The organism is Bifidobacterium favimelis, from assembly GCF_037963085.1.
Lineage (GTDB): Bacteria > Actinomycetota > Actinomycetes > Actinomycetales > Bifidobacteriaceae > Bombiscardovia > Bombiscardovia favimelis.
The window spans coordinates 1-57,671 of the sequence record NZ_JBANDZ010000003.1 but is presented as its reverse complement, the minus strand read 5'-3'; the positions used below and the strand labels follow the sequence as shown (position 1 = coordinate 57,671).

General features: G+C 61.9%; 42 protein-coding genes, 2 tRNA genes and 3 pseudogenes (1 of these 47 running past the window's edge). 26 read left to right on the top strand and 21 right to left on the bottom strand.

The window, feature by feature from the left end; translation table 11 throughout:
* The 3 genes in view from V6584_RS07570 to pknB are tightly spaced (each overlapping or abutting the next) and all read left to right on the top strand, a layout consistent with a single transcriptional unit that may run on beyond the window.
* Nucleotides 1-143, top strand: the final stretch of a protein-coding gene (locus tag V6584_RS07570) for a peptidoglycan D,D-transpeptidase FtsI family protein (RefSeq protein ID WP_340470070.1). The gene continues 1,315 nt to the left of window position 1, outside the view; 143 of the gene's 1,458 nt are visible here — the last part of the coding sequence; its start codon lies beyond the left edge, outside the window; it ends in the stop codon at nt 141-143.
* Entirely contained in the window at nt 140-1,156 is a 1,017-nt protein-coding gene (locus tag V6584_RS07565; RefSeq protein ID WP_340470071.1) for a serine/threonine-protein kinase, read from the top strand. Before V6584_RS07570 ends, V6584_RS07565 begins: the two co-directional genes overlap by 4 nt.
* Complete coding sequence (gene pknB / locus V6584_RS07560; protein ID WP_340470072.1) at nt 1,153-3,351, top strand: Stk1 family PASTA domain-containing Ser/Thr kinase; 2,199 nt, start codon at nt 1,153-1,155, stop codon at nt 3,349-3,351. Before V6584_RS07565 ends, pknB begins: the two co-directional genes overlap by 4 nt.
* 277 nt (nt 3,352-3,628) lie before the next feature.
* Here the strand turns inward: pknB and V6584_RS07555 are convergent, their stop codons facing one another.
* A complete protein-coding gene (locus V6584_RS07555) occupies nt 3,629-4,771 on the bottom strand; it encodes a class E sortase (protein ID WP_340470074.1) in 1,143 nt (380 codons plus the stop codon).
* On the bottom strand, nt 4,740-5,489 hold the full coding sequence (locus tag V6584_RS07550; RefSeq protein WP_340470076.1) for a DUF881 domain-containing protein: 750 nt from the start codon (nt 5,487-5,489) through the stop codon (nt 4,740-4,742). Before V6584_RS07550 ends, V6584_RS07555 begins: the two co-directional genes overlap by 32 nt.
* Before the next feature lie 258 nt (nt 5,490-5,747).
* On the opposite strand from V6584_RS07550, the gene crgA reads away from it, so the two are divergent.
* The gene (gene crgA, locus V6584_RS07545; RefSeq protein ID WP_404802643.1) at nt 5,748-6,251 is read left to right on the top strand and encodes a cell division protein CrgA; all 504 of its coding nucleotides are present in this window, start codon (nt 5,748-5,750) and stop codon (nt 6,249-6,251) included.
* 447 nt (nt 6,252-6,698) lie between these two features.
* Here crgA and V6584_RS07540 read toward each other — a convergent pair whose 3' ends face one another.
* Nucleotides 6,699-7,490 carry a rhomboid family intramembrane serine protease gene (locus V6584_RS07540; protein ID WP_340470077.1) on the bottom strand — a complete coding sequence of 264 codons (792 nt, stop codon included), beginning with the start codon at nt 7,488-7,490 and terminating at the stop codon, nt 6,699-6,701.
* Nucleotides 7,491-7,694: 204 nt separating this feature from the next.
* Between V6584_RS07540 and V6584_RS07535 the strand changes: the two genes are divergently transcribed.
* Together V6584_RS07535 and V6584_RS07530 are read left to right on the top strand one after the other, a co-directional pair.
* Entirely contained in the window at nt 7,695-7,925 is a 231-nt protein-coding gene (locus V6584_RS07535) for a hypothetical protein (RefSeq protein ID WP_340470078.1), read from the top strand.
* Between the two features lie 243 nt (nt 7,926-8,168).
* Nucleotides 8,169-8,603 (top strand): sterol carrier family protein, encoded by a 435-nt coding sequence (locus tag V6584_RS07530; protein WP_340470079.1) that lies wholly within the window; start codon nt 8,169-8,171, stop codon nt 8,601-8,603.
* Nucleotides 8,604-8,931: 328 nt separating this feature from the next.
* Here V6584_RS07530 and V6584_RS07525 read toward each other — a convergent pair.
* Nucleotides 8,932-9,279 (bottom strand): annotated as a pseudogene (locus V6584_RS07525) (DUF3073 domain-containing protein); the annotation flags it as partial.
* A gap of 172 nt (nt 9,280-9,451) precedes the next feature.
* Here V6584_RS07525 and trpS point away from each other — a divergent pair.
* Nucleotides 9,452-10,543 (top strand): tryptophan--tRNA ligase, encoded by a 1,092-nt coding sequence (gene trpS / locus V6584_RS07520; protein ID WP_340470080.1) that lies wholly within the window; start codon nt 9,452-9,454, stop codon nt 10,541-10,543.
* Nucleotides 10,544-10,641: 98 nt separating this feature from the next.
* Here the strand turns inward: trpS and V6584_RS07515 are convergent, their stop codons facing one another.
* Nucleotides 10,642-12,480, bottom strand: a complete 1,839-nt coding sequence (locus V6584_RS07515; RefSeq protein WP_404802644.1) for a threonine/serine exporter family protein — start codon at nt 12,478-12,480, stop codon at nt 10,642-10,644.
* 369 nt (nt 12,481-12,849) lie between these two features.
* On the opposite strand from V6584_RS07515, the gene V6584_RS07510 reads away from it, so the two are divergent.
* Nucleotides 12,850-15,615: a phosphoenolpyruvate carboxylase gene (locus V6584_RS07510; RefSeq protein ID WP_340470081.1), complete on the top strand. Its 2,766-nt coding sequence runs from the start codon at nt 12,850-12,852 to the stop codon at nt 15,613-15,615.
* Between the two features lie 128 nt (nt 15,616-15,743).
* Here the strand turns inward: V6584_RS07510 and V6584_RS07505 are convergent, their stop codons facing one another.
* From V6584_RS07505 to V6584_RS07480, 6 genes are all read right to left on the bottom strand, one after another.
* Nucleotides 15,744-16,655: a class C sortase gene (locus V6584_RS07505; protein WP_340470082.1), complete on the bottom strand. Its 912-nt coding sequence runs from the start codon at nt 16,653-16,655 to the stop codon at nt 15,744-15,746.
* 58 nt (nt 16,656-16,713) lie between these two features.
* Nucleotides 16,714-18,321 carry a SpaH/EbpB family LPXTG-anchored major pilin gene (locus tag V6584_RS07500; RefSeq protein WP_340470083.1) on the bottom strand — a complete coding sequence of 536 codons (1,608 nt, stop codon included), beginning with the start codon at nt 18,319-18,321 and terminating at the stop codon, nt 16,714-16,716.
* Nucleotides 18,322-18,418: 97 nt separating this feature from the next.
* Nucleotides 18,419-22,615 (bottom strand): SdrD B-like domain-containing protein, encoded by a 4,197-nt coding sequence (locus tag V6584_RS07495; RefSeq protein WP_340470085.1) that lies wholly within the window; start codon nt 22,613-22,615, stop codon nt 18,419-18,421.
* Nucleotides 22,616-23,325: 710 nt separating this feature from the next.
* A complete protein-coding gene (locus V6584_RS07490; RefSeq protein ID WP_340470087.1) occupies nt 23,326-25,086 on the bottom strand; it encodes an FAD-dependent oxidoreductase in 1,761 nt (586 codons plus the stop codon).
* Between the two features lie 228 nt (nt 25,087-25,314).
* Nucleotides 25,315-25,878, bottom strand: a complete 564-nt coding sequence (locus tag V6584_RS07485; protein WP_340470088.1) for a redoxin domain-containing protein — start codon at nt 25,876-25,878, stop codon at nt 25,315-25,317.
* Nucleotides 25,879-26,140: 262 nt separating this feature from the next.
* A complete protein-coding gene (locus tag V6584_RS07480) occupies nt 26,141-26,515 on the bottom strand; it encodes an LPXTG cell wall anchor domain-containing protein (protein ID WP_340470089.1) in 375 nt (124 codons plus the stop codon).
* Between the two features lie 221 nt (nt 26,516-26,736).
* On the opposite strand from V6584_RS07480, the gene V6584_RS07475 reads away from it, so the two are divergent.
* Together V6584_RS07475 and V6584_RS07470 are read left to right on the top strand one after the other, a co-directional pair.
* A complete protein-coding gene (locus tag V6584_RS07475; protein ID WP_340470090.1) occupies nt 26,737-28,089 on the top strand; it encodes a hemolysin family protein in 1,353 nt (450 codons plus the stop codon).
* Between the two features lie 234 nt (nt 28,090-28,323).
* Nucleotides 28,324-28,803 carry a Dps family protein gene (locus V6584_RS07470; protein WP_340470091.1) on the top strand — a complete coding sequence of 160 codons (480 nt, stop codon included), beginning with the start codon at nt 28,324-28,326 and terminating at the stop codon, nt 28,801-28,803.
* 122 nt (nt 28,804-28,925) lie between these two features.
* Here V6584_RS07470 and V6584_RS07465 read toward each other — a convergent pair whose 3' ends face one another.
* Both V6584_RS07465 and V6584_RS07460 read right to left on the bottom strand, forming a co-directional pair.
* Nucleotides 28,926-29,702: an SDR family oxidoreductase gene (locus V6584_RS07465; protein WP_340470093.1), complete on the bottom strand. Its 777-nt coding sequence runs from the start codon at nt 29,700-29,702 to the stop codon at nt 28,926-28,928.
* Nucleotides 29,703-29,922: 220 nt separating this feature from the next.
* Nucleotides 29,923-30,609, bottom strand: a complete 687-nt coding sequence (locus V6584_RS07460) for a M48 family metallopeptidase (protein WP_340470095.1) — start codon at nt 30,607-30,609, stop codon at nt 29,923-29,925.
* Between the two features lie 310 nt (nt 30,610-30,919).
* Here V6584_RS07460 and V6584_RS07455 point away from each other — a divergent pair.
* Both V6584_RS07455 and V6584_RS07450 read left to right on the top strand, forming a co-directional pair.
* Nucleotides 30,920-30,993 (top strand) — tRNA-Ile (locus tag V6584_RS07455).
* Between the two features lie 37 nt (nt 30,994-31,030).
* Nucleotides 31,031-31,103, top strand: a tRNA-Ala gene (locus tag V6584_RS07450).
* Between the two features lie 2,487 nt (nt 31,104-33,590).
* Here the strand turns inward: V6584_RS07450 and V6584_RS07445 are convergent.
* Nucleotides 33,591-34,370, bottom strand: coding sequence for a BglII/BstYI family type II restriction endonuclease (locus V6584_RS07445; protein ID WP_340470096.1), 780 nt, complete (start codon nt 34,368-34,370; stop codon nt 33,591-33,593).
* 71 nt (nt 34,371-34,441) lie between these two features.
* Between V6584_RS07445 and V6584_RS07440 the strand changes: the two genes are divergently transcribed.
* The 5 genes and pseudogenes from V6584_RS07440 to V6584_RS07970 all read left to right on the top strand — a co-directional run bounded on the left by V6584_RS07440 (nt 34,442) and on the right by V6584_RS07970 (nt 37,220).
* On the top strand, nt 34,442-35,278 hold the full coding sequence (locus tag V6584_RS07440; protein ID WP_340470097.1) for an MT-A70 family methyltransferase: 837 nt from the start codon (nt 34,442-34,444) through the stop codon (nt 35,276-35,278).
* A 983-nt stretch (nt 35,279-36,261) separates the two neighbouring features.
* Entirely contained in the window at nt 36,262-36,537 is a 276-nt protein-coding gene (locus V6584_RS07435) for a thiamine pyrophosphate-binding protein (RefSeq protein WP_340470098.1), read from the top strand.
* On the top strand, nt 36,534-36,728 hold the full coding sequence (locus V6584_RS07430; RefSeq protein WP_340486353.1) for a hypothetical protein: 195 nt from the start codon (nt 36,534-36,536) through the stop codon (nt 36,726-36,728). The genes V6584_RS07435 and V6584_RS07430 overlap by 4 nt, the downstream gene beginning before the upstream one ends.
* Nucleotides 36,686-36,856: a hypothetical protein gene (locus V6584_RS07425; RefSeq protein ID WP_340470100.1), complete on the top strand. Its 171-nt coding sequence runs from the start codon at nt 36,686-36,688 to the stop codon at nt 36,854-36,856. Before V6584_RS07430 ends, V6584_RS07425 begins: the two co-directional genes overlap by 43 nt.
* Nucleotides 36,856-37,220 (top strand): annotated as a pseudogene (locus V6584_RS07970) (hypothetical protein). The gene V6584_RS07425 and the pseudogene V6584_RS07970 overlap by 1 nt, the downstream one beginning before the upstream one ends.
* A 676-nt stretch (nt 37,221-37,896) precedes the next feature.
* Here the strand turns inward: V6584_RS07970 and V6584_RS07410 are convergent.
* Nucleotides 37,897-38,040: a hypothetical protein gene (locus V6584_RS07410; protein WP_340486368.1), complete on the bottom strand. Its 144-nt coding sequence runs from the start codon at nt 38,038-38,040 to the stop codon at nt 37,897-37,899.
* Here V6584_RS07410 and V6584_RS07405 point away from each other — a divergent pair.
* Together V6584_RS07405 and V6584_RS07400 are read left to right on the top strand one after the other, a co-directional pair.
* A pseudogene (locus V6584_RS07405) lies at nt 37,981-38,543 on the top strand (isochorismatase family protein). The gene V6584_RS07410 and the pseudogene V6584_RS07405 overlap by 60 nt on opposite strands.
* Before the next feature lie 195 nt (nt 38,544-38,738).
* Complete coding sequence (locus V6584_RS07400) at nt 38,739-38,900, top strand: hypothetical protein (protein ID WP_340470101.1); 162 nt, start codon at nt 38,739-38,741, stop codon at nt 38,898-38,900.
* A 176-nt stretch (nt 38,901-39,076) separates the two neighbouring features.
* Here the strand turns inward: V6584_RS07400 and V6584_RS07395 are convergent, their stop codons facing one another.
* Together V6584_RS07395 and V6584_RS07390 are read right to left on the bottom strand one after the other, a co-directional pair.
* Nucleotides 39,077-40,804 carry an amino acid ABC transporter ATP-binding/permease protein gene (locus V6584_RS07395; protein ID WP_340470102.1) on the bottom strand — a complete coding sequence of 576 codons (1,728 nt, stop codon included), beginning with the start codon at nt 40,802-40,804 and terminating at the stop codon, nt 39,077-39,079.
* Entirely contained in the window at nt 40,801-42,768 is a 1,968-nt protein-coding gene (locus V6584_RS07390) for an ATP-binding cassette domain-containing protein (RefSeq protein WP_340470103.1), read from the bottom strand. Before V6584_RS07390 ends, V6584_RS07395 begins: the two co-directional genes overlap by 4 nt.
* Nucleotides 42,769-43,063: 295 nt before the next feature.
* Between V6584_RS07390 and V6584_RS07385 the strand changes: the two genes are divergently transcribed.
* From V6584_RS07385 to V6584_RS07355, 7 genes are all read left to right on the top strand, one after another.
* Nucleotides 43,064-43,672, top strand: a complete 609-nt coding sequence (locus tag V6584_RS07385) for an MptD family putative ECF transporter S component (protein ID WP_340470104.1) — start codon at nt 43,064-43,066, stop codon at nt 43,670-43,672.
* Nucleotides 43,669-44,367, top strand: coding sequence for an energy-coupling factor transporter transmembrane component T (locus V6584_RS07380; protein WP_340470105.1), 699 nt, complete (start codon nt 43,669-43,671; stop codon nt 44,365-44,367). Before V6584_RS07385 ends, V6584_RS07380 begins: the two co-directional genes overlap by 4 nt.
* Nucleotides 44,345-45,856, top strand: coding sequence for an ABC transporter ATP-binding protein (locus tag V6584_RS07375; protein ID WP_340470106.1), 1,512 nt, complete (start codon nt 44,345-44,347; stop codon nt 45,854-45,856). Before V6584_RS07380 ends, V6584_RS07375 begins: the two co-directional genes overlap by 23 nt.
* 47 nt (nt 45,857-45,903) lie before the next feature.
* Nucleotides 45,904-46,893, top strand: coding sequence for a YihY/virulence factor BrkB family protein (locus V6584_RS07370; RefSeq protein WP_340470107.1), 990 nt, complete (start codon nt 45,904-45,906; stop codon nt 46,891-46,893).
* 162 nt (nt 46,894-47,055) lie between these two features.
* Nucleotides 47,056-47,757 (top strand): ABC transporter ATP-binding protein, encoded by a 702-nt coding sequence (locus V6584_RS07365; RefSeq protein ID WP_340470108.1) that lies wholly within the window; start codon nt 47,056-47,058, stop codon nt 47,755-47,757.
* The gene (locus V6584_RS07360) at nt 47,757-51,209 is read left to right on the top strand and encodes an FtsX-like permease family protein (protein WP_340470110.1); all 3,453 of its coding nucleotides are present in this window, start codon (nt 47,757-47,759) and stop codon (nt 51,207-51,209) included. The genes V6584_RS07365 and V6584_RS07360 overlap by 1 nt, the downstream gene beginning before the upstream one ends.
* A gap of 141 nt (nt 51,210-51,350) precedes the next feature.
* Nucleotides 51,351-54,140: an ABC transporter ATP-binding protein/permease gene (locus V6584_RS07355; RefSeq protein WP_340470111.1), complete on the top strand. Its 2,790-nt coding sequence runs from the start codon at nt 51,351-51,353 to the stop codon at nt 54,138-54,140.
* A 10-nt stretch (nt 54,141-54,150) separates the two neighbouring features.
* On the opposite strand, the gene V6584_RS07350 is transcribed toward V6584_RS07355, so the two are convergent.
* The 4 genes from V6584_RS07350 to V6584_RS07335 form a co-directional block, all read right to left on the bottom strand.
* Entirely contained in the window at nt 54,151-55,236 is a 1,086-nt protein-coding gene (locus V6584_RS07350; protein WP_340470112.1) for a hypothetical protein, read from the bottom strand.
* The gene (locus tag V6584_RS07345; RefSeq protein WP_340470113.1) at nt 55,226-55,873 is read right to left on the bottom strand and encodes an ABC transporter ATP-binding protein; all 648 of its coding nucleotides are present in this window, start codon (nt 55,871-55,873) and stop codon (nt 55,226-55,228) included. The genes V6584_RS07350 and V6584_RS07345 overlap by 11 nt, the downstream gene beginning before the upstream one ends.
* The gene (locus tag V6584_RS07340) at nt 55,864-56,940 is read right to left on the bottom strand and encodes a peptidoglycan-binding domain-containing protein (RefSeq protein WP_340470114.1); all 1,077 of its coding nucleotides are present in this window, start codon (nt 56,938-56,940) and stop codon (nt 55,864-55,866) included. Before V6584_RS07340 ends, V6584_RS07345 begins: the two co-directional genes overlap by 10 nt.
* Nucleotides 56,941-57,217: 277 nt before the next feature.
* The coding region (locus V6584_RS07335; protein ID WP_340486349.1) for a hypothetical protein at nt 57,218-57,671 on the bottom strand (454 nt) is incomplete at its 5' end.

Here is a 57,671-nt window from a genome sequence, read left to right as displayed (position 1 = left end):
TGCATGACGGTTGGACGGTCGGCTTCGCCCCTGCGGACAACCCCAAGGTGGCCGTCGCCGTCGTCACTTACGGGGTCACCGGGTACGGGGTTGACACGGCCGGCCCGATCATGAAGAGTGTGTTGCAGGAGGCCTTGAAATGAAGCTGGTCCAAGGGCAGCTCATCCACAGACGGTACCGGCTGGACCGTCGCCTGGCCCAAGGGGGCATGGGCGAGGTCTGGAAGGGCTACGACATAGAACTCGAGCGCGTGGTGGCCATCAAGGCCCTGCGCGGCGATCTGGGCAACGAGGAGTCACGCCTCATGCGCCTGCGGGCCGAAGCCCATAATTCGGCCAATCTGGCCCACCCGAACATCGCCGCCCTCTTCGAGTATTACGAACACGACGGCATCGGCTTCCTGATCATGGAGTATGTGCCCAGCGAGTCACTGGCCGACCTGTACCGGGAGAAGGGGGCCATGAATCCGACGGAGCTCCTCCCCATACTCATACAGACGGCCAGGGGGCTTTACGTGGCCCACTCGCACGGGGTGATACACCGTGATGTGAAGCCGGCCAACATCATGGTCTCCGACACGGGCGAGGTCAAAATCACCGACTTCGGGGTCTCATACTCCACCAACCAGGGGCAGATAACCCAGGATGGGATGGTGGTGGGCACCGCCCAGTACATATCTCCCGAACAGGCCCAGGGGCTGACGGCCACCCCGCAATCCGACATCTACTCCCTTGGCGTGGTGGCCTACGAGGGCCTGTGTGGGCACCGCCCCTTCACCGGAGCCACCCCGGTCGACATCGCGGCCGCCCACGTCAACGACCCCGTGCCACCCCTGCCGGAGACCGTGGACACCCAGCTGAGAAGCTTCGTCATGTCCATGCTCTCCAAGGATCCGCGGGACAGGCCGGCCAACGCCCTGGTGGTCTCCCACACCTTGGCAAAGATAGAGGAAAGGCTGCTGGACCAGCAGATCAGGCAGGCCGTCCCCCTGAAACCCGGAGGCCCCCGGCCCAGGCAGGTCGTCAGCCGGCCTCACGCGGCAAAACGCATCTTGCACCTACCATGGGAGCAGAACGGTATGGAAGAAAAGACGACATTCACCGGTCGGGGAACCGACGCGGGCCTTCTGACGACAAACGGAGGGAACACCCTATGAGCATCACATTGCCGGCTTCTCTGGCAGGCGGACGATACCAGCTGGGCCCACTGATCGGCAAGGGGGGCATGGCCGAGGTCCACACGGCCCTCGACACCCGCCTGGGACGGACCGTGGCCGTCAAGATCATGCGCTCCGACCTGACCAATGACGAGATATTCCTGTCCCGCTTCCGCCGGGAGGCGCACTCGGTCGCCCAGCTGAACAACCCCAACATCGTCTCCATCTACGACTCCGGCGAAGAGATACTGACCGACGAGCACGGCAACAAGGAACGGGTGCCCTACCTGGTCATGGAGTACGTCAAGGGGCAGACCCTTCGGGCCATCCTCAAGGAGAACGGCGCCCTCAGCCAGAGGGACACCGAGCAGGTCATGCTGGGCGTCCTGAACGCCCTGGAGTACTCCCACCACATGGGAATCATCCACCGTGACATCAAACCCGGCAACATCATGATCTCCGAGCAGGGCATCGTCAAGGTGATGGACTTCGGCATCGCCAGGGCCCTGGACGACTCGGCCGCCACGATGACCCAGTCCCAGGGTGTCGTAGGCACCGCCCAGTACCTGAGCCCGGAACAGGCCAGGGGGGAGACCGTCGACCTGCGCTCCGACCTCTATTCGGCCGGCTGCGTCCTCTATGAGATGCTGACCGGGCGCCCTCCCTTCAACGGTGATTCCGCGGTCGCCATAGCCTACCAGCATGTGTCCGAGGTGGCCACGCCCCCATCGGCCATCGTGCCTGGACTGCCGACCATGTGGGATTCGATCTGCGCCAAGGCCATGGCCAAGGACAGGCAGAACCGCTACGCCACGGCCGCCGAGTTCAAGAACGACATCGTGGCCTTCATGAACGGCGGGACCCCGGTGGCGGCCGCCTTCAACCCCCTGAGTGACCTGTCCAACATGCGGGCCCGGAAGGACGCCGAGCAGGAGGCCGCCACGGTCCCCGTGCCGACGGCAGCCACCCAGGCCTTCAACCCCATAGACGATGCGGTGGCCCAGACCCAGACGGCATCCATCGCCCCGGTCGCCACCCAGGCCGCAGACGGGACCGGCCGCGCCGCACGGGCCGCACAGGCCCGCCACCGGAAGAAGGTCATCTACGGCTGGGTCATCAGCGTGATTGTCCTGGCGGCCCTCATCGCGGCCGGAGTGGCCTGGGCCATGACCCACAAGGGGCCCGAAATGGCCACGGTGCCCACCATCACATCCCAGATGTCCAAGGTGCTGGCCGAAGAGAAAATCAAGGCGGCCGGCTTCACCTACGAGGAGAAGGAGGACACCGATTCCGCCGAAGCCAAGGGGACCTTCACCAAGCAGAGCCCCAAGGGAGGCACCCAGGCGAAGAAGGGGTCGACTGTGACCGTCTGGTTCTCGGCAGGTCCCAAACAGGTGGCCGTGCCGGACGTGAAGGGGAAGGACCAGGAGGAGGCGCGCTCCGCCCTCGAAAACGCCGGGTTCAAGGTGAGCTCGTCGGCCACGGTGGAAGACAGCGCCAGCGTCCCCAAGGACAAGGTGACCAGGACCGATCCCGCAGGAGGCACATCCCAGGCCAAGGGAACCAGCATCCTCCTGTACATATCGTCTGGCATGACCAAGGTCCCGGATCTGTCCGGCAAGACCAAGGACGAAGCCCTTAAGGCCCTCCAACAGGACCAGAAGTTCTCCGTGACCATCCAGGAGGAGTTGTCCGACACGGTCCCCAAAGACAGCGTCATAAGAACCGATCCGGCAGCGGGCGCCGCCGTCCAGCAGGGGTCCATGATCACCGTGACGATATCCAACGGCATGGGGATGAAGGACGTGACGAACCTGACGCTGAAAAAGGCCAAGGAGAATCTCAACCAACTTGGCATCACCAAGATCGACATTGACGGTCCTAAGGCAGACGACGCAATTGTAATCCGTCAGACCCCGCCCGTGAACACGCCGATTGACAAGAACACAGATACGGTGACTCTGACCACAGAGTTGCGTGTCCCTGCTTTCACCCCTGGTAAGACCACTCTGGGCGAGTACAAGTCCCGCCTGAGCAATCTCGGCATCGCCACCATCACCGTGCAGGGCCCGAACAATGACAATGCGATTGTGGCAGCGGTGAATCCGCCCGGCGGGGCCAAAATCACCGGGGATGCCAGGGTGACCGTCACCACCCAGGATCCGTCCTCAGGAAGCGGCGGACCAAGCGACTGATTCTCCGCCCGGTCCGGCCCGGTGCCTGCCCTGCCGGGAGAAGGCCCCTTCCGGGCATGGACCGGGCCGGAACCCGACCGGTATCGCTGGATGCCCGCTTACCACCACTGACGTGCGGGTAAAGAGAGGGCGGGTCCGTATCCGCTTCCCAAGATTCAGAAGGCGACCGATGGAAAACTCCTGAGTGCCTTCACCTTCCCCTGCAATGGAAGGGCTGGGCAGCCCCTATCGGTTTTCCCGTGCAGACCCCACCATCCGGTTCGGGAGTCCCTCCTTCTCAGAAGGCCACGTAGTTGGACATCTCCTGTAGGATCGGGACGTTGCTGGCCAACCAGGGGAAGCCCCACTGGAAGAGGGCGCAGACGGCCATAAGGACCAGGAGGAGCATGAGGAGCCACCGTACGGGGGCTATGCCGGACTGGTGCCGAATCAGCCACCCGTAGATGCTGGCATAGGGACGGGGCCGACGGCCGGACTTGATCTCCCTGAGGACCGGATAGCGCCAGGCCAGGAGGGCCGACAGGTAGATGATGATGTAGGCGGCAGCGAGAATCAGAATCACCGGCTGGAGGGAGCTGAGACGGGCCAGGGACCTGTCGTCCGACTTCCCGCTGAAGACCACCCCAGCCGTCTTGCCGCCGGCCAGTTCCTTGGGCACCCCGTCCGAAACCTTGGCCCAGTAGTCGAACTCCCCCCAGCTGATCCACCGATGGGTGGCCGTGGTGTACCTGGGCTCGCAGGTGGTCAGGGTAATCATCCTCTTGGTGGCCGCCTCAGTCGGGTTCTCAGGGTTAGGGGCCACGACATCCGTCTGTTCAGGCAGGACGATCTTGTACTTCGTGTAGTGGTAGACGTACCAGTAGTCCTTTGTGCGCAGGACTATGGCATCGCCTGCCTGGAACTCGTCGACATGGGCCAACGGCTCCCCGTAGCCGGACCTGTGCCCGGCTATGCCCACATTGCCCAGCTCCCCCGGCATCTGGGTGGTCGGGTAGTGCCCCAGACCGGCATTGGCCAGCTGGGCGGCATCGGTCCCCTCGACGACGTTGCGCTGCCAGAGGGACCCGAACCGGGGGATGTAAATCTGTCCGATCAGGTCGCCCGTCTTGGCCTTGCCGGGCTGGACGGGGGGATTGCCCTTCTGGGGCTGAGCGATCTTGTCGCCCCCGCCAGAGGGCCTGCTCCAGGAGGAAGCCTGCCTGGCTTCCAGCTGGCTGTGCTCTGCCTGGATGCCTGTCCACCACAGCTGCCATACGACATACAGGGCGCAGATGACGGCCAAGGTCATGAATACCTCGCCTATGATGCCCACTGCCGAGGCCAGTGCTCCGGAACGTTTGTCGGCCCTTGCTCGACGCTGGCTCACCTGTCCCCCTTCGATCCGGTTTTCATCGCCCTGCTTTCCCGTCGACCCTGGCATACTGCAGGGGTTGCAACATGGCTGTGGTTTCGGGGAATCGGAGACTGTCCAAGCGCTCGACCTTCCAGCCCAGCCCCACGCTGTTCACGTACTCCTTGTATATCCTGATGGCGGGGGATTCGTCCAGGGCATCACTCATGCCGTTGACCGGCCCTATTGCTGAGATTGTATACGGTGGCGAATACTTCCGGCCATGCAGGAGAAGGACATTCCCCACGCACCTGACCGCCGTGGTCGGCAGGACCCTCTGGTCCTGTATCTGCATGGATTCGGCCCCTCCCGCCCACAGTGCGTTGACGACGCTCTCGACGTCCTGCTGGTGGATCACGTAGTCGTTGATGTTGGCGTTGGAACCGTCCTGACCCACCTTCTGCTGCCAGAGGGGGGAATCATTGAGGGTGACCTTCAGACCCGGACCCTCGACCGCCTTGAGCACGGTGCCCGCCCCGGGATCTTCGGTGTCAGACGTGTCCTTGTCACCGGTCAGATTCTTCAGGGCGTTGATCTGGGAGCTCATGTCGGTGATTTCGCCCCGCAGCTCCGACACCTTTTTCCCGCGCTCTTCAAGCAGGCCGGCGGTGTCGGAGGTGACGGTGACCGTCCTGTTCACACGTATGTTGACGACGAGGATGTAACCCACCAGGGCCAGGATGACGGCCACGGCCAGGGTGCCCCACAGGGATTTGCGGGCCCCGTGCCTGGTGGTCCTCTTGGCCATGATTCCCCCTGTCCATCGTCTCATCATCGAATGCCCGCCTGATGAGATATTATTACGTTCGAGTGTAACCGTTACTATGTCTTAGTAGACCTACTGAAGGAGAATATTCTCATGGCAGAGCACGAAGTCCATGACGATGACGAGACCGAGGACGGTGAACTCATCGACGCTGAGCGTGAGGCCCCCAAGTCCGGGGAGGATGCCGCAGACAAGGCCGACACCAAGGACGGGGCCGACACCAAGGACGGGGCCGACACGGTGGCCAAGACCGACACCGGCAAGGACGAGAAGTCCGGCTCAGGTTCCGGTGAGGGCGACGATTCCGGTGAGGGCGACGATTCCGCAGAGAAGCCCAAGGGCCGCTCCGACGGTTCCAGCCGGAAGAAGACCTCGGACGACGCAGACGACCCGGACGATTTCGATGCCGAGGAGTACGGCATTTCGATGGACAAGGTTCAGGCCGTGCTCAACCAGAACATCGACAAGAAACACATGACCCCGCAGATGCGCCGCCTGGCCCAGCGTCAAGAGGAAAACACCAAGCGGGTCGAAGACACCATCAAGAGCACCAAGGCCAACCCCCGCTGGTTCGTCCCCCTCTTCGTCACCCTCATGCTGATCGGCCTCATCTGGATCGTCGTCTATTACATCGCCTCCACCCGGGGCAACGTCTATCCCATCCCCAATATCGGCAATTGGAACCTGCTCATCGGTTTCGGCATCCTCCTGGTCGGTTTCCTGATGACCATGGGCTGGCACTGAGTTTCATCCCGCGGGGCCGTTCAGACCGGCTGTGACCGGCTGTGTCCCGCCACGACCTTAAAGGCCGCCCGGCCCTGCTCCCCCAAGGGAGCGGTCCGGGCGGCCTTTTCATACCCACTGGCATCGTTCCCTCCGGTGGATTCCTGGCCATCCGTCGCGTGGGACCGACAGCACAGCCGAGCTTCATGCTGCTTCTTCAAGCTCCCTCATTCCGGACTTATCCACATTTTGTCCTTCCCATCAACCGCAGGTCCGGGAAAGCGGAGTAATGCCTACTCTCGATTGGCTTCTCAAAGAACTTTTCCACAGGATGTGCGGGTTTATGCACTTGATATGCCCGGTTACGCGCAGCTTATCCACATGCTTATAAACACTGGTGGATAAGTTACACGCATGTGATTCACACACCCCCGCATGAACCTGGGGCACGCCCGCCGCCGGATGATGTCAGATGATCATGCCTGCCAGGGCGTTCACGCCGGTCCTGTATGCAAGGAAGACGGCCACAAGGAGGAGGAGGCAGTCCAGGAGGGCCGCGGCGCAGGTTCTTGCGGCCATGCTCTTGGTGGCCAACCAACGGGGCTGGTGGAGGATGAAGATGATCATGAGGCCGCCGAAGACGAACCCTCCGATATGACTCTGCCAGGCGATCCCGGGAGAGAAGAAGGGTACGAGGAAGTTGATCACCATCCAGATGACCAATGACTGTATGTCCATGCCGACCTGGCGGTATATGAGGAGAAGGGCCGCAAAGAGTCCGAAGAGGGCGCCGGAAGCCCCCACGGCCGTGGTGATCCACCCCTCCGGGACGAAGGCCGCATAAATCATGAGTCCGGCTCCGCCGCCCACCCCGCTGATCAGATAGAAGGCCAGAAACTCCCAGTGCCCCATGGCCTTCTCGAGGACGGGGCCGATGACCCACAGGGTAATCATGTTGCAGATGATATGGGCCGGATTATTGACGTGGAGGAAGGTGGATGTGATGAACATCCAGGGCTTGTTCACAGCCAGCATCGGGTTGAAGGCCAGGTTGTAACTGATGAAGGCGGTGCTCTCCTGGGGGACCAACCAGTAGGCGACGATCTGGACCAGCCAGGCGGCCACACAGATGATGGTGATGACGGTAGTCACGATGGGAGAGTCCTGCCGCCACCGCTGGCGGAACCTGTACATCCACATCTCAACCCTGCCTGCGGCCGAGCTGCCATCCAGCCGATTCCTGTTCTGCCTGTTGCCCATGGCCTCCATCCTATAGCAGGCCCACCCGCTGGGACGGGGCCGGACCCGGGCAGGCCGATGTGTGAGGCGGGCATCCGCACCCGTCTTGTGCCGGTTCCGTGACCTCGAAGCGTTTTTCCTCGTAACCGTCTGAATATCCGTTAGGATGTTTATGTGTCGGCTGTCTGTAGATAAGCCGACGTACCTACGTCGAAAGGAGTCGACATGGAGAATAAATCTTCTAACGGCTGGAAGTTCTTTGCCCTGCTGTTCGGCACGCTGCTGGCCGGCGTTGTCGCTCTGTTCGTTTACAAGCAGCAGAACCCCGATTATGACCCCTGGGAGGAGCCCTGGGAAAACAGCTCTTCTCCCGTGGATCTGGGACTGCCCGAGGAGAACGGCGATGAAACCGAGGAATCCGGCACATCAGCCACACCGGAGGCTGCACAGGCCTGAACTGTCCTGTCGGGGACGGGAGTCTGGCGTAGTGGCCATGTGAGCGACCGTAAGGATGTGGTCCTTGTTCACAGCCATGAACGCGAGCAGACTCCCGTTTTTCATACCCTCTTGAGCACTTGAATCCAGGCCGCACCTCCACCCCTGGACCTCGCGTCATGGCCGTCGTACCCTGCGTGTGGATCGGCACCGCCAACCCGCCCCTGATTGCACAGGTGCCCCATCCGCCTGCACAATGGGGGTATGAGTGCGATACGGGAACAGGATGTGGAAGAGGGGCGTCGCGACTTTCTGACCTGGCGCGACAAGGCCAAGCAGGCTGTTGAAGGGATCGCCGCAGGAGGCGGGGACGACCTGGAGGCCCGCCTGGCCATCAATCCGAAGGTCACGAGGCGGGAGCAAGCCATGGCCGTCCGCTACTCCCTCCACATGTTGGAAATCAAGGCGCCAGGACCAGGCGTGGAGGTCAGGGTGGCCCCTTGGGGGGCGGTGAAGATCCTTGAAGGTCCGGCATCAGACCCTCATAACCTGACCCCACCTGACGTGATCGAGTTGGAGCCGGACATGTGGCTGAGGATGGCCGCCGGCGTCACCACCTGGCAGGAGGAAAAGGCCGCCGGCCACATCAGCGCGGTGGGTGAGCGCGACGACCTGCACGACCTTCTGCCCCTGGTCTGACGGCATCCCCTGCTGGGACATCAGGTCGGCCGGTCTTCGGTCACGACCTGCCCGCGCCGCCTGTCTTCTTGGCCTTGGCCGAGGTCGATTTACCGGCGGCTTTCTTGGCCGCCGCCTTGCCCCCTGTCGTCTTGGCCGCACCCGGAGTGGCAGCAGAAGTCCTGGCTGCCGTCTTCTTGACAGAAGACCGGGTCACCTCGTCCTTGCCTCCATCGGACTTGGCCGGGCCTGCCTTCGCACCAGCGGTCTTCGCTCCGGCGGTCTTTGAGGTCAAGGCCTTGGCGGAGGCCGCCACGGCAGCCAGCGGCGACGGGGCCACATGCCGGCCCTTCAGGGCGCTGGGTACGGGGATGGGGATCTTCTTGCGCGGCTTGACGGCCGGCATCTCGCCTGACGTGGCCTTGGCAGCGGCCTCAGCCGCCCAGCGGGCATATTCGTCCAGGTCGTCATCATTGGTCTTCGTCCCGGCTGCAGACTCCCGCTCCCCGCCGTCCTTCCGGCTGTGGCTGGGATGGCCGTACTCTTCTTCGACCACTGTGAAGGGGTCCTGCTGACCCTCACCAGGCTCCTTGCCGCGTAACTCCTTGGCAAGTTCGTCATAGTCAGTCTCAGTTGTCAGATATTTGAGCTTACGGGCTATTTTCGTCTGCTTAGCCTTCTGACGTCCGCGGCCCATCCGACCCCCTTCGCCAGTCACAGTGCTCTTAGGCAACACGAATGTAAATTTGCATCATTTATGAGACTACCACCAGGACGCCTTGTCTACTCGGACTTTTACCATAAAAGCAATTTAGTGATGTCATTTCAGCCGCGGTGCGGGATCAATGGGATTGAATGAGGGCGGACCAATGCAGGACGACGAACAGCTGACGGCAGTCGGCAACGAGATCAGCGAAAGTTTCAAGGCGGCCCAGAAGCGCTCTGACGCCGTGCTTGAAAAACTGACCAAGAACCCCGACCAGTACACCATGCTGACCGGCGACCGACCCACCGGCCGCCTCCACCTGGGGCACTACTTCGGGTCCATCCGCGAGCGGGTTCAGATGCAGGACCGGGGCGTGCACACCAACATCATCATCGCCGACTACCAGGTGATCACCGACCGCGACACGACCGAGCACATCAGCGACAACGTGCTCAACATGGTCCTGGACTACATGGCGGCCGGCATCGACCCCGAGCGGACCATGATCTTCACCCACTCGGCCACGCCCGCCGAGAACCAGCTCATGCTCCCCTTCCTCTCCCTGGTGACCGAGGCCGAGCTCCATCGCAACCCCACGGTCAAGTCCGAGATGGAGGCCAGCGGCCATGCCCTGACGGGCCTCCTCCTGACCTACCCCGTCCACCAGGCCTGCGACATCCTCTTCTGCAAGGCCAACGTGGTCCCGATCGGCAAGGACAACCTCCCCCATGTGGAGCTGACCCGGACCATCGCCAGGCGGTTCAACGAGCGGTACGGGTCCAAGGGCCCGGTCTTCCCCGAACCGGCCGCCATCCTCTCGGATGCCCCCGAAATCCCCGGCCTGGACGGACGCAAGATGAGCAAGTCCTACGGGAACTCGATCATGCTTGGGGCCAGCGCCGAGGAGACCGCCAAGCTGATCAAGAAGTCGCCCACCGACTCCGAACGCAGGATCACCTTCGACCCTGTGGCCCGTCCCCAGGTCTCCGCCCTTCTGACCACGGCCAGTCTGGTCACCGGCCGCAGCCCGGAGGAAATCGCAGAGGAAATCGGCGATGCCGGGGCCGGGGCACTCAAGAAGTATGTGACCGCCTCCGTCAACGAGTTCCTGGCCCCCCACCGCGAGCGCCGCGCCGAACTGGCCAAGGACATGGACTACATCCACGACATCCTGGCCGAGGGCAACAAGAGGGCCGAGCGGATAGCCGAAGAGACCCTGGACCAGGTCCGCGAGGCCATGGGGATGGTTTACTGAACCCGGCCCGCTGAACCCGGCCCGCTGAACCCGGCCCGCTGAACCCGGCCCACTGAACCGAACCAACCCGGCCTGGCCATCGATGCGGCCGCAATCACTCACACGTCGTAGCGCCAGGCCCTGTCCGTCAGCACCCGGGCGGTCACCAGGCCTATGGGCAGGCAGATGATGACCATGAAGGCCCTGAAGGCCCAATCCAGGGCGTTGAGGGTGTTGAACTGACCCAGGTAGAACATGGCCCGGTACATATAGAGGCCGGGGACCATGATCACGATCGAGGGGACGGTCAGGCTGATCCGGGGGAAGCCCAGGTCGGGCGCGAGGAAGCCGTGACGGACGGATGACCTCCAGACCGTGGCCAGGAGGCCGGCCATGAAGGCACCCAGGAAGGCACCCATCTCGGGAGGGACCCCCATGAAGTCCTGCATCTCCAACCTCATCGTGTCGGTGATGGCCCCGATGACGGCCGCCACCAGGGCCATCCGCTGGGGGGAGTTGAAGAGGACGGAAAATCCCCAGACCCCGCAGAAGGCGGCCACCATGCGGAAGCCGGCCTGGAGCCAGGGGTTGAGGTCAAGGGGGGCGAACCCCTGCGGGTTGAGCATGACCAGCCTGGCCACGGCCCACCCGCCCAGGGTTGCCACCAGGATGATCGAAAAGGCGTAGGTGATCCTCTGAATGCCAGAGGGGAAGTCCAACTTGGCGATGTCAAGACCGCCCGTGACCAGCGGGAAGCCCGGTATGACGAAAAGGATGGCCCCTATGTAGGCCGTATCGTGCCTCAGGGCCTCCGGGTCGGCCAGGCCGGCCAGACGGATGGTGGCCACACAGGCCAGGGCCGCCACGATGACCGATACCCCGGTCGCAAAGAACTGGTTGATCCTCCTGCCCAGAAGCATCCTGCGGCACCACTGGCCGATGCCCGCCCCCACGAATGCCCCTGCCATGTCATACAGGCCGCCGCCCAGGAGGAAGACGAAGGCCGCGCAGGCCACGGCCGACGCCAGAGCGGAAAAGAGGGGGGAATACAAGGGTCTGCGCTGCTCGATCAGGTTGAGCCGCTCATGCGCCTCCCTGACGGTGACCCCACGGTTGAGGCCGGCCAGGCCGGGACCTGGGTTCGCAGCCCCCTCATGGGAGGTGGAGAGTGCCGACCGTGAGGCCCTGCCCTGCCCGGACCCGTCCATATCATCGCGCGGACTCCCGGCTTCACCCTCGAACGGCACCTTCTGGTCGAGAGCCGAGACGGCGGGTAAGCCGCCGACGAACCCCTGCGTGGCGGTCTGATTGGCATGATCGGCCTGACCGAGCTGATCGGCCTGACCAAACTGGTCGGCCTGACCGGCCCGGACCCTGTCTTCTGTATGGGATCCGACCGCCGCCAGGCCCACGGCCGTCCGGGTGTCCACCTGGCTGGCCTCCATCCGTTTCTCCTCGATGGCATCCCGGTTGCGGGCCACCTGACGGGCGGCCTCCCTCATGGAGGCGGCCGCCTCCCCGTCCCTGGCCAGGACCTCCTTGACGGCCCGCCGGGCGGCCCGGTAGAGGTCGGGGTCGTCCAGGTTGTCCACCAGCTCCTTGGAGACCACGGGCATGACGTGGTAGGTGCTGGGCTGACCGCAGTTCACGCTCAGCCAGTCAGCGAAGTGTTCCAGGAGCCAGATCCGCTCCGTATTCACCCCGGTGGTCGGCAGGTCCACCACCTCGGTGATCCGGGAGACCCCGTCGGTGCAGGCCGCCTCGATGCCGGTCAGGTTCACGTCCGCCCTCACATGGACCCCCATGGGGTAGGCGATCCGGTTCATCATCTCGCGCACACGGAAGCTTCCTGTGCCCGCCCCCAATTCCAGCATCCCCACACGGACTATCAGGCTGGTCTTGGCCGCTATGCAGGCATCGACGATGGGCTCGTCATAATCACGCTCGATGTCTTCCATGTCCAGGGGGATGGAATGCGTGTGATACTCACGCACCCGTCTCGCGGCAGCCTTGCTCTTGCTGCGACCTGCATCCGTCCCGTGTTTTCTGCTGAATCCGAATCTCACGTCTATATTTCTACTCCAACGAGGTAAACAGCCTGCGGCCGGAAGGACCGGAAGGCCGCATCGGCACCCGGAGGAGGCCGCGTCATCCCCGGCAGACGCCTCCCCGACGGGCGGCGGCACACACCCGTCGGACACGGACCTACAATGGGGTTGAAACCGCTGATGGATGGCTGTGGGTCCGCAACGCCTCCTTCCACATAACCACGGAAGCGCCGTGGAGGTGGGGGTGACCGGGCAACCGGAAATCAGACTGGAGGCTCTATGACAAGTCAAGAAGAAAAGAAACAGATCAAGGCCGCGGACGCGGGGCTGGTCACGTCCGGCACCGGCACCAAGGGGCCCGAGGAGAGGGACCTGCCCAAGACGCTGCGCTCGGACATGGACCTCTGTCTGCGTCTCCTGCGCGACGTGCTCGACGAATTCGACCCCAAGCTCCTCGAACGTTTCGACTCCCTGCGCGACGACGTGATAAACGCCAGCGCCGAGCACTTCAACCGCCACTCCTCCGACCCCCTCCCCCGCGAGGGCGGCCTGTCCAAGGCCGTGGATCTGATAGATCAGACCCCCGTCGACGAGGACCAACTGCTGGCGAGGGCTTTCACCACTTACTTCCACCTGGCCAACCTCTGCGAAGAGAACTACCGTGTGGAGGTCCTCCACTCACGTGAAGCGGCCGTCAGCCTGGAACACGACGCCACGGACCCCATCAACGAGATGACCGTGGCCTACAAGCAGCTGATCAACGAGATGGGTCCGGCAAAGGCCCGGGAGCTCCTGGACAAACTCGAATTCCACCCGGTCTTCACGGCCCACCCCACCGAGGCACGCCGCAAGGCGGTCGAGGGCAAGATTCGCCGCATCGCCAACCTCCTGGCCGTCAGGCGGGGTCTGGGCGGGTCGGAACTGGAGGAGAACGAACGCCAGCTCCACTGCGAGATCGACGCCCTCTTCCGCACCTCCCCTATCGCCCCCAAGAAGCCGACCCCCGTCGAGGAGGCCAACACCATCCTCGACATCTTCGACTCCACCCTCTTCCGGACCATCCCCCGGGTCTACCGCCGCTTCGACGACTGGGCCCTGGGCAACAAGGCCGGCAAGGTCAAGCCCATATGCCCCCCCTTCTTCCACCCAGGCAGCTGGATAGGCACCGACCGCGACGGCAACCCCAACGTCACCGCCAAGGTCAGCCGGAAGGTGGCCCGCAAGTTCTCGGACCACATGCTCAGGGCCCTCAAGGACGCGACCACCACGGTGGGCAGGAACATGACCGTCGAGGCCAAGACCACCCCGGCCAGCGACCAGTTGAGGAACCTGTGGAGCAGGCAGAAGGAGATGAGCGAGACCCTGACCGAGAGGGCCCAACTCATATCGCGCAACGAGCTCCACCGGGCCGTCACCCTGGTCATCGGGGACCGCCTGGAGGCCACGATCAAACGCGATGCAGACCTCATGTACGACAGCTGCGAGGACTTCATAGCCGATCTGCGTGTGGTCCAGGACTCCCTGGCCAAGGCAGGGGCGACCCGTCAGGCATATGGCCCCCTCCAGGATCTGATCTGGCAGGCGCAGACCTTCGGCTTCCACATGGTCGAAATGGAATTCCGCCAGCACTCCCTGGTCCACTCCAGGGCCCTGGAGGACATACGGGAGCACGGTCTGCACGGGGAGCGGGGAGAACTCGACCCCATGACCCATGAGGTCCTCGACACCTTCAGGGCCCTGGGGGCCATCCAGAAGCGCAACGGGCAGAAGGCCGCCCGCCGTTACATCATCTCCTTCACCAAGTCGGCCCAGAACGTCAAGGATGTCTACGAACTCAACCGTCTGGCCTTCGCCCACCCCGAAGACGTGCCGGTCATCGACGTGATCCCCCTCTTCGAGCAGCTGGAGGACCTGGAGAACTGCGTGGACGTGTTGGAGGAGATCATCAAGATCCCCGAAGTCCAGGCACGGCTCAAGCAGACAGGCGGGAAGATGGAGGTCATGCTGGGTTACTCCGACTCCTCCAAGGATGCCGGCCCAGTCTCGGCCACGCTGGCCCTGCACTCCGCCCAGGAGCGCATAGCCCAGTGGGCCAAGCGGCATGACATCGACCTGACCCTCTTCCATGGCCGCGGAGGGGCCGTCGGCCGCGGCGGCGGCCCTGCCAACAGGGCCGTACTGGCGCAACCCGTCGGATCGGTGAACTGCCGGTTCAAGCTGACCGAGCAGGGGGAGGTCATCTTCGCCCGGTACGGGAACCCGGTCCTGGCCATCAGGCACATCGAGTCGGTGGCGGCCGCCACCCTCCTCCAGTCGGCCCCCAGCGTGGAGGAACGCAACACGACCATGACCCGCAAGTTCGCGGACATGGCCCACAAGTTGGACCAGTCGGCCCACAAGCGCTTCCTCGACCTGCTCAACACGCCCGACTTCGCCCCCTGGTTCTCCATAGTGACCCCCCTGAACGAGATCGGTCTCCTCCCCATCGGGTCGCGTCCGGCCAAGCGGGGCCTGGGGGCCAAGTCCCTGGACGACCTGCGGACCATCCCCTGGGTCTTCTCCTGGGCACAGGCCAGGATCAATCTGGCCGCCTGGTACGGCCTGGGCACCGCCTGCGAGGAGTTCGGCGACCTGGACACCCTGCGCAGCGCCTATGAGGAATGGCCGCTTTTCAGCACATTCATCGACAACATCGAGATGTCCCTGGCCAAGACCGACGAGCGCATCGCGAAGATGTACCTGGGCCTGGGCGACCGGGAGGATCTGAGCGAGAAGGTACTCACCGAGATGGAACTCACCCGCAAGTGGGTCCTGCACATAGTCGGCGACGAATGGCCCCTCCAACACCGCCATGTGCTGGGCCAGGCCATCCGCATACGTTCCCCCTACGTGGATGCCCTCTCCGTCACACAGGTGCGGGCCCTGGCGACGCTTCGCAAGCGCAACGACAAGGGCGAACTCAGTCAGAGCCAACAGGCCGATTTCATCTACCTGATCCTGTGCACGGTGTCCGGAGTCGCCGCCGGCCTGCAGAACACGGGATGATTTGCACAGCCTCCTGATACGGCACGGCGGCGGGACCTGATGACGAGGTCCCGCCGCCGTGCCGTTTTGAATCACAGGCCCGGATTGACGGCTTCAGGTGGGCCCTGCCAGAAGGGGGACTCCTGGCCTCAGGTCCGCAGCTTCCGGTCTGTGCAGTGCCGCCGGACCTCCTGGCCCGGCTGAAAGGCCAGGCAGATGCGGGCCGCCACGGCCGACACGAGTGTGGTAAGGATCAGGGCCCACCATGGGAAATGAGGAAGGTCTGAGACCTGACTGGCGGCCTTCCGATCGTCGTCGGGGGTGGGGACCACCCGGCGACCGGTGACGAAGATGCGCTGGGAATTGATGCCCAGGGGGGTGCAGGTGACCAGGGTCATCAGGTCCTCCCCCTCCACCGGTCCGAGCCCCCTTGTCTGGTCAGGGTCCACCACCTGCACCTGGACCACCTCGTAGGTCATCACCCTGCCGAACGTCGAGAAGGTGAACCGGTCCCCCCTGCCCATCCTGTCCAGGTTGGTGAACATGGTGGCCTTGGCCAGCCCCCGGTGGGCCGTGATGACGGCGTGGGTCCCTGCGCCGCCTACAGGCAGGGAGGTCCCCTCCAGGTGGCCCGCCCCCTTCAGCAGGGTGTCGTCGGAGGTGCCGTGGTAGACGGGAAGGTCCACGTCGATGGAGGGGATCTGCAGGCGTCCCATGAGGCCCCGGCCGGCATCCAGGACGCCCGCGTAGGCGTCATGGAGGAAGGAGCCGGCCTGACTGGTCGGGAGGTTCCCGCCGGCCTTGTAGGAGGCCCCGGACTGCAGGAGGCCGTTGTACCTTTCCGCGGCGGCCAGTTGGACGGCCTGGTCGGCCGCCTTGACCCTATCGGGGTCGGGCACCCCCCGGGCCACCACCTTGGACTGGTTGTACTGGGCGAACCAGGAGGCCGCCGAGGGGTAGAGGACCAGGATGCCCCCTGCCAGGAAGAGGAGGGCGGCCAGGAGGGTGAGCAGTCGGTTGGACAGACCGGCGGCAGGAGTGCCATTGGCCTTTTGTTTCACCCCTCCGTCCTTCCCCGGCATTGAGCGCACCGGAATAGACCGGTCGGGAGCCGCCCGGTCAGCGGGCCCTGGACCGTTTGACCATGACGACGGCCAGGCCGCCACCCAGGAGGGCCAGGCCCAACAGGGTCAGGAGGACGGCACCGGCGGAACCCGTCAGGGGGAGGTCAGGCCCATTCCTCTTGGTGTTCTCGATGGTGACATCCCGTACGGAGGTGGCGTTCGCGCCCTTGTTGACGACCAGGGCCGTGTAGGCGGCGTTCCCCGTCGGGAGGGTGTAGCCGGCCGGCGCCTTGACCTCTTGCAGGACGTAACAACGCTGGGTTACCGCCACAGGGTCATTGCTGGAATCGGACACGAAGAGACCGGGGATGAGCACGGTTCCATCCGCCGCCGTCTCGAACTCGGTGACGGGCGTGGCCCCGTCGGAGGGGGTCACGGAAATCGGCTGGGCGCCGTCGGCCACCGTGGCCTCGCAGGAGGCACCCGCAGAGGGATAGGGGGTCTTGGCCGGGTAGACCTTGAACCGGGCTCCGGCCAGGCCGGCGGCCTTGGCGCTGTCGCCTCCGTCCACCTTGAAGATCCTGGCATCACCCCAGTACTGGTCGGCGGTGACGACCGGGTCGGTGACGCTGTGGGCCTTGTCGTCTCGCACGCCCAGCGTGGCCTTGTCCTGGATGTCCCCGTCCGCCGGGACCTTGATCACCTTGGCGGAGAAGGTGACGACCACCTGTTTGTCGGCATGTGCCTTCAAGCCGGCCAGGTAGGCGGAGGTCAGGGACATGGTCACCTTGCTCCCGGAGACCGTGACCGTGTAGTCACGATCCTTGGTCAGGGCGGCCCCCTCGACCTTGACGGCCTTGACGTCCGGATCCGACACGTACCGGGCATCGGCCTCGTCGGTTATCTCGTAGGATTGGAAGGCCGCATCCCCTGCCAGACGGGGCACGGTGGCGGTGACCGTGTAGGTGGCGGTGGAACCCAGGCCCAGTCCCTGCTGGGGGTTCACCCCCTTGGTGATCGTGGCCACGCTGTTCTTCGGGTAGGTCTCGACGTCATAGAGCCAGCCGTTGGAGGCCCCAACCCCCTTGTCGGGGAAGGGGATGGTCACGATGTAGGGCGGGGCGGAGTCGATTACTCCGGAGGGACGCCCGGTCTCGACGACCAGATAGGCCCCGACCGGCAGGGAGGAGGCGGTGGCCACCCCTTGGGGATTGCCGGAACCATCTGTCCCGGCGGTCGTCACGGACATAACGCTGGTCAGGCCATGGGGAGTGGTCGTGCCCGGGTCGTCCTTGTCGGGGAAGTCGGCGCTGGTGGCCCCGTCCTCGACCTGCCGGGGGGCGTTCAGCTTGGCCAGTTGGTCCCACCCCGCTGAGACGGTCAGGTCCAAATCCGTGATCCGGTAAATGGTGAAGGTGACCCCGTTGATTCCCGGCGAGGTCAGGTTCACCGAGCCGTCGGGCTTGGCGATCTCGGAGGTTCCGCTCTGGTGTTCATGTTTGTGGATGATGATGGAGCCCTTCTTGGCCCCGTCGATGTTGCCGTAACCAGGTTGTGCGGCCCGGGCCGTCAGCCCCGTCATGCCGCCCAGGGCCAGGACTCCGGCCACGGCCAGGGCCACGGCGGCCTTGGACCGCCATCCTGCTTTCAGTTGACCTTCCATGGTCTTCTCCTTGCAAAGTGTCGCGTGCGATTCATCATCGCCCGACTTGTCTGATTTATCTCTTTGTATGACTGCTGCTGCTTTTCGGGTTCAAAGTTCATGCATAGCGGCTCCCACTGGGCCCTGGCCCGGCTGAGGGGCGGAGAATCCGTCCCTCCATGAGGCGGCTGAAGCCCTGTGGCCCCCATCTGGTGACCGTCACCCCTGCCGCCAGGGCCAGGAGGGCCAGGCCCGCCAGGAGACATGTGGTCCTGCTCCCCCCTCCGGTCAGCGGGAGGGCGGGGCCATCACGCAGGGGGTCGGACAGGGAGCCCAGGTTGATGTCGGGGTGGTCCCTGTCGATGGTGAAGGGGATGGGGTCGAGCAGGCCGAACCCGGCCGGGGCCTTGGTCTCCACCAGAAGGTATTCACCGGCCCGGAGCTTCTGGACGAGGAAGGCGGCCGGAGCCGGGTCCATATCCAGGGGGCAGGTGGAGGCGGAGGATTCGGCGTCGCAGATGTCCTCCATCCTTTTGCCGTCCTGGGAGTATACCGGCCTGCCTGAGGAGTCGGTGATCTTCCACCGGGACCCCTTGAGCGAGGCCGAGCCTTCCGCGGATTTCTTGGTCCATGCCAGGCTCCCCGTCTGCAGGCCGGCGGCCAGGCCGGTAAGGCGGGTGTGGATGGGGAGGATGGTCTCCACCAGGCCCTTCCTGTCGACATCCGAGTCCTTGCTCCGGTCATTCCCCCTGTTTTTGGGAGAGAAGGAGGCGGCAGCCGTGACGGTGCTGTCGAAGGTCAGCGTGTAACCGGCCGTGGAAGAGGACCGAAGCTCAGGGAAGTCATAGGTCCCGTCAGCCTTGGTGACGGCCAGCGTATCCACCTGGTTGCCCAGGTCATCCAGGCCTGTCAGCCGTACGGCCACCTCGACGGCCGGCGGCTCCCCCTCATCCTGGATCCCGTCGCCGTTGACATCCCACCAGACCTTGTCGCCGATGGAGGAGGAGACCACGTTCTGCGTACGGGAGACCGGACCAACCGGATTGCCCAGGCCGCCCACCCTGCCGTAGGCGGTGTTGGTCACCACATCGCCACCCTTGTCGCCGATCAGATCCACCGATATGAGGACATCGATGGCCTCCCCGTTGACCAGGATCCCCGGTCTGACCAGGCGGATCGCGGTCACCTCATCCAGGGAGGCTGGGCAGCCGGTGCCGCCCAGGGTGGCACACCAGGTTACCGGGACGCTCCAGTCTGGGGTCCGGGGAACCTTGTCCGCCTTGGTGTATTCCACGGTCACGGTCCTGCCGTTCTCCGCCCCCTGGGTCACCTTGACCGACTTCAGCACCGCCTTCCCGCTGAAATGACTGGCTGTATCACCAGCCCTCCCGGGCAGGACATCGATGATTTCAGGATCGGTCAGCCTGGTCTCCTGGGTTTCCAGCGTACTGCCCAGCCTCACCCTCCACACGTTGGACTGGGTCAACAGGGAGCCGGAACGGTTCACCTGGACCTGGGGGGTCACGTTGAGTTTGTCCAGGAAGACACCGGCCGGGTTATCTATGACGACCAGGGAATAGGAGCTGAGCAGGTCCTTGTCCGTGGTCCTGTCACCGCTGGCCCAGATGTAGGCGTTATTGGCGTAGTAGCCGTTCTTGGCGGCGGGCGAGACTCTGGCCTGGACGACGATGGTTCCGCCGGCGATGGGTTCGTTGACCTTCTGGCCTGGGAAGATCCACCTCATATAGGTCTCCCCCGCCCCGCAGGCACGCTTGGCATCCGGGGGCGACTGCGGATAAGTGGTCAGGTTGTCGGTGGGAGTGGTGCCTGCGGGGTCGTATTCAAGGCCGGCAGGCAGGCAGTCCTCGATCCAGACCTCGTTGGTCGTCTCATCCGGGCCGCCTGGCGAGGTCAGGGTGGGGGTTATGTGGAAGTGGACCAGGTCGTTGCCCGTGACCTTGAGGGTCTTCACCCTGTTCGAGTCGTCGGAGGCGGGAGAAACCAATTGGCCGATCCTGGCATGGGCACGTGCCAGGGTGGCCCAGCCCCAGTGATCCGCGATGAAGCCGGAGGCTGAGGGGAGCGGGGTTTCAAGCATCTCGGCCAAGGAAGAATCCGTGTATTTCTGCCGGTCCGAGCTCCAGAAGTCGAGGATGCTGCCGTCCGGCACCTTCTGGGAGGAGACGGTCAGACCGACCAGGACCGATTCGTAGACCGTGTCGGCAATCCCCTGGGGAGGTGGGATGGGGGCGAAGATCCGCACCCTGTTCACGGCCGTGTATATCCCCTGGGCGGCCAGGGCCGGGTCGTTGCCCTGCACCTTGTCTGGCGAATCCACCCAGTTGACACCGGAGCAGTCGGCATCCGAGAGCCTGTTCCTGTTGGGCGTGCCGGCCCCGGCCTCGGCATTTCCCGCATACCAGACCTGAATGGGCCGTGTGGCCATGCCCGGACTGGCTCCGGACAACCATACCGGCCTGCCTCCTGAAGGGCGGTCGTACCAGCTACCGGGGTCGGCACCGGGTGTATCCACGTCTGTCAGGTAGTACTGGGCCGGGTCCCAGACCGCGCAGCTCAAATGGGTCACCGTCGTGGGAGCGGAGGAGTTGGCCCCGCCGTACATGAGCTGCGCCGTCACCTTCTGCCCTCGCATGACGGTGTTTTCAGCCATCCTGTAAACGGCATCCCCCGGCAGGCCGGGTATGCTGTTGGCCCAGCCCTTATGGAACTTTTCACCCGGAGTGTTCCTGGCATCCCCTGGCATGCCACCCATGCCGACCGTCAGCCCCCCGGGGATGTCCCGCCTCAGGGTCCTGTCTAACGAGTCGTTGGCTGTCGGTTGCGAATCGATGGTCGCATGGTCGGAACCGGCGTCAAGGCCCCGCATCTCCATCTGCGTGTACCTGTTGTGCATGTCCAAGGACCAGGTGGCGGCGCCTGCGGCTTGGGTGCCGAAATCCGTGACCGTGTCGATGGGTATGTCGACGTTGACGCACATGGAAACCACATATGCCATGTGCTCCGGCAGGGGGCTGCCGGTCTCGCTGTATTTGGGGTTGGTCAGGAGGGACCAGTCGGTCTTTTCTATCGTTATGGTGGCGGGCGTCCCCGGGCCCGCCGGTTGCACAGCGGTGAAGACGCCGGAATCACGGACGGATTTATCGGGCTGCGGGGGATCGTAGAAGCCGAAAGACGGCAGGGGCATATGGCTGACATGGAATTTCCCGGGGTCCACCGAGACCCTGGCTCCATACTTGTCCGGGTCCGTCTTCATGCGGTTTCTCTGCTCATCCGTCAATTGAGGGAAGAGGCCGTCAGGCGAGAGGTCGTCTGTGATGGACACCGGCCCCACGACGGGCATGGCCCCCTTCCCGTCGGCATCGGCCTGGATCATCAGCGGGTATTCGATGTACTGGCAGGTTCTGGACTCGTCCCAGGAACACTTGCGCAGCCTGGGCCCCCAGGTGTAATCCGGAATGACCGGCCACTGCATGGCGAGATCCCACTTGAGGCGGGAGGAGACAGTGACCGGGGGCAGGGAGTCGGCCGCATAATCGCGCGCCCCGGCCGATGTCCCCGGCACATTCCCCACCTTCAATTCGAGTGATTCGGGTGTCAGGACCCTCCCATTGGGAACCGCATTGCTGACTTTCACCTCGACGGTCCTGGCCTCGGTCGACGAACCGGTCTTTCGGCCCATCAGACAGGTCAGGGTCTGCGCTTCCAGGTCGTCCAGGGAATCGGACCTGTAGGGGAGGCTGGGCTGTCCTGCCGACTTCGGCGTCAGTGTGGATCCGGCCGCGCAGCTTGTCGGGACATCATCCATCATCAGCCCCTTGGGGAGCTTGAGGACGTACGAGACGTCTTGATTCTGCAAATTGTTGTACTGGTACTGAACCTTGTAGATCACCTTGTCGTTGACCCTGACGATGCCGTTGTCGGCTGATCGGTCATTGCCCGCCTGGTCATCGGCATCGAACGAAGGCGTCCCGTCCGCAGCCACGACCAGGAAGATGGGGGAACCGGCCCTGGTGCCTGCCGTCCGGACCGCTGACGGGGCCGCAGGCCGGGTAGGGTTGCCAGGGGTCACACCGCCGGCCGCCTGCTGGTCCGGGTGCGACGTGACGGCTGGCGTCTGTGAGGAAAGGGACTTGGTCGACTCACCAGGTCCGGCCGCTGCGGTCAGCGTCAAGGCGCCGGCGGCCGCCAGACAGACCAGGGTACAGGTCGACCTGCGCACCCACCCGTACAGTCGGTGGTGCTTCCCTTCGCGCCCGGGGTTGCCCCCCGCAAAGACCGGACGATTGCCGCTCATTTCCCGTGACCATCCTTGGAACACTCAAACCATGCCGTGCCAGGAATCGTGCCAGGTATTCCCAGCCTGAACAGTATCTACTATTGTACATGAACAATCCGATTTCCCTATTTTTATGTCCGCGTGGCCGCGTTTTTGCCTTCCAAAACGTCAGTTCACAATTATTTATCGGCGCCACGCCGCTTACCGTCGGCGGGCGGAATCCATCCGATCCGTCCCCAACACCGGTGGAGAGTCCCTGATCTCGCCATCCGCGACTTGCACGGAGCTGGTCAAGGCAGACCACACGCACAACCCCGGAATCCACTGGAGGAAAATGGGCGAATGCCATCACACATCAGTGACAGCTGCAATATTCGATGTAATTCGCTACTCAAGTAGCTAAAATATTAAGTTATCTTCCTCGGCACATATGGCGGGAATCACTGCATGGGAGGGTTGCACGACCTTGGGGCTGGCTCTCGAGACGTCACCATGTGTTCAGCCGTTTACAGATTATGCACTTTATCCTCTTTGCAAGAGCACAATTACGGGCCTCGGCTTGCGCCATTCCGGTATCGAGCAACCAGGCCAGGTCCGCCGAGGCTAAGATGCCCGCAATCCGGAAGGTTCCAGGCCTCCCCATTCTGAAAGACGGATATCACCGACAAGAGGGCGGGCAACCTGCCGGGACAGGTGGCCCGCCCTTGAAGGGCCGAATCGGTACGCCCTCAGCCCTCGATCAGGTCGAGCATCTCAGGGACGGACTTCTTGCCGAACTCGACCGTCCGCTTCCCTCCCCTGTCGATGACGATGCAGGGCACACTCATCACCTGATACCGGTCCTTGATCTGGGGGAAGTGGGAGAGGTCGTAAGCCTCGGCCCTCACATTCCGGTTCTGCGAGGCGATCCTTTGGGCCGACAGGACCGTGGTCGGGCACATGGTGCAGGTCAGGGAGACCAGGAGCATGATGTCGACCTGCTCGTCCAAGGCATCGATCCTGTCAGATGTGTCGTCGTCAACCTGCTGACCGGGACCGGCGGCGTTGTAAAGGGCCAGGACGAAGGAGTTGAACTCGTGGCCGCTGGGCACCCCGTGGAAGGCCAGTCCGGTGGGCTGGGCCTTCCCGTCCTCCCCCACGCGGCAGATGCGGACGTTGGGACGGGCATCCGGCAGGTCTCCATCGGCCTGGAAGATGGCCCGGCCCTCTCCATCCTCCTCAGCTTGGGGGGCCTCCTCGACGCTGATCCTGCCGTCGGACAGGTCGGACAGCTCACCTATGAAGGCCTTGAGTTCTGCCGACAGGGGGGTCTTGTCAAGCTCCAACCTGAGGATCAGCGGGTTGGACATCCGATTGAAGACGACATCCAACTGCTTGCGGATGTCGGGCCCGAAGAAACCGGAGGTCTTCACGGTCGATGCCTCCTGTGACTGGGCCACCGGAGCGGGTGAGGTCCCGCTCCTTGCGGCCTGGTCGGCGGCCTCCTGCTCGGAACGCTCGTATGGGGTTTCGCTTGGTCTGGGCGGAACCAGACCGGTCTTCTGCGACATGTCGGAGGCATACCGTTCCAGCTCTGTGGCGGCGATGGCCCCGTCGGCCGTGGCGGTGACCACCTGGCGGAGGTTCTTCACCCGCAGGTCGCCGGCCGCGTAGATCCCGGGGACCGAGGTCTCCAAGTATCCGTGGGTCACGACGTAACCCTGGTCGCCCAGTTCGACCAGGCCCTTGACCAGGTCGGTCTGGGGGATGTAGCCCGCGAAGACGAAGACTCCGAAGGTCCCGCCGTCGGCGGGCTTCCAGACACGGGTCTGCCCGGTGGCCCTGTCGAGGATGGTCGCCTCGACCAGACCGCCCGGCCCCGCCGACACCCCCTTGAGCTCGGTGGAGTAGTGGATTTCGATGTTCGGGTTCTCCTTGGCCTCGGCCGCAACTCCGGCATCGCAGGTGAAGTCGGGCTCACGGACCAGGAGGGTGACCTTGCTGGCGTACTTGGTCAGGAAGACGGACTCCTCCGCCGCCGCGAACCCGCCGCCGATGACGATGACCTCCCTGCCGGTGAAGAACTCGCCGTCGCAGGTGGCGCAGTATGCCACCCCCCTGCCTGCGTACTCCTCCTCGCCGGCAAAGCCGATCTTGCGGGGGCTGGCACCGGTGGCTATCAGGACCCCGAAGGCCCGCACATCGCCGCGCGTCGTGTGGATGGTCTTGATGTCACCGCCGACCTCCAGCCCTGTGGCCTCGGCAGACATGAACTCCACGCCGAAGTTCTGGGCCTGACGGCGCATGGTCTCGGTCAGCTTGCTCCCGTCCACGTCCATCACGCCCGGGTAGTTGACCACGTCGGAGGTGATGGTCACCTGGCCGCCGTAGTCGCCCCTCTCCAACACCAGGGTCCGGTAGCGGGCGCGGCCCAGGTAGAGGCCTGCGGTAAGTCCTGCGGGGCCGCCGCCGACGATGACCACGTCATATAGGTTGTTGTCTTCAGTCATACGCTTCCTCTTCAGCTTGTCACTCCGGTTTTGCACGGTCCCCGCCAGGTCAGGCCCGGCCTCCGCCCGGCCGCCTTGACGACGGGCCGCACGGGGCAAGGGAGTTGCAAGAATGCATGAGAACCGTCCAATGCAGGGACGGGCGTCGGCCACGGCTGATCAGCCACCGCAGCCGACACCCGTCGACGGTTCATATCCGGAGCCGGTCATCCCAGGCCCCGGTCGGAATCAGAGCTGGCCCACCAGGTCCAGACTGGGCTCGATGGTCTCGTCGCCGGGCTCCCACTTGGCCGGGCAGACCTGGTCGCCGTGCTCATAGACGAACTGGGATGCCTGGACCCTGCGCAGAATCTCTTCGGCGTTACGGCCCACGTTGGAGGAGGTCACCTCATAGGCGACCACCCTGCCTTCGGGGTTGATGATGTAGTCGCCGCGCTCGGCCTGACCGGCGGCCTCGTTGTAGTTGTCAAGATCCTTGGCCAGGGTGGCGGTCGGATCGGCAAGCATGGGGAAGTCGATCTTGGCGATCTTATCGTTGGCCTCGTGCCAGGCCTTATGGACATACTCGGTGTCGCAGGAGACCGAATAAATCTCGCAGCCGGCCTTCTTGAAGTCCTCGTAGTGGTCTGCCAGGTCCTCCAGCTCGGTGGGGCAGACGAAGGTGAAGTCTGCCGGATAGAAGAAGATGAGGGACCAATGGCCCAGCAGGTCCTGCTTGGTGACCTCGTGGGTCTTGTTGTCCTGGTAGGCCTGGGTCTTGAAATCGGTCAGCTCGTGCTGTAGCAGCGTCATCGCATTCCTTTCACGAATCCAATAACATCGTTCCATCGCCCGGCCCGGAGGTCAACAGGGCCCCGGTCATCTTGTGCCGGGGCTGCGGTCCCGCAAGCGGGCGAATCGTCACTTACTATCGTAAAACCCATGCCCCGAGGAGGAAAGGGCGGCAGCCCGCCTGATTTGTGCGATACGACACAGAGGCCATGTCCCGATGGACACGAGAGCCACACAGGAAGGGCATCCGCAGTGAGGGGCGGGCTGCCCAGGTGATTCCGTCTCAGTCCCGGTGATCGCCGGAAGTGTCATCCCCTTCGGCAGCGGGCCCGCCTGCAACACCGGCACCCCCGTCGTCCTGCCCGGAATCGACGGTGTAACCGCGCCCCGCGCCGCCGTCCTCCCCGTCACCTGCGTTGAGGAAGTCGGCCGTCCCGTCCGAAGTGGAGTCTTCATCAGCCTGCGACCATTGGGCATGGTCATCACCCGCACCGCCGGCAGTGTCCGCCAGGTGCTCGGCTCCCTCGATGCGCATGTCTGAATCCGACATCCTGCGCTTCCTGATGTAGAGGAGAATGCCACCTGCGGCCAACAGGATGACGATGACCACCACAACACCCAATATCGCTGCACCGGTGACCGGCAGATTCGGTGACATTTCCATCTCCTCGGGACGCTGCCGGCCCCCTGGTGGTCCCTGGGACCCTGGTTCGCGGCGGATTGCTCTGATTGACTGTACAAGTATAGGCCGGAAGAGGGGTCATCCGGGTGAGGGTACCGGATCCCGGACAGGGCCGGATCTGACGGCTGGAGGTTTCCGGACGGCGTGATATCCGTCCAAGACCTGCAAAGGGGCGACCTATAACGTACATTGGATATATGTCCATATGGCTGAACATCCTGCTGATCTTCGTCTTCCTCCTGATTGGATCCGTCTTCTCCGGCACCGAACTGGCCCTGGTCTCCCTCCGTGGCTCCCAGCTGGAACAGATGGAACAGGAGGATGCGCGCGGGGCGCGCGTGGCCCGGATAGCAAGGGACCCCAACACCTTCCTCTCCGCCGTTCAGATAGGCGTGACCCTCTCCGGCTTCCTGTCGGCCTCCTTCGGAGCCTCCTCCATCGCCCCCCATGTGGTTCCCATCGTCACCGGATGGGGTGTGGGTGAGGGGCTGGCCTCCACACTGACCACCATCGTCCTCACCCTGATCATCTCCTACTGCTCCATCGTCATCTCGGAACTGGTCCCCAAGCGCATAGCCATGCAGCGCACCGAGAAGATAGCCAGGGCCGTGGTCCCCGCAATCGACGTGTTCTCCACGATCTGCAAACCCCTGATCTGGCTGATCGGGAAGAACACGAACGGCATCGTCCGCATACTGGGCTTCGACCCCCAGCAGACCGACACCGAGGTGAGCGACGATGAGCTGAGGGTCCTGGTCTCCTCCAACACCAACCTGAGCAAGGACGAGCGCATGATTCTGAGCGATGTCTTCGACGCCTCGGAGACCAGCGTGGCCGAGGTCATGCGCCCCAGGGCCGACGTGGTCTTCATCAGCGGCGACATGCCTCTGGACAAGGCGGCCGAGTTCGTGCGGAATGAGCCTTACTCCCGCTTCCCCGTGACCGGGCGTGACTTCGACGACGTGCTGGGCTTCGTCCATGTGCGCGACCTGCTGGACGTGCGCAAGCCCAATGCCAAGACAGTCGCCGACGTGACCAGACAGGGCATCTCCCTGCCCGGCACCTCCAAGCTCCTGCCCAGCCTGGAAAAGCTGCGCAGGAAGGGGATACATCTGGCTGTCGTCATTGACGAATACGGGGGGACTGACGGGATCGTCACCTTGGAGGACATGACCGAGGAACTTGTCGGCGACATCCGCGACGAATACGACCTGCCCGAAGAGAAACCGGGTTCCGGCCAGGGGGTCACCGCCTTCGTGAACGGGGTGGCCACCATCGACGGGGGGATGACCATCGAGGACTTCGCGGACCTGACGGGCATAGAACTGGAAGACGGCCCTTACGAGACCCTGGCCGGGTACTTCCTGGCCCACACCGGCAAGATGGGCGAGGTGGGCGACGTACTCCACTCCGACGACGGATACGACATGGTCGTCACCAAGGTGGACGGTCGGCGTATTGAAACCATCGAGGTCCGCAAGCAGACCGCGACACCCCCTCCGAAGGACTCTGAGGCGGGGCACGGGCCCGAAACCCCGTCCGTTCATTAGGCCCGACAGGCCCGGCAGATCTTGATGCCCGCAGGCAGACCCGAATCACCCGTATGGGGAGGATGCCGGTCCGCTCGGGCCAGCCGCGCCACGCGACGAACGTCTTTCTTATCACCATATCGGTCCGGGTCAGTGATTGATTTTCGCCGCACTTCATCTACCCTGGAAGTATGGCCGGGCATCGGACCCTACCACGTTGTAGCCGGATGCAAAAGACCGACAGAAGGAGAAATCATGTCATTGAGTTTTGTCGTACCTGGTTTGGATGAGTCCACCAGCGCGAAGATCATCGAAATCCTGCAGAGCCGTCTGAGCCAGGAGCAGGAGTGCGCCCTGGTGCTCAAGCACGCCCATTGGAACATGAAGGGCAAGGAGTTCATCGGCATCCACGAGATGATGGATCCGGAGGTGGACTCGGTGCTGAACATGGCGGATGAAACCGCCGAGCGCATCGCCACCCTGGGCGGCTCTCCCGACGGCCGTCCTGACGACATCCTGAGGAACCGCACCTGGGACGGCGTCGAGTTGACAGGCCGCCAGGAGGCCCTGGACTATCTGAAGGCCTTGGACAAGTTCTACACCTCCTTCATCAAGCTGGACCGTGAGGCCATCAAGCAGCTGGACGACCTGGACGTCATCAGCTCCAACATCATTCAGGACCACGTGCAGGAGCTCGAGCACTTCCAGTGGTTCATGAGGAGCCACCTGATCTGATTCATCAGATTCCGAGCGGGGTGAGACCGAGAAAGGTCCCACCCCGCTTTTGTTGCGCCTGAGGCCAGGCCAGTCCAGGCCAGGCCAGGCCCGCCTTCCCGAAGGCTCCCCGCCGGGACGCGTCAGGACTTCCGATAGACCTTGGTGTAGGAACCCTCGGCACGGGGGCGGACGACGATCTGATCGATGTCGACCGTGTCTGGCTGTTCCAGGGCCCAGGTCACGCAGCCGGCGATGTCTTCCGCGGTCAGGGGGTCGGGCACGCCAGCATATACGGCTTCGGCCTTGGCCGCATCGCCGCCGAAACGCTTGAGAGAGAATTCGTCGGTGTGGACCAGCCCGGGGGCTATGTCGATCACGCGGATGGGCTGACCGATCATCTCCAGGCGGAGAATCCTGGCCATGACGCGCTCGGCGGCTTTGGACGCGCAGTAACCGCCGCCACCCTCATAGGGCTCGATGCCGGCCGTTGAGGAGATTATCAACACCGTCCCCTCGGACTTCTTCAGGGCAGGCATGAACTTCTGAATCATGCGGAGGGTGCCCAGTACGTTCAGTTCGTACATCCCCCTCCAGTCATCCAAGTCGGAAGTGGCTACGGGGTCCTTGCCGAAGGCGCCACCTGCACAGTTGACCAGGGCTTTGACCGGGCCGGCCTTGAGGACTGCATCAACGGCGGACTGGGCCGAATCCTCATCAGTCACGTCACAGACCTGGTAGGTGAAGGCCCCGCCCAGGTCTTCGGCCAACTGCCTGAGCCGGTCCTCCCGCCTGGCCAGACCGACCACCTGCCAGCCCTTGGCCACCAGGGCCTGCACACTCGCCTGCCCTATGCCGCTCGAGGCGCCGGTCACCACGGCCCGCTTGAGCCCCCTACCCGATTCCCTTTCAGCCATCATGCCCACCTTTCTCGCACCGGACCTCGTAGCTGTCGGCACTCACACTGGCCCAGACGCAGACCGATGCAATCATCTTGATCCGATTCCATAACCAACGCTAGCCCAAAGGGAAAGGGCTTTGAAGGATGACGGGCAATGTGGTCGAATGTGAATCAGGCAGGCGGATGGGCTGATCGAACGAGGGACGGTGGGGGGGACAACTATTGACGCATGTAGGGGGCTAGACGATGACATGGCGGTTCAGCCGTCTCCTCCGGTCCTTCCAGTCCGGCAGATAAGCGGTCATCAACTGCTGGAAACGGGCCCCATGACCGCGCGCATGCAGGTGGGTCAACTCATGGACCACCACATACTCCAAAAGGTCCTCATCCACCCATGCCAGCTCCAGATTGATCCGAATTCTGCCGGTGTCAGGCGTACAGGACCCCCACCGGGTCTTCATGGAGCGCAGGGTGAGAGCGGTCGGGCCCTTGCCGACTATGGGCACCCACCGTTCAAGGAGGGGTGGAAGGCGGGACTCAAGCATCCGCCTGGCCTGCGCGTCGCGGTCGGGCGTGGTCTTGCACTCCGCTTCATGCTGAAGACCGATTCCGCCCGCCTGCTGGCCGCCGGTATGACCGGGTCCGGCCGCGGCACCCGGCTCGACATCCCCATCGGCCCTGCCCCCGGCTTCCATCCGGGAGACCTCCCGCTCACGGACCGCCAGGGCGATCCGCTGCCGACCATGATCTATCCAGGCCCTGCGCGACCTGACGAATTCGGCTATCCGCCCGTCCGACATGCTCACAGGGGCCGTCACCTCCACACGGCCATCCGGGGGCTTGACACGCAGGTAGACGTTGCGAATCCGCTTGGCCGTGACCTGGACAGGGATGTCATCGACATAGACGACATAGGGTCTGCCCACCTGGACATATCGACCCTTTCCGGAACGCGACCCCGATCCCAAGCGCAAGGCCGGTTCCACGTGCAAGACCGATTCGGAAGGAGGGCATGACCCGGAGCACTGGTCTGGTCCTGAATGGCGATCCCATCCGGAACGACGGTCTGAAGCATGTACCATACCGGTATTCTCACGCCTGGCCGGGCACCAGGCAAACCGGCCGAGCCGGAAGAAGCGGGCCTCGATGAAGACCGGATGACGACACCGGGTTGGATTGACATCTTTTCGGGGCATGGTAAGCTAGCTCCTTGTGTGATTCTTGATCACGCGGTTTGGGCCTGTAGCTCAGCTGGTTAGAGCGCATCCCTGATAAGGATGAGGTCGGAGGTTCAAGTCCTCCCAGGCCCACGCAAATCTCGTCGACAAGAATCCGCTACACATTTTTGGGGCTATGGCGCAGCTGGTAGCGCATCTGCTTTGCAAGCAGAGGGTCGCCGGTTCGAATCCGGCTAGCTCCACAGGCGAACCTGTGTATCCTCACTGATTACCCGGTTTCTTTCATTTCTACCTAGCCTCGTTTAGACTAACATTGATAGACATGGCTAAGGAACCTGGTTGGCAAGTGCCAGATCCTTCTCATGCTACTCCTCTTACTGCTGGCTTTTGGCTTCTATGGATGCTGCCACCTCATCAACACGGCCAGGCCTAGGCGCCGCACATGGGTTTAATGCCTTTGCTGTCAAAGCATGTCCCGCAATGCTCTCAGAGTCGTCTTCACATCGCAACCCAAAATGACGGCAAATTGCGCTTAGGTAGGTTGAAAGCAGAGAATACAAAGCTCTTCCATGCCACCATAGCCAACTCCTCCTTTGGCCGGGTACCACAAGTAAGTTCGCAAAGTGCTCTAATAAATCATGCCGCTATGGAACACAGTGAACAGAAATGCATCAAGTATTACGTCCACTGCGTACTTGTTCAATGGTGCAAACTAGGAATCTTGAGATAGACGCGACAATGTTCCTGCGGGTCTATAACGATAGTTCTCATTATCAAAATGAGTAACTTAATGAAATTCAGATCTTCGTCTCGAAGAGCCACGCTCTCGTTAGCACCCAAACCAGTGTAGGTGAGAAACAATATCTGCAGCTTTCTCTATATCAGCAGGAGCGGCCTCTTCAACAATATTTGCCATCTGCTGGGGGGTGAGAAAACGCGAACACTGGTATATCCGAGTGGTTCAATGTCCACAACAGGATTAGATGGCATCTTCCACATCTTAGAAGAAGCCTATAGGCTTATCACTCCACCGGAAGCATCTTTCGGCATACCCTTGATGATCCTGCGTTTCATGGGCTATATAGCCACTTGCACTTGAATTCGTGTGGAGCCGCACTTACTGGAGCTCGTGCACCCGCACGCTGATCACCATCTCCTAGATACCACCATCAGACGAGTGCCCCACTTTCAAATAGATACTGGTTCCTGTCGTTCTCATAGCAGCGATAGTTTTGCCCGCATAAGTTGTTCTTAGACATTAGCCACTCCAAAGCAACGACCTGAAACGATCAACTAACATCGTTCGAATTAGTGCAACACCCAAAATGAAGGTCATTTCCGTTGCGACACCAAACGACTCTACTTCAGATCGGAGGCAAATGTCTTCTGTTGTGCTTCTTGGAGCAGTCTGGCTTCTCACCGATACCCGCCAGCGCTTTCTGCGCCCATATCGGGCGCTTGAGTCACCCAGGGGTATTGGTTTTCTCCAACGCCCTCATGTAAATAGCCAAATCCTTCATTACAAATCTTAAAAACGAAACTTCTGCTGCAATATTAGTCTGTAACATTTCCTGATGCTCAGTCAGTCAGAGATTTCCAGTCCGAAATCTCGGCACAGCTCGTCTTCACACGTTTAACCAGTTCTTCAAGAGACAGCCCAATGTATAGCTTATGACACTTTGCTCCAACAACATCCTGAAGCATACGATCCGTCATTTCATCGGACACAGAGGACTATGCCTGTCTACCCAGTTCATAAGTCCTGCGATCTGATTAGTTATACCGATAAAAACGGGAAGTACTTTCACTAGTGCTAAACCAGTTCATTTTCGGTAGCAAGTTAATCCTCAATATTCGGCTTTTGTTTTTCGGAACGATCGATTAGTCTGCTCCTTCCCTTAATTAGATATGCAGAATCTCCATTTATCCCATTTACTTATAATTGCTCTTTATTGATAATCAACCAGGGCTTATCTCGACAAGGACACGGCGGGATTTGCTTCCAGCATTTGTTTTATTGTATTTGCACTTATTAGTAACTTTTCTGCGTACTCTAGATTCTTATCATTTATAAGTAACTCGGAATCATCCATTCGCTCATCGCTATACACTCGCAAATTGGTTTCTCTGTTCGGAAACCATCGATCATTACTCCGCGGTAGGAAAATGATCTCAAAGACAAACAGGGCAGCAGGCCTTATTTTGCCAATTTGCAACAGCAAATCAAGGATAGCGTACCACTAAGCCGAATGCGCTCCCAAATGTCAAAAACAGCAAGGCATTCGAATAAACCCGGTACCTTCCCGAACTTGCCTCAGCGCTCGATTGTGCGACCTTTGGACGTTAGATATGAGATCACTGTGCGCTATATATGCGACAACAAGACGCAGACAACAAGATATACCTATGATGACAATATCATTGAGGATGCTGATTGAGTGGTAGATTACCGGCACCCGTGGGAAGAGCACGAAGGACTACCGATTCTGGCAGTTGATGAATTTGGCAGCCACTTAAGCAGAGATCAGCCATAACACTACCTTTCCACGCTTTAACCCGATACAACGATCACGCGGTAAGTTTCATACCGTTCTGGATCATCAGCAACAAGCTGCTGGACAAGTATCTGCTTACGCAGGAGAACCGCCGCACAATCAGAGTGTGGTCGGTTGGTGGAAAGGGATTCACTGTCAACACCAAAGATTCAGTATTTGAAGCTTCTGGTCAAATCAAGGAAGGCTGTTCCCCTCTTGCATCTCTTGATATGGGGTTCCGTCCCATGTTGCACCGGAGATACCGACTGCCACAACTGGGCACGTACCAGCTTCGCCTCGACTGATGCGGTCAGTGGCCTTGGTCAGACTTGTGACAGTAGTAGTTGTTAAGTCGAGCGGCAGCGCCAATCTCTTGTCTTCTTCCTTCCTCGCCTTCTTCGCCTTACGTGTCGCCTTGTACACCTCTTCATAAGTCGCATTCAAATGGGGCGCCCACAGTTTGATGGCCGTTTCAAACAAAGCTTCGCGATGCTTAGTGATAATCATCGCAGCATCGATCAGACCGGCCTCGTGCCATGCGCGGTAAGCAGCAAGATCACGATCCAGGTTTCCGTCCTTGGCATTCCATTCGATATCAACAAGCACGCGACCTTTGCGATTGTCCACCCAATAAGAAGCCTCATTCATGGTGCCAAGGTCTTCATCGAGTGCGTCAGCTTCCCGAAAGGTAATCTTCCCCTTTGTCTCTAGTTTGTAGGCACACTCGCGCCAGCCCCGATCCCGTAACGCACGGTTCAGCGTCTCCGCCATCTCAGAATTGTTACCGCCAGCCCTGAGCAACAGATTCGCCGAGAAACTGAAGCCTTCCAGCACGTCGGTGATATCTTCCCATTCCTCAGGCGACACGGCCTTCATCACAGCGCAAGCACTGCGCACTTCATGAAATTCGTAGCGAGAGCGGATGTCACTTGCCAGTACTGCAGGGTCCTCGTAGGAGTGGGTCGTAAACGCCATAGACCAAGTTTAGATCCGCTACATGCCCAGGAAAGATCTATTTAAAGATCTATTTATGTTATTCTAGTTATGTGACCGAGAAACTATATGCACCCCTGCCAACTACCGCAGGCGGCTTTAAAACAGTACTTGCCGATCCGCCGTGGCGCTTCCAGAACCGCACAGGGAAAGTCGCTCCCGAGCATAAAAGGCTCGGTCGTTACGCTACCATGTCCTTAGACGAGATCAAAGCTCTTCCGGTCAATGATGTGACGGCGAAGAATGCCCACCTATATCTGTGGGTACCTAACGCTCTATTGCCAGAAGGCATCGAGGTCATGGAGTCGTGGGGTTTCCGTTACGTGACCAATATTGTTTGGGCAAAGCGCCGCAAAGATGGAGGCCCGGACGGACGCGGCGTGGGCTTTTACTTCCGCAATGTCACCGAACTGTTCTTGTTTGGCGTCAAGGGCCATATGCGTACACTGGACGCAGGTCGTCGTCAGGTCAACATGATCGAAACGCGCAAGCGCGAACACTCACGCAAGCCAGATGAACAATACAGCATCATACAAAACTGCTCACCTGGCCCATACTTGGAGATGTTCGCACGTTATCCTCAGGCGCATTGGACGGTTTGGGGCAACGAGGCAGATGAAGACATCACTCCCCAAGGCAAGGTGTATAAAGGCTATGAGGGCGGCGAAATTGAGAGTACTCCACCACTTGAAAACCATGAGCGCCTGACCAAAGACAGCGAGATCGCTGTCGGAAAGCTGCTCCGAGACGAGTATGAAACCGGCAAGTCAATAAAGGACTTAGCGGCTGAAAATGATTACTCAATCGCTCGCGTTCGTCGTTATCTCAATTTGGTAGATACGCAACTACGCCCGCAGGGCCGCACCCCTTCGGTTCAATACAACAACTAACCTCTCGCCGCCTCGGGCATTCGGGGCGGCGTCCCCATTTAGAAACATCCGCGACACGACTGGGAATTTTCCATGGTATTCGACGCGATCTCATGCAAACTACCCGACCTTATGAGATAGCTTAATTGCCATGCTTTGAGGACCACTGCAAGACTATGGCGTCTCAAGAGGCTTAGAACAACGATAAAAGAGAATCACCGGTTCGAATCCAACTAGTTCGACAAGCAGGATTGCCGGGATTTAGCCGGGAGCTCTTCCCCTTCCTGATTTTCCTTGTTTTTCCAACGGTTTGCTGATATCCCAGCGCGGACCTGTAACTTGTTAGAATGCCCTGTATAACCCAGAGTTAGGTGACGCCTTAGATTTACGCGCCCTGGCTAAGAGGTTCGAGCTTCCTGCCCGGGGAAAGCCATACGTTCAGAGTTCAACACGATAACGTTCAAGAGAACGCCCACGGCGAAGCGGTGTCCTGAAAGCCGGATACGTCGATCCATCTGATCCGTCCAAGCGTATGTGCAAGGGGGCCCGCCTGAAGACAAGGCGATGACCCAGGCCTGGCTGGATGCGGAAGAGAAGTGCCAAGACGAGTGCTTCCAGGATCTAGGCAAAGACTGTCCCCGCCGACCGGGAAAGTTAGAAGCAGGTGTCAGGTTCCAGGATTATGCCGACGCTCTCTTGAGAGGTACCAAACATCTGATGGCCGCTGCCCGGTTGTTGCTCGATACGGAAGAAGCGTAAGGCCCTGGCACATTAAGGTTATAGATTTTCTCGATGTCAATAATCATGCAACATGCCTCAAATCAGCAGTATTCGTAATACCGGAAATTGGCCAAATCTAAAAATGACAAAGCAGCCCTCACCCAAGTTAGGTTTTGTGAGGCACGTCATAGGGCAGTATGCTCTTAATCACACAAATGTTAACGGGTCGCTGGGAACTTCGGCAATATCATGAACATGTAACTACACAAAATCGAACATGAAGCGTGAAGATAGATGTCGAAAATCAATGCCGCCGACAAGAGAGCCAAGGTCATGGAGACCCGAGAATTGACAACATCTTTGGGCTGACAGGGAACTCAGTCGATACCATGGTCGAGGCGCTCTACCGCGAGCGCGACAAGGTCAAGTTCACCCAGGTCAGGCACGAGGAAGTGGCGGCCCTAACCGCAGCGGCCCATGTCAAGCCGACCGGGAAGGTGTGCATCTACCTGTCTATTGGCGGCGCTAGGGCCATCCATATGCTCACGATACCAAGATGAGCGATGTGCACGTGGAGGCCATCCTGGGCCAGATCCAATCGCATCTGCTCAGTGCCAGATCCTTTCAGACGGTCGATACCACCGAGCTCTTCGATGCCGTTGCGGCCTACAACAAGCTGGTCACCAGCCCCGAAACCTTGTCACTATCATGGACGAGGCCATCCGCAAGGCTGACTTCCACCAGGGTGTAGCCGTCCTGACCATCCCTAACGACATATCCGACCATAAGATCGAGGACACCTTCAAGTCCACGGCCGACCAGTACCAGCCCAGCCAGCCTCAGACCAACGAGGCCGACATCGACAAGACCCTGGCCTAATCGTCGAAGCCAAGAAGCCCGTCGCCTTCTTCGGAATCGGCATCGCAGATGACCAGGCCGAAGCCAAGGAGTTCGCGGAGAAGTACGCCATCCCTTTCATCCAGACCATAACGGTTAAAGGAATCATCGACGACAGCCGCCCCAACATCCTGGGCCATGCGGGCAAGCTGGGCTCAAGCCGACATACGAGACAACGTTCAACGCCGACCTCCTGATCCTGGTGGGCACCGATTACCCTTGCGCCCTTTATGCCAACCACAAGATCCCAGCCATCCAGATAGACCTGGAGGCCACAGGGCTCGGTCACCGCCATACCATCGACCTGGGCATCGTGTCCGATGCCAAGTCGGCCCTGACCTGCTGAACAAGCGCGACCAGACAGTGTCCGATCGTCCCTTTTCCTGACCGTCTAGCAGAAGAACATGCAGACCTGGCGCAAGTGGATGAATGACGTGGTCACCTAGTCCCGCACCGGGGTTCTCCTCTCGCGCACCTTCCGCAAGATGAGCGAGGCCAACCCCTGACAATACGGTCTGGTCCATAACTACCTCGCACTGCGGCCGCCGTGGAACCTGGTCGATGTCAAGGTTCGCTTAGCCAGGATTATCGGACTGAATATCGCTAACTGCTCTGCCATGAACACGACCACCCTGCTAAAACGACAGGGAGACTCATGATCGCCGGGGGAGACCGTCCAGCAGGATTCGAGACAGGCAATGACGACCCTTATGACGGCTAGTCTTGAATCTTCGAGTCCGGAACGCGGAACCTCTACTTTGTCTGGAAGAAGAAGGCGGTCTCAAAAATAATGCCAACTACCTCAGCAGCCCGCATAAGACCGTGCCATTGAATCTGGCCTACGACGGACATTCTCGATGATCCAGCGCCCACTATGCCACCTTGTACGCCAACGGCATTCTTTCCCGCACTCGCCCTTATTGCTTGGAGACCGACATGACTGGCCGAAGCATGGCGATTAGACTGCCATAGTAAAGGAATGACCAGCAGGGTAAAAAGTCGGACATACTTGATTCATGCCGTCAGTTCCAGCAGAGAAAGTGATCACCTTGCCCAAGGCTCTGATAATCGTAGATGTCCGGCCAACCTTTTGCGAAGGAGGCGAACTGGCGGTCAAGGGCGGCAACGAGGTCGCCGACAGGATTGCCGACTACGTCCACAAGCATGCCGGTGACTATGCCTATATGGCTACCACACAAGACTCGCACATCGAACCCGGAACCCATTGGTCCGACCATCCGGATTTCGTAGATAACTGGCCCAAACATGATATAGCCGGCTCATCCGGGGTTGAATTGTACCCCAAAATTCGGGAACTGGGAATCTCCCATCATTTCAAAAAGGACAATACTCGGCCGCATATTCTGGATTCGATGGCATCGAGGACAACACCGATCATATCCAGAGCAGGCAAGAGTTCTCCAGGGCCAAATCGACCGGTCTCACCCTGGCAGAAGCTCTGGAGCTTGCCAAGGTCGACCAAGTGGACGTAGTAGGTATCGCCGAATCACATCACGTCAAAGAAACTGCCCTCGACGCTGTGAAACAGGGCTACAAGGTCATGGTCTTTGAGAATCTGACCGTCCCGGTCAGCGCGAACCGAGGTATCGAGGCCCGCAAGGCCATGGCCCGGGCCGGAATCCGTTTATCCATCCACGGCAAAGAGTGAAAGCGATTGGTCAGGAATTCACCGCGGTTGAATAGTGGGACCAGTGGTGAATTCCGCTATAGGTATCCTTATGCTGGTCGATAGCGAGATGAGCCACTCTGACCACTCTTTCAGGATTTATCTGATACTGACTCGTATGTCTGACTTATATCATCAGCGTCTGCTTATCTGTGATAGTGCTCAGCCGACCGGCCGGTGCTGATCAACGTGGCCGCCTACGACGAGGCCCCGCTGCCCGGCAAGATCGTCTGGGACGAGGCCCAGGGCTACATGCGGTTCGGCTTTGACTACTCCAAGGGGAAGTTCCAGACCCCCAAGATGCCGCCGCTGCGCGAGACCATGCGCCAGTTCCTCTAATCCGTCTTCCTCTGGCCCTCACCCCGTAGGGCGTCCTGGCACAAGGTTGCACAGCAGTCAGGGACGCTTGAGACCATTGATCTCCGCATCGGACGGCCCAGGCCCGGGTCCCTGACAGTGACCATAGAGTCACAGGAACCCGGGCCGGACCGTATTCGCCTTCCCGTATACCGGAATCAGGCAGGAAGGAGCCTGCCGTCCTGCAAGGTCAGCAGGCGATCCACCTTGGACAGAACGGATGGCCGGTGGGAGACGATAAGACAGGTTCGGTCGCCCTTGCGTTCTACCAGAGCAGCCAGGACCCTCCCCTCCAGGAGGGCATCCATGTTGCTGGTAGGCTCGTCCAGAAGCATCAGGGGGGCCTTGCTAAGGAAAGCCCGGGCCAGGGCCACCCGTTGCCGTTGCCCTTCGGACAGGTCCGAACCGTTGTCGGCCAGCATGTGGTCCAACCCGTCGGGCAGCTGATCGATCAGATCATCCAGGCAGGCGTCGTGAGCGGCCTGCTCTATATCCTCGCGGCTGGCATCGGGCCGGGCCAGGGCGATGTTATCCGCCAGAGTGAGGCTGAATATATAGGTGTCCTGGCTGACCAACGTCTGGCGGGAACGCAGATCGGCAGTGCGGACCGTCTCGATAGGCAGGCCTGAGACGGTCAGATTCCCGGCGGTGCGTTCCTGGAACCGCATCAGCAGATCAATCAGGGTGGACTTGCCCGCCCCGTTGGCCCCCTGGATCCCTATCAGCTCTCCCGGTCTGATCTCCAGATCCAACCCATCCAGAATCGGGGTATGGCCATCGCCCTTGTTCGGGTAGGAGAAGGAGACCTGGTCGGCCACCTCACCGGTGAAATCGTTCAGGTTGTTCCCCTGGCCGGATCCGACCTCACGGACCGGCGGCTCCCTGTCGAGGAGGGAGAAGACCCGTCGGGCGGCGGCAAGGGTGGGCTGCAGACCGGCACCCAGGCGGGCCACCGGAATCAACGGGGTAAATGAGGAGATGAAACCTACCAGGCCGATCATTCCCCTAGCCGGGTCGACCAGCCCCTCCGAAGCCAGCCGGCAGACCAGCAGAGTGAAGGCCACGGCGCAGAGCAGGGTGACGGTATGGGTGACCAGGTCATTGGCCACGGTCCTCCCCGCAGTTCGCCCACGGGCATCCAGCATCTCATCGGTGGCCGCGCCCAGCCGGCGGCGGGTGTTCCCCAGTGCCCCCAGACCGGCCAACTCGGTGCGACCCTGAAGGGTTTCCAGCAGGAGTGAATGCAAATCGGCCTGTGCCTTCCGCTCTTTCATGGCCACCTTGAAGGTGGGTGCGGCACTCAGGATGGGGATGAGCAGTCCGACGACCAGGTAGGAGACCAGCGCAGTCAGACCCATCCAAGGAGAGAGCCAGGTAAGCAGGGCCAGGTTGGCCAGGGAGGTCACCAGGGCTATGGCGATGGGCGAAAGGGTATGGGCGTAGAAAATCTCCAGCAGCTCGATGTCATTGGTCACCAGGGTCACCATGTCCCCCCGCGCCTTGTCCCTCAGACCGGCCGGGGCCAGGGAGCGCATCTTGTCGAAGACGGTCGTGCGGATGTCCCTCAGCATGCTGAAGGCCATCTCATGGTTGTAGTACTGCTCTCCGTAGGCCATGACCCCCCGGCTGAGGGCGGTCAGGACAGCCACCAGGGCCCAGAGTCCCCATTGCTCCTTCAGGGGCGACCACCCGGTGGCCAATCCGATCAGGGCAGAGGCGGCGGCCATCATGCTCCAGACCGAGAAGAGATGGCCCAGACTGCCGCAGATGATGGCCTTGACCTCAGTGGCGGCCAGGGGTTTCATCAGTCCGGCCATGCGGCGCATCATCCCCGGATTGCCCTTCGGGGTCCTGCCGTAACTCGTGTCCTTACCGCCCGTGCTCATCGCGCGCCCTCCTCTGGGTCCTCGTACCTTGCCTGCTCCTTCCACTGGGCGGCAAACCTGCCCCCGGCATCCATCAATTCCTGGAAATCCCCTCTTTCCGCCAGGCGGCCTTCCTCGAGGAAGAGGATGGAATCGGCCCGGCGGACCCCGGCCAGGCGGTGGGTGACGGTCAGGACCAGACTTTCCTGCTCCAGACCGTCCATCAGGGCGGCCAGGTTGGCATCATGGTCCCGGTCCACGGCGCTGGTAGCCTCGTCGAAAACATACAGGGATGAATGCCGCAGGAGCCCCCTGGCTATGGACAGACGCTGGCGTTGGCCGCCCGACAGGTTGCCCCCTTCCGGGTCGATGGGCCCGTCCAACCCACCCTTCCGACCAACCAGCCCGGTCAGGTCGACCTGTTCGAGTGCGGCCAGAAGCTCTTCGTCCGAGTAGCCCAACCCCGCCGGATCCAGGTTGGACCTGATGGTCCCGGCGAAGAGACGGTCGGTCCCCCGGACCATGGTCTCCATGGCGACCAGTTCCTGGCGGGAGAGGTCCCAGACCTGGTGCCCTCCGATGCACAAATCACCGGCATATCCTCGTAGACGGCCGGAAAGCAGCGATGCCAAGGTGCTCTTCCCGGAGCCCGATGCGCCGACCAGGCCCACATGCCCCCTGGATGGCAGGTCGAAGGTCAGATCGGTCAGGGCCCGGAACCCGTCGGGATAGGTGTAGGTAAGGTTGCGGGCGTGAATGCCTGACAGGTCATCACCTCCATCGCGGGAATCCCGGGGACCATGGGAATCACCATGGGTTCCGGAAGTGGTGGGTGATTTCGCTTCGCGAATTGCCGACTCCGCACCGCCGTTTGTGCAGTCACCTGGTTCACGACCAACCGATATCTCACCCGTCGAAGCCGGACCTGTCGATCCAAGAGTGACCGGGCCCGAACCGGATGGTTCTGCTCCGGCGAGGGATTCAGCATTGGCTGTTTCACTGCCGGAGGCTTCCTCCCGGGCCTGGAGGATGTCGTCAATGGCCTTGCCCTGCTTGATGGACACCATGCCGGAATGCATCATGTAGACCAGCTGCCGTTCGGGGACGAATAACCTGACCCCGACCATGGCGACGATCAGGGAGGCCAAAAGCCAGGAGGCGGTGTTCCGCCCGGCCAGAACAGTGGCCAGGACCGACAGGATGACACTGACATAGATGACCCCGTCGGCCTTGATCAGCGAGCGCAGCTGCCCGGCCAGGACCCCCATCGTTATCCGACGGAATCCTTCGGACTCCTTGGACAGGTCATCGGCCTGCCTCTGGTCTCCCCCGAAGATCTTCAGGGTGTTCAGACCACGCAGGGCATGTTCGAAATGGACCCCGACCTGGTCGTACTTGCGCAGCTGCCCCAGTTGCACCTTGACGTTCTTGCCCATTGCAGGCTTGGAGGCTATCGGCAGGAGCAGCATGCCAAGGAAGACGATTCCCGCCGCCAGAGGGCTGACGGGCAGGAGGACGGCCAGGGCCACGACCAGCATCAGTCCGGTCTGAATCAAGGCCGGCACGTAGGAGGTGAAATAGGAGACGACGGACTTGACCCCCTCGGTCGAGAGTCTGGCCAGGGTCTGGGCGGGGAGGTCCGAATCGCCCTCCTGCCCGGCCTCATCGAACATGGACAGGTAGAGGGCCTGCGAGAGGGCATGACCCATCCGATCGGCCACCCTGGCGGAGACGGCCTGCGCAATCACCTGGCTCAGGCAGCGGACCAGGACCAGGCCAATCATCCAGCCCAGCAGGGCTCCGGAATGGGCGGGGACCCAGGCGAGGGCTTCAGGAATCTGCAGGCCAAGGGACCGGCCCAGGGCCGTGATAATCACCGGCAGGAGGAGAACCTCCGCCAGCGCCCCTAGAGTCTGCAGGAGGGCCAAGGCCAGACTGGCACCGATCTGGGCCCCCGGAAGATGAAGTAGTCGCTTGCTGATCATGCTTGTCCTTCGAAACCGCCTTCCTGGTCAACTCCCCCTCAGTGGGCACCCTAACAAAATCCCTCCCGGACAGGCAATAGCCTGATGTGAAGCCCTGGCAACAATCGTGGAAATCCACCACGGTTCCGAATACTTGCGCACATCCCGCAACCCTTGGTTCGCAAAAAAAGATTTACTTTCCGGCCCGGCTTCTCTAAACTTGACCAGACAACCTGACATCGGTGGATATGACATCACCGGGGAGCACCCGACCCGTGAGCTGAGTGACCACCACCCGGACCGGAGCGACTTTCACATGAAAACACTGAAGGCAAAAGACCTTATCAACGTCGGCATCTTCACGGCCCTCTACTTCGTCAGCATGGCGGTGGGGAACTTCATCGCCGTCTTCGTGGCGGGGCTGATCGTGCCCGGCCTGTCATCCCTCTTCATACCCGCCCTGGTTGGCCTGGTATCGGGGCCTGTCTACATGCTGATGATCCGCAGGGTGCCCAGGTTCGGGGCCATCACCATCGTGGGTGTCATCATGGGGCTCTTCCTGCTGGTCTTCGGGCATTTCGCCCTCTCCTTCATCCCCTACGCCCTCTGCGGCCTCCTGGCCGACCTCACCCAGTCCCTCCTGAACGGAAGCCGCCCCAACCTGGCCCGCTACCTGAGCTATGTCATCCTCACCTTCGGCTGCACCGGTCCCGTCCTCCCGCTCTGGTTCATGAAGGATGCCTATGTGGCCAGCCTGGTACGCCGCGGCAAGAGCCAGGAGTACATCAATGGGGTTTTCGCCCCCATCACCGGAATCACCTTCCTGGTCTGCATCGTGGTCACCCTGGCCGGCGCGCTGGCCGGCGCATGGATCGGCTGCCGGATCGTCGACAGGCATTTCAACCGCATCCCGGCCGGACGATGAGGCCTATTTCCATATACACCAGGTTCCTGCTGGTCCTCTTCGCCAATGCCCTGATTTTCGTCACCCTGCCGACCCCTCTGGTCCTGGCCATCAACATCTACTTCTGCAGCTTCCAGATCATCGTGGGCAGGATCAGGAAGGGTCTGGCCTGGCTGGCGGTCTGCCTCTGCTTCGCCCTGGGAGCCTCCCTGGCCATGGTCTTCCCCGAGAACCTGCCCGGGCACTACCTCCTTTTCCTCTTCGTCGGCGTGGGCAGGATCCTCCCCCTGATGGTGGTGGCGGCATTCATGATGGGGACCACCAAGGTCTCGGAACTGGTCTACGTCCTGCGCAAGGTCCACGCCCCCCAGTGGCTGGTGATTCCTATCAGCGTCCTCTTCCGCTTCTTCCCGACCGTGAGGCATGACTACTCACAGATCAGACGGGCCATGAAGTTCAGGGGCATAGCCGTCACCACCGGCGACATGATCCGTCACCCGCTGCGGACCATGGAATACATTTACGTGCCCCTCCTCAACAACGCCACCAACGTGGCCGCCGACCTGACCTCTGCCGCCCTGACCCGGGGGATCAGCGACCCTGGGCCCAAGACCTCCATCGAGCGGGTCACCTTCACCGGCCTGGACGCGCTTATGTGCGCGCTTGGTCTGACCCTCCTAGGATGTGGTGTCTATGTTGCGATGTTCCAGGCTTAGCTTCACCTACGAGGATGCCCTCACCCCCAGCCTTGAGCATGTCTCATTCTCGGCGGGTGAAGGTCGGCTGACCGTCGTGACCGGCAGGAGCGGGTGCGGGAAAACAACCTTGTCACGGATCATCAACGGCCTGATACCGGAGCTCTACGAGGGCACCCTGGAGGGGGAATGCCTGGTGGCCGGGGTCAAAACCACCGGACAGCCGATATACCGGCTCTCCAAAACCGTGGGGTCGGTCTTCCAGAACCCCAAGACCCAGTTCTTCACCACCGACGTCCGCAGCGAGCTGGCCTTCCCCCTGGAGAACACAGGGGTGCCTCGGCAGGCCATCCAGGCCAGGATGGACCGGGTGGCCTCCCTCTTCGGCATCGGTCGCCTGCTGGACAGGGACATGTTCTCCCTGTCCGGAGGGGAAAAGCAGCTTGTGGCCATAGCCTCCGCCTGCATGGCGGACCCGGCGATCCTGGTCCTGGACGAGCCCTCCGGCAACCTTGACGTGGAGGCCGTGCAGGCCCTGACCGCCGCCCTGGGAAGGCTCAAGGACCTTGGGTTGACCATCCTGGTCATAGAGCACAGGCTCTACTACCTGAAGGACCTGGCCGACGACTTTCTGATCATGGAGGACGGCCGGCTGATCCGGCAGCTGGACCGGGCGGGCATGTTGGCCATGGACGCTTCCGAGCGCGTGCGCCTGGGCCTGCGGTCTCCGGACACCTTCCCGCCGAACTCCCCCGACCCGCTCTCGGCCATGCAGGACGGGCAGACGCCCGAAGGGGTGACCGACCAACCTGAAAGGCCCGGGAAGAGTCCAAGAAACAGGCTTAGGGTGGAGGGACTCACCTTCAGGTATGGGAGGCAAGGCCGCCGGAACCAGGAGGTTCCCGCCCTCCAGGTGGATGACCTGACCATCACGGACAGGCGGATCACCGGGGTCATCGGGAGGAACGGGGCAGGCAAATCAACCCTGGCCAACCTTCTGACCGGTCTGCTCAAGGCGGACGGGGGGTGCCGATTCACCCTCAACGGCCGGCAGGTGTCGGGCAGGGACCTGGTCGAGAACTCCTACATGGTCTTCCAGGACGTGAACTACCAGCTCTTCTGCGAGAGCGTACGCAAGGAGCTCCTGCTCGGGGCGGCCCACCCCGAACTCCTGGACCGCGTGGCCGCCGACCTGGACCTTTCCGACCTGTTGGACCGCCACCCCAGCACACTGTCCGGCGGGCAGAAGCAGCGGGTGGCAATAGGGGCCGCCATCCTGGCGGACAGGCGGCTGGTCATCCTGGACGAGCCCACCAGCGGTCTGGACCTCTACCACATGAACCAGGTGAGCCAGGCCATCAGGACCATGCATGAACGTGGATCCATGGTCCTGGTCATATCGCATGACGAGGAGTTCCTTCAACAGACCTGCCACCGCTTCCTCACACTCCGTGGGGGGCGGGTGGCCGCCGACCGCGAGCGCCTGGACAGCCTGATTGCCTCTCTGTGAGCCGTCCCGCCCGTAGAATGTTGTCAAGGCAAGGGGAGGAGGCGGCCATGGAACACCGGTCCTCCCTGAAAGACGCCCCCAGCGCCGGGTCACCGGCAGGAGGGGACGGGGAAGAATCACATAACCCCTCCATGAACCCCGGAAGGCAGGGGGGAAAGGTCCGCCGGTGGTTCACCGCAGGAAGCCGGCTCTGGAAGGGGTCCCTGCCAGGCCGCGTCCTGGCCCGCTACTCCTCCAGGCAGGGGTCCACCCTGGCCAACGGCCTGGCATACGGCCTCCTCTTCGCCTTCTTCGCCGCCCTATGGACCATACTGAGCATCCTGGGATTGGTCCTCTCGGGCAACACCGGCCTGCAGGGGAGGGTGATAGCCTCCGTCACCCGCCTGGTCCCCGGTCTCTCCCCGGACTTTTTCTCCCAAAAGGCCCTGGGCCGGATAACGGGCACCCTCACCTGGACGGGCCTTGTCACCCTGGTCATGTTCTGGTGGACCACGACCGGTTGGCTGGACTCCCTGCGCCAGGCAGTCCAGTCCCTCTTCGACGGAGGTTCGGCCGACCTGAACCCGGTGAAGGCCAAGGCCAGCGACACCCTCTCGGTCATCCTGGTCGCCGTTCTCTTCCTCTCCTCCAGCGCCACGGGCGCCCTGTCAGGCGGCATGGTCCGCCGCGTCCTGCAGGCCCTCCGCCTGTCAACCGAATCCTGGGCGGCCTCCCTTACACTGGACCTGGTCGGTCTGGGGTCCGGTCTGATACTCAACTTCCTTCTTTTCCTTGTCCTCCTGGGGCTGGTGGGCCGGGTACGGGAGGGGAGGGCCCTGACGGCCGGCTCCCTGATCGGGTCCCTGGCCGTCACCGCCATGCAGTCCCTGGGTACCCGCCTGCTGGCCGGGGCCTCCAGCAACCCCCTTCTGGCCCCCTTCGCCGCCGTCATCGGCATTCTGATCTGGTTCAACCTGATAGCCCGGACCATCCTCCTTTGCACGGCATTGATAGCGGAATGGCTCCATGACGACAGGCTTCTGACAGGGTTGGGCTGAACCCGGCCCGCCTTTCCGCCAGGAGTGTTTCACCGCTTCCCCGAAGGGGCCGGACACGTATAATGAAGCCCAGCCGCCCCGACCGGTGGGACGAGAACCGCGGCCTCCTACCGTCAGGCAGTGCAGGCAAGGCGGGTCGATGACCATGGAGGTGAAGGGCACATGGGCTATATCGAAGTGAGGCACGAGACCAAGCGGTACGTGACCGGCGACACCACGATCGTTGCCAACAACGATGTCAGCTTCTCGATAAATCAGGGTGAGCTGGTGGTCATCCTCGGGGCCTCCGGGGCCGGCAAGTCCACCGTCCTCAACATTCTGGGCGGCATGGACACCTGCGACGAGGGCCAGGTGATCATCGACGGCCAGGACATAGCCCAGTACACGCCAAGGCAACTGACCACCTACCGCCGTTTCGACGTGGGTTTCGTCTTCCAGTTCTACAATCTGGTCTCAAACCTGACAGCCCGGGAGAACGTGGAACTGGCCTCGGAGATAGTCGATGACGCGGCCGACCCCACCCAGACCCTGATTGACGTCGGCCTTGCCAAGCGCCTGGATAACTTCCCAGCCCAGCTCTCCGGAGGGGAGCAGCAGAGGGTGGCGATAGCAAGGGCGGTCGCCAAGAACCCCAAGATCCTCCTGTGTGACGAGCCCACGGGCGCACTGGACTACAACACCGGCAAACAGGTACTTCACATCCTCCAGGACCAGAGCCGGCAGCACGGCGCCACGGTGGTCATCGTCACCCACAACGCGGCCATAGCCCCCATAGCCGACCGGGTGATCAGGATGCATGACGCCCGTGTCCAACGGGTGGAGGTCAACAGCCAGCCCGAAGACATCAACGATGTGGAGTGGTGATGAACCACCGCATGCTCTGGCACGACATACGCGTCTCCTTCAACAAGTCCCTGGGCAGGTTCATCTCCATCGTCTGCCTGGTGGCACTGGGCTCTTTCGCCCTGGTGGGCCTGAACGTGGCAGGCCCCGACATGCGCGACGCAGGCAACCGCTACCTGGCCGGACACCACCTGGCAGACCTCGTGGTCATCAGCAGCTACGGCCTGGACGGGGATGACCGGGCGGCCATCGACCAGGCCAAGGGGACCTCGCAGGTCGAATACGGCTACCTGAAGGACGTGGTCCTCAAGGGCACCGATGAGAGCCTGCGCGTCTACTCCTCCCCCCGTGGCTTGTCGACCTATAAACTCGAGGCCGGCCACATGCCCCAGGGTGAGGACCAGGTGGCCATCGATTCCAGACTGGCGGAACGGCACCCCATCGGCAGCAGGATCCAGGTGGACGAGCGGGCCGACCAGCTGGGCCGGAAGGTCCTGAGGAAGGACTCCCTGAAGGTGGTGGGCACTGTCACCTCCACGGAGATCCTGAGCAAGGTGAACATGGGCCCGTCCACATCCGGGTCCGGTTCCCTGGACGCCTACGCCACCGTGGCACCGGAGGCGTTCGATTCGGACGAGTACATGGTCGCCCGCCTCTCCTTCAAAGACCTGGACGGCATCAAAGACCACTACTCGGACCGCTACACCAAGGCCCTGCAAGTCCACAAGTCCGATCTGAACCGGATACTGGCCGGCCGCCCCGCAGCCAGGCTGGCCTCGATCAAGGCCGGTCAGCGGCCCAAGCTGGACGAGGCACAGGGGAAGATCGACCAGGCCAACAAGCGACTGGATGATTCCCGAAGGCAGCTGGACCATGCCAAGGACCAGCTGGATGAGGGGGCCCGCAAGATCGGTGATGCCAAAAACCAACTGAGCACCCAGACCGATCGGGCCCGCCGGCAGATAGACCAGGCCCGTGGGCAGGTGGACCAGGGCGAGCGCGATTTGGCCGGCAAGGAGAAAGAATACAACGCCTCGGCTCAGGAGGTGTCAGACGGCCGCAAACAGGTGGAACAGGGGAAGAAGGATGCCGACCAGGCCCAGGGACAGATAGACCAGGCCCGCCGGCAGCTGGAAGAAGGCCGTAAGAAGGCAGATGACATCCTGAACCAGGCCAAGGAGGGCCGGGCCAAGATCGGCCAGGCCATCGAGGCTGTGAACCGGCAGATCCAGGCCATACAGGTAGAGCTTGGGCAGCCGGGGTTGAGCGATGAGGAAAAGGCCGCATTGCAGGCCAAGCTCGGCCAGGCCCAGGGCCAGCTGAAGGCCCTTCAAGCCCAGGCAGGCCAGTTGGATGACCTGGTGGCCAAGGCCCAGGCCGGGCGCGACGACTTCGTGGACAGACAGTACAAACCGGCCATGGCCCAGCTGGAGGACAAGCAGACCCAACTGGACGGCAAACGGAAGGAGCTGGCCACAGCCGAGGGGCAGGTGAAGGACGGCGAGAACCGTTTGGGCAAGGCCAAGGGGCAGTTGGACCAGGCCCGGACCCGGCTCCAGCAGGGACGAGACCAGGTGGCCCGGGCCGAACGCGACCTGGCTTCCAGCCGCAGACAAGCCCAGGGACAGATAGACCGGGCCCAGGCCGACCTGGACAGGAGTCAGGCCGAATACCGGTCGAAGCTGGACGAATTCAACAAGAAGGAACCTGGTGCCCGCAGGGACATCCAGGATGCCGTCAAGAAGCTGGACCAGGCGACGGCCAGGCTCAACCAACTGGAGGAGCCCGTCTATGCCCTGGACTCCCGGCGTGAGGCCCCGGGGTCGGAGGGATACAAGGTCTACGCCTCAGTCTCCTTCATCGTCGATTCCCTGGCCAAGATCTTCCCCTACTTCCTCTACTTCGTGGCCGCCCTGGTCACCTTCACCACCATGACCCGCTTCGTGGACGAGGAACGCATCAATTCCGGCACCCTGAAGGCCCTGGGCTACAGTGACGGCGACGTGATGGCCAAGTTCCTGGTCTACGGCGGCATATCGGCCGCCATCGGCGCCCTCCTCGGCATCGTCGCCGGCCACCTCCTCATGCCCTGGATCGTCTACCGGGCCTATGCCAACGCCTTCGACCTGCCCTCCATCAGTTACCGCTTCCATTGGCAGGTCACCCTCCTGGCCTGCGTCCTGGCCTTCATCAGCGCCGTCGTCCCCGCCTGGCTGAGCGCCTACCGGGAGCTGCGCGAGAAGCCTTCGGCCCTCCTCCTGCCGAAACCCCCGAAGGCGGGTTCCAAGATCCTCCTGGAGCGGATTCCCTTGGTCTGGAACCACATGAGCTTCACGCACAAGGTGACCGCCCGCAACATCTTCCGTTACAAACAGCGCATGTTCATGACCATCTTCGGGGTCTGCGGGTCTGTGGCCCTCCTCATGACCGGCTTCGGCGTGCAAGGGTCCATTTCGGCCATCAACGAACATCAGTTCGGCAAGGTGATCCGCTATGACCTGATCGCGGCCGAGAACAGCCATGTCTCGCAGGCCCAGAGGAAGGCCATCGACTCCCGCCTGGCCGCCGACGATGTCAGGCGGACGGCAGGCGTGCGCTACGAGGAATTGAGCCGGGTGGCGGGACACAATGACGACAAGCAGTCGATCACCATGATCGCCCCCGAAGACACCGATTCCTTCAAGGACTTCATACGGCTGGACACCAGATCAGGGCACAGACCCCTGGCCCTCAAGAAGGACGGCGTGATCATCTCGGAAAGGCTGGCCGGCCTGTTGGGGGTGGGCCCCGGCGATACGGTCACCCTCCAGGACTCGGGCGGCCACGACCATGCGATGCCTGTGGACGGGGTCTGCGAGATGTATCTGGGCCACTTCGTCTTCATGAGCCCAGCCGCCTACCGCAGGATATTCAACCAGCCGTTGAAGGCCAATGCCAGCCTGGTCTCCCTCAAGGACTCCTCCACGGCCAACACCAAACGGCAGGCGGCATCCTTCATGCGCCTGGACGGGGTCAAAGGGGTGGTACAGAACACGACACTGATGAGCCAGATAGACACGGTGGTCAGTTCGCTGAACATGATCATGCAGGTCCTCATCATCGTGGCCACCCTACTGACCGTGGTCATACTCTACAATCTGACCAACCTGAACGTGGAGGAGAGGATCCGTGAACTGAGCACCATCAAGGTCCTGGGCTTCTACGACCGGGAGGTGACCATGTACATATACCGGGAGACCATACTCCTCTCGGCTATCGGGGTCCTGGTCGGATACGGTTTCGGTGCCTGGCTGCACCACTACATCATCACCACAGTGCCGCCCGACAATGTCATGTTCGACCCGTCCGTCTCCTGGGTGGCCTTCATGGTGCCCCTGGTCATGATCGTGGTCATCACGGCCGTCCTGGGCTGGTACGTCAACCGAAAACTGCGCAACATCGACATGCTCGAAGCCCTCAAATCCGTCGAATGAGCGGACATGCGACCGGACTGCCCCTCCTTGCGGCGGCCCGGCCCGTCAGCGGGAGTCCACATGATTGCTTAGCGCTCAGAAAACCCATCCTTCCGGGCGTAAGCTGGCACGGCAGGAACAAACCGAAGCGGGGAGCACAAGGTGCTGCAGATAGAACATATTTCCAAACAGTACAAGACGGGTGATTTCGTCCAGAAGGCCCTGGACGACGTCAGCGTCAACCTGCGTGACAACGAATTCGTCGCCATACTGGGCCCCTCCGGATCAGGGAAGACCACCCTGCTCAACATCATCGGGGGCCTGGACCATTACGACAGGGGGGACCTGATCATCAACGGGACCTCCACCAAGCGTTACAAGGACCGGGACTGGGACTCCTACCGGAACCATTCGGTGGGCTTCGTCTTCCAGAGCTACAATCTGATCCCCCACCAGAGCATCCTGTCGAACGTGGAGCTGGCCCTGACCATCTCCGGGGTGCCCCGGGCCCAGCGGAGGGAGCGGGCCCGTGCGGCACTGGAGGAGGTCGGCCTCGGCCAGCACGTGGACAAGAAGCCCAACCAGCTTTCAGGCGGGCAGATGCAGCGGGTGGCCATAGCCCGCGCACTGGTCAACAATCCCAAGATCCTCCTGGCCGACGAGCCGACGGGAGCCCTGGATTCGGAGACCTCCATCCAGATCATGGACCTCCTCAAGGAAGTGGCCAAGGACCGCCTGGTGGTCATGGTCACCCACAACCCCGACCTGGCCCACCGGTACGCCACCCGCATCGTGGAACTGCATGACGGGGTCATCCTGAGCGACTCCGACCCACTCCCCACCGATCAGGTGCCGCTCAGGCGGGTCCGTCACCGCACCTTCGGCAGGGCCTCCATGTCCCTCCTCACATCCATTTCGCTGAGCTTCAACAATCTCAGGAGCAAGAAGGCCAGGACCATCCTCACCTCCTTCGCCGGGTCCATCGGCATCATCGGCATAGCCTTGATCCTGTCGGTCTCCACCGGGGTGAACGCTTACATCGACAGGATCCAGCAGGAGACCATGACCTCCTACCCCATTTCGATCGACCAGCAGTCCTTCGACCTCAACAAGATTGCCGGAGCCTCACAGGACTCCCCCGGCAGCAAGAGGGACACCACCCACCGCAAGGCCATCTACCCCGACGACACCAGCATCAAGGGTGCCTCCAGCCTGACCGGGAGCATCACCAAGAACAATCTGACCGACTTCAAGAAGTACCTCGATGACCCCAAGAGCGAAATCCACCAATACGTGGGTTCGGTCGGCATCCAATACTCCTACGCCTCCAAGTTCTCCGTCTTCACCCACGACCCCAAGGGAACCCTGGTCAACATGGACGGGGTGAACATCGAGAAGACGGATGAGGCTTCGGCGGCCAGCCAGATGGCCGGCCTGGGCTCGGGCGGCGACATCAGCTCCCTGCAGTCCATGCAGATATCACGTCTGACCGGCAAGAGCGACCAGACCAAAGCTCCCAGGGCCTTCACCGAAATCATGCCCGGCAGGACGGACCGGACCCCTATCAGCAAGGTGATCACCGACAACTACAAGATGGTCAAGGGCCACTGGCCCCAGTCCAAGGACCAGGTGGTCCTCGTGCTCACGCCCAACAACAAGCTCCCCCTGACCACGGTATACGAGCTGGGCCTCCTGCCGGCCGGGGATTACAAGGACATGATGAATCAGCTGAACAGCGGCCAGGAGGTGAAGACAGACACCCATCCCATCGACTACGACAAGGCCATGAAGCAGGAGCTGAGCATGATTCCGGCCAGCGACCTCTATGTCAAGCAGGACAACGGGCATTACCGCTTCGTGGGCAACGACGCGGACCAGATCGACCGGCTCAGCGCCAATGCGGTCAAGCTCAGCATCGTTGGCATCATCAAACCGGTTGACGATGCCAAGACGACCCCCTTGGACGCAGGCCTGGGATACACCCGCATGTTGACCGACTATCTGATCGACCATGCCCAGTCCAGCCCGGTGGTCCAGGATCAGAAGGCCCAACCCGACCGCAATGTGCTCAACGGCCTGGCCTTCGCCCCTTCGGACGATGCCGCCAAGGCAGCTGACGCCAAGGCCTACGTGGACTCCCTCGGGGTGAGCCAGAAGGCCAACATAGCCAGGACAGTCATGACGGCCAACCAGGCCCAGGGGCAGCAGGGCCCTGGCAATCAGGCGGCCCAGCTGGGCAATATGACCGAGCAGCAGGTGGCCGAAGGCTTCGACCGGTACATGGCCCAGGCCTCCCAGGAGGTCCTGGTCGGCATTTACAACCAATACGTGTCCACGGGATCCTATGACGACAACATGTCGGACTTCGGCCTGATGAACCGGGACGCCCCGACCTCCATACGGATCTATGCCGACAGTTTCGAGGACAAGAACTCCATCGGCGACTCGATCACCCACTACAACGACAAGGCCTCCAAGGATAACAAGATCGTCTACACCGACTATGTGGGCCTGATGATGAACTCGGTGACCACGATCATCAACGTCATCACCTACGTTCTGATCGCCTTCGTGGGCGTCTCCCTGGTGGTCTCCTCGATCATGATCGGAATCATCACCTACATCTCCGTGCTGGAAAGGACCAAGGAGATAGGAATTCTGCGGGCCATGGGGGCTTCCAAGCACAACGTCTCCCAGGTATTCAACGCCGAGACCGGCATCATCGGGCTGACCTCGGGTCTCCTGGGAATCGCCGTCACCCTCCTCCTGCTCATACCGGGCAACGCCATGATGCACCACTTCATGGGAACCGACGAGGTCAACGCCTTCCTCCCGGTCCGAGGAGCCGTGGCCTTGGTCATCCTCAGCGTGGTCCTGACCCTGATCGGCGGCCTCATACCGTCCAGGACGGCAGCCAAGCAGGACCCTGCCACGGCACTGCGCACCGAGTAAGCGCCCGCCCTCACCTGTCCTTGAAGAGGGCGAAGAGGCGGGACTCCCTGATCAGGCACCCGCTGGCCAAGGCCCCGATAAGGCAGCCGGCGAAGAGGGCCAGAGGGGTCCGCATTGCGGTCCAGAGAACCAGCCAGGGGTCGGCCAGGGCCACAACCCGGGTGACAGCCAGAAGGACCCCACCTGTGCAGATCAGGCCGAGACCGGACCAGCAGGCGGTCTCCAGCCCCATGCCCACGAGTTGCGCCCCTTTACCCTGGCCACTGTGAAGGGCACCCGCATACTCCAGTCGGCGGCGGTGCACGGAGATGATCCCCAGGAGGAGGCCGACCGCCAGCCCGACCAGGGGTAGCCAGACGGTCAGCCGCCCCCGGTATGAGGCCACGGCATCGTAGTGGCTGTCATAACCCTTGTTGAGAGGCATGATGCCGGACTGGGACTTGCCCGAGGAGACGAGGGTGGTCGAATACAGGAGGCTGTCCCCCTGGGGGCTGGCCGGCCACTGCTTGGCCCAGCACTCGTTGAAGACGCCGTCACCGCTGGAGACCGGGGTGATGACGGCGTACTGGAAGCGGGTGTCGCGGCCGTCGTTGGGCCAATCGAAAATCCCTGCCACGCGGATGGTGCCGTGGTCGGTTTCGAACCTGCTGCCGGCGCTCAGGCCGAAGTCCTTGGCCAGGTCGGTGGGGACCCAGACACCGGAAGGATTGGAGGGGGCAGCTCGGTTTTTCGGGCCGGTCAGGATCAAGTCAAGGATGCCGGGGGTCACTTCAAAAGAGGCCAGATCCTTTCCCGGCGTGGACAGGGGGGTCAGCTGAGGGCCCTTGCGGATGGCCCCGGAGGCTTGGGGACCCTTGTCCACGGAGGAGATACGGTCGCACTGGCGACCGTCCACCGGTGCCCCAAGGACGGTCTTCGTGTCGGCCTGGGCGTTGATCCTGGCGGCCGCCGTGGCCTCAAGCCCGCCCACGGTCAGGGCCTCGTAACCCCCCAGGAGGCCGCCGATCATGAAGACGGCAAGGAACATGAGCAGGGTCCGGGAGGTGCCCGAGGAGAGGTTCCGCCAGGCCTCCGAGCAGATCGACTTAAACCTCATGCTCGGTCTCCTCCTCATCGGCCGGCAGACCCGCCGGGGCATAGTCCGAAAGGTCCACCACCTTCTGGCAGGCCTGGCGGGTGTCTTGATCGTGGGTGGCCACGATGACGATCATTCCCTGGCCGGCAAGGTTCCCCAACACGTGATTTACCCCGTGGGCAGTGCGGGTGTCCAGCTGGGCCGTGGGTTCGTCCACCAGGAGCATGTCGGGGCGGGAGCAGACCGCCCGGGCCAGCATGAGGCGCTGGGCCTCCCCACCGGACAGGTCGCGGAAGGGGCGTGAGGCCGCGTGGGCCAGGTCGAAGAGTTCCAGGGCCCGCATGGCTTCAGGCTCGGCCTCTTCTCTGGTTTCCCCCTTGGCCAGGAGGGGGAAGACCACGTGGTCCAGGGAGGTGCGCTGTGCCACGCCGTAGGGGTTCTGGAAGACCCAGCCCACCCTGTCGACGTCTACCCTTTCCACTCTGCCCTCCACCGGCTTCTCCCACCCGGCCAATATGGACAGGAGGGTGGATTTGCCACAGCCTGAAGGGCCGCAGATGGCCAGTGTCTGGCCGGCATCCACCTGGAAGCTCAACCCCTGGAAGAGGGTGTCCGTTCCTGGGAAACGGTGCTTGAGTCCCTCCGCCTTCACGAACATGACCTGTTCGCTATCTTCTGGCCCAGGGCCACCTGGGAGACGGAGTCCAGGGGCCCGCCCTCGGGGGTGGTCACGAGGCTGACCCCCAGCTGGGAACCGACCACCTTCACTTTGACGGTCCTGCCCTGGCTGTCGGCTATGCAGCCCTTGTTCCCCTTGACTCCGAAGACGGCCGCAGCGGGCACCCGGAGGGCCTTGACGGGCTCATGCAGTGAGATGGAGGCATCGAACCCGTCGGTCATGTTGGGCTCGGGGATGTTCCGGAAGTCTTCGGTGGCCGACACCTTCCGGCAGAATTCAGGATCGTCCACCACAACGCTGCCGGCCTTGAGGGTGGTGGTCTCTCCGAAGACCGTCAGGTCCCTGTCCTGGTCGGAGGGCTTGCCCGCCTTGATCGACATGCTGGTTATGGCACCCGGGATATGCCCGATGGGGGAACCTGCTCCCAGGGAGCCCCCCTCAACACCCTGCCAGTCGCTGACAACCACGTCCTTGGCCGGGATCCAGATCACGTCGGCCAGGGATAGGTTCCCGTCCGAAGCATTGCCGGCCGACTCCATGAACTTCTTCACGGCAGCGGCCGTGCCGCGTGCGTAGTCGGGGGAATCAGCCGGGGCACCATACCCCAGCCGGCTGAGCTCCTTGTTCAATCCCTGCACGTCGAAGCCGTGATCGCCCACATGGAGGTCGCGGTAGAGGGGGGCGTCCGTGTGGATGGCCAGGATGCTCCGGTCGTTGACCCTGACCGCCGCCTTGCCCGACTCCATCTTGTTGCCCCCATAGGAGGCGGTGACCGTACCGGACACGTTGATCAGTAGGTCACGCTTGGCCGAGACGACGGGGATGAGGGTCACGTCCTGCTCCCCCCTGTAGTCCTGAACGGCCGCCGGGGCGCTGGTGACCTCCTTGGCCGAGGCCAGGAGGGAGGGGGGGCTGTCCGGCAGGAAGACGGCACAGGCACCGGCCGTGAGCGACACCGCCGCCAGGAGGGCCAGAATGAGCCAGGTATTGGTAATGCCCGTCCGCCTGCGCGGGGGGTCGTCCTTGGCGGATTCCTTCGTGTTCATATGGCACCCCCTGCTTTCAGTGAATACGCCTGCCGGATATGCCGTTCAACCCCGCAACGGCAATTCTCCTGTCGGATTGCTTCGATGTTCTTCCGGACTACTGCGAACTGCTATGAACCGCTGCCTCATACTTATGTAGCTGAACGATACACAATCTTTGCCGCGCATCTGCCAGACCGACCGGAATCCGACCGTCTCGGTTCGGCAGGAATAGGACGCATCGGCTTGAAACCTATGACAAGTCAACGAAACCGCCGGGAATCATCCTGCCCATCTCTCAATTCGCGAGCAGGTTGTTGGGATCGCTCGCATCAACCATCAGATGGGCGTTGGCCACCATGCAGCCCTGGGTGAACCCGTCGGACAGGTTCAACGCGATCTTGTCGTCATGGCTCGTATCACCATGCTGTCTACGCTCATGTTCCTTGCGCAGGGCGGCCATATCATCCAGAAACCTGTCAGCCGTGTAATCCTTGGGCACCTTGCCCGCACGCTTCAGACAATCTGCGATCGCGTCATCCTGATTCGCCCAGAGCCCGGGATTGCCGACCTGAACGCCATACACATCCCTGACATCCATCACATACTTCTCCTGGCAGGCACCATCATCGGCCGTTATCTTCGCTTCGTTCCCCATATCTTCCGGCCCCAAAGCCTTGGGGTAGTAGACCCCGTTGGGGAATTTGGCCAATCGCGTATGCACATGGCCCAGGTCCACCATGCACTGCTTG

Coding starts and splice junctions, on each gene's coding strand:
- V6584_RS07565 (WP_340470071.1), top strand. CDS start 140: ATGAAGCTGGTCCAAGGGCAGCTCATCCACAGACGGTACCGGCTGGAC.
- pknB (WP_340470072.1), top strand. CDS start 1,153: ATGAGCATCACATTGCCGGCTTCTCTGGCAGGCGGACGATACCAGCTG.
- V6584_RS07555 (WP_340470074.1), bottom strand. CDS start 4,771: ATGCCAGGGTCGACGGGAAAGCAGGGCGATGAAAACCGGATCGAAGGG.
- V6584_RS07550 (WP_340470076.1), bottom strand. CDS start 5,489: ATGGCCAAGAGGACCACCAGGCACGGGGCCCGCAAATCCCTGTGGGGC.
- V6584_RS07540 (WP_340470077.1), bottom strand. CDS start 7,490: ATGGGCAACAGGCAGAACAGGAATCGGCTGGATGGCAGCTCGGCCGCA.
- V6584_RS07535 (WP_340470078.1), top strand. CDS start 7,695: ATGGAGAATAAATCTTCTAACGGCTGGAAGTTCTTTGCCCTGCTGTTC.
- V6584_RS07530 (WP_340470079.1), top strand. CDS start 8,169: ATGAGTGCGATACGGGAACAGGATGTGGAAGAGGGGCGTCGCGACTTT.
- trpS (WP_340470080.1), top strand. CDS start 9,452: ATGCAGGACGACGAACAGCTGACGGCAGTCGGCAACGAGATCAGCGAA.
- V6584_RS07515 (WP_404802644.1), bottom strand. CDS start 12,480: ATGGAAGACATCGAGCGTGATTATGACGAGCCCATCGTCGATGCCTGC.
- V6584_RS07510 (WP_340470081.1), top strand. CDS start 12,850: ATGACAAGTCAAGAAGAAAAGAAACAGATCAAGGCCGCGGACGCGGGG.
- V6584_RS07500 (WP_340470083.1), bottom strand. CDS start 18,321: ATGGAAGGTCAACTGAAAGCAGGATGGCGGTCCAAGGCCGCCGTGGCC.
- V6584_RS07495 (WP_340470085.1), bottom strand. CDS start 22,615: ATGAGCGGCAATCGTCCGGTCTTTGCGGGGGGCAACCCCGGGCGCGAA.
- V6584_RS07490 (WP_340470087.1), bottom strand. CDS start 25,086: ATGACTGAAGACAACAACCTATATGACGTGGTCATCGTCGGCGGCGGC.
- V6584_RS07485 (WP_340470088.1), bottom strand. CDS start 25,878: ATGACGCTGCTACAGCACGAGCTGACCGATTTCAAGACCCAGGCCTAC.
- V6584_RS07480 (WP_340470089.1), bottom strand. CDS start 26,515: ATGTCACCGAATCTGCCGGTCACCGGTGCAGCGATATTGGGTGTTGTG.
- V6584_RS07475 (WP_340470090.1), top strand. CDS start 26,737: ATGTCCATATGGCTGAACATCCTGCTGATCTTCGTCTTCCTCCTGATT.
- V6584_RS07470 (WP_340470091.1), top strand. CDS start 28,324: ATGTCATTGAGTTTTGTCGTACCTGGTTTGGATGAGTCCACCAGCGCG.
- V6584_RS07465 (WP_340470093.1), bottom strand. CDS start 29,702: ATGATGGCTGAAAGGGAATCGGGTAGGGGGCTCAAGCGGGCCGTGGTG.
- V6584_RS07445 (WP_340470096.1), bottom strand. CDS start 34,370: ATGGCGTTTACGACCCACTCCTACGAGGACCCTGCAGTACTGGCAAGT.
- V6584_RS07430 (WP_340486353.1), top strand. CDS start 36,534: ATGAGCGATGTGCACGTGGAGGCCATCCTGGGCCAGATCCAATCGCAT.
- V6584_RS07425 (WP_340470100.1), top strand. CDS start 36,686: ATGGACGAGGCCATCCGCAAGGCTGACTTCCACCAGGGTGTAGCCGTC.
- V6584_RS07410 (WP_340486368.1), bottom strand. CDS start 38,040: ATGCTTGTGGACGTAGTCGGCAATCCTGTCGGCGACCTCGTTGCCGCC.
- V6584_RS07395 (WP_340470102.1), bottom strand. CDS start 40,804: ATGAGCACGGGCGGTAAGGACACGAGTTACGGCAGGACCCCGAAGGGC.
- V6584_RS07390 (WP_340470103.1), bottom strand. CDS start 42,768: ATGATCAGCAAGCGACTACTTCATCTTCCGGGGGCCCAGATCGGTGCC.
- V6584_RS07385 (WP_340470104.1), top strand. CDS start 43,064: ATGAAAACACTGAAGGCAAAAGACCTTATCAACGTCGGCATCTTCACG.
- V6584_RS07380 (WP_340470105.1), top strand. CDS start 43,669: ATGAGGCCTATTTCCATATACACCAGGTTCCTGCTGGTCCTCTTCGCC.
- V6584_RS07375 (WP_340470106.1), top strand. CDS start 44,345: ATGTTGCGATGTTCCAGGCTTAGCTTCACCTACGAGGATGCCCTCACC.
- V6584_RS07370 (WP_340470107.1), top strand. CDS start 45,904: ATGGAACACCGGTCCTCCCTGAAAGACGCCCCCAGCGCCGGGTCACCG.
- V6584_RS07365 (WP_340470108.1), top strand. CDS start 47,056: ATGGGCTATATCGAAGTGAGGCACGAGACCAAGCGGTACGTGACCGGC.
- V6584_RS07360 (WP_340470110.1), top strand. CDS start 47,757: ATGAACCACCGCATGCTCTGGCACGACATACGCGTCTCCTTCAACAAG.
- V6584_RS07350 (WP_340470112.1), bottom strand. CDS start 55,236: ATGAGGTTTAAGTCGATCTGCTCGGAGGCCTGGCGGAACCTCTCCTCG.
- V6584_RS07345 (WP_340470113.1), bottom strand. CDS start 55,873: ATGTTCGTGAAGGCGGAGGGACTCAAGCACCGTTTCCCAGGAACGGAC.
- V6584_RS07340 (WP_340470114.1), bottom strand. CDS start 56,940: ATGAACACGAAGGAATCCGCCAAGGACGACCCCCCGCGCAGGCGGACG.